43 protein-coding genes (2 of these 43 only partly in view) are annotated in these 57,671 nt (G+C 71.0%); 21 read left to right on the forward strand and 22 right to left on the reverse strand.

All coding sequences use genetic code 11. The features are described from left to right. Positions 1-522, forward strand: partial view of a PAS domain-containing protein gene (locus POL72_RS28575; RefSeq protein ID WP_272099035.1) — the end only. Its footprint begins 1,086 nt before the window's first position; the window shows 522 of its 1,608 coding nt (coding positions 1,087-1,608); the start codon falls outside the window, past its left edge; the stop codon is at positions 520-522. Positions 523-578: 56 nt separating this feature from the next. Here the strand turns inward: POL72_RS28575 and POL72_RS28580 are convergent, their stop codons facing one another. Beyond that, the gene (locus POL72_RS28580) at positions 579-1,829 is read right to left on the reverse strand and encodes an AgmX/PglI C-terminal domain-containing protein (RefSeq protein ID WP_272099037.1); all 1,251 of its coding nucleotides are present in this window, start codon (positions 1,827-1,829) and stop codon (positions 579-581) included. Positions 1,830-1,998: 169 nt separating this feature from the next. Between POL72_RS28580 and POL72_RS28585 the strand changes: the two genes are divergently transcribed. Continuing rightward, a complete protein-coding gene (locus POL72_RS28585; protein WP_272099039.1) occupies positions 1,999-2,874 on the forward strand; it encodes a DNA-formamidopyrimidine glycosylase family protein in 876 nt (291 codons plus the stop codon). 124 nt (positions 2,875-2,998) lie between these two features. After that, entirely contained in the window at positions 2,999-3,757 is a 759-nt protein-coding gene (locus POL72_RS28590) for a hypothetical protein (protein ID WP_272099041.1), read from the forward strand. Here POL72_RS28590 and POL72_RS28595 read toward each other — a convergent pair. The 6 genes from POL72_RS28595 to POL72_RS28620 all read right to left on the reverse strand — a co-directional run bounded on the left by POL72_RS28595 (position 3,709) and on the right by POL72_RS28620 (position 12,703). Beyond that, entirely contained in the window at positions 3,709-7,278 is a 3,570-nt protein-coding gene (locus POL72_RS28595; RefSeq protein ID WP_272099043.1) for an ATP-binding protein, read from the reverse strand. The genes POL72_RS28590 and POL72_RS28595 overlap by 49 nt on opposite strands. Positions 7,279-7,323: 45 nt before the next feature. Continuing rightward, entirely contained in the window at positions 7,324-8,421 is a 1,098-nt protein-coding gene (locus POL72_RS28600; protein ID WP_272099045.1) for an AI-2E family transporter, read from the reverse strand. A gap of 187 nt (positions 8,422-8,608) precedes the next feature. Beyond that, on the reverse strand, positions 8,609-9,139 hold the full coding sequence (locus POL72_RS28605) for a pyridoxamine 5'-phosphate oxidase family protein (protein ID WP_272099047.1): 531 nt from the start codon (positions 9,137-9,139) through the stop codon (positions 8,609-8,611). Between the two features lie 191 nt (positions 9,140-9,330). Continuing rightward, entirely contained in the window at positions 9,331-10,347 is a 1,017-nt protein-coding gene (locus tag POL72_RS28610) for a zinc ribbon domain-containing protein (RefSeq protein WP_272099049.1), read from the reverse strand. Next, on the reverse strand, positions 10,344-11,372 hold the full coding sequence (locus POL72_RS28615; RefSeq protein ID WP_308738134.1) for a hypothetical protein: 1,029 nt from the start codon (positions 11,370-11,372) through the stop codon (positions 10,344-10,346). The genes POL72_RS28610 and POL72_RS28615 overlap by 4 nt, the downstream gene beginning before the upstream one ends. A gap of 248 nt (positions 11,373-11,620) precedes the next feature. Continuing rightward, a complete protein-coding gene (locus POL72_RS28620) occupies positions 11,621-12,703 on the reverse strand; it encodes an alpha/beta fold hydrolase (RefSeq protein WP_272099053.1) in 1,083 nt (360 codons plus the stop codon). A gap of 1,029 nt (positions 12,704-13,732) precedes the next feature. Here POL72_RS28620 and POL72_RS28625 point away from each other — a divergent pair. The 4 genes from POL72_RS28625 to POL72_RS28640 all read left to right on the forward strand — a co-directional run bounded on the left by POL72_RS28625 (position 13,733) and on the right by POL72_RS28640 (position 19,647). Next, positions 13,733-14,098, forward strand: coding sequence for a hypothetical protein (locus POL72_RS28625; RefSeq protein WP_272099055.1), 366 nt, complete (start codon positions 13,733-13,735; stop codon positions 14,096-14,098). Between the two features lie 150 nt (positions 14,099-14,248). Then, the gene (locus POL72_RS28630) at positions 14,249-14,728 is read left to right on the forward strand and encodes a hypothetical protein (RefSeq protein WP_272099057.1); all 480 of its coding nucleotides are present in this window, start codon (positions 14,249-14,251) and stop codon (positions 14,726-14,728) included. Then, positions 14,725-16,896, forward strand: a complete 2,172-nt coding sequence (locus POL72_RS28635) for a DUF7125 family protein (protein ID WP_272099059.1) — start codon at positions 14,725-14,727, stop codon at positions 16,894-16,896. The genes POL72_RS28630 and POL72_RS28635 overlap by 4 nt, the downstream gene beginning before the upstream one ends. Before the next feature lie 9 nt (positions 16,897-16,905). Then, entirely contained in the window at positions 16,906-19,647 is a 2,742-nt protein-coding gene (locus POL72_RS28640; protein WP_272099060.1) for a sensor histidine kinase, read from the forward strand. Here the strand turns inward: POL72_RS28640 and POL72_RS28645 are convergent. Continuing rightward, positions 19,604-20,092, reverse strand: a complete 489-nt coding sequence (locus POL72_RS28645; RefSeq protein WP_272099061.1) for an alpha/beta fold hydrolase — start codon at positions 20,090-20,092, stop codon at positions 19,604-19,606. The genes POL72_RS28640 and POL72_RS28645 overlap by 44 nt on opposite strands. 781 nt (positions 20,093-20,873) lie before the next feature. Here POL72_RS28645 and POL72_RS28650 point away from each other — a divergent pair. Together POL72_RS28650 and POL72_RS28655 are read left to right on the forward strand one after the other, a co-directional pair. After that, positions 20,874-21,302: a hypothetical protein gene (locus POL72_RS28650; protein WP_272099063.1), complete on the forward strand. Its 429-nt coding sequence runs from the start codon at positions 20,874-20,876 to the stop codon at positions 21,300-21,302. Positions 21,303-21,338: 36 nt separating this feature from the next. Further along, complete coding sequence (locus tag POL72_RS28655) at positions 21,339-21,995, forward strand: hypothetical protein (protein WP_272099065.1); 657 nt, start codon at positions 21,339-21,341, stop codon at positions 21,993-21,995. A gap of 162 nt (positions 21,996-22,157) precedes the next feature. Here the strand turns inward: POL72_RS28655 and POL72_RS28660 are convergent, their stop codons facing one another. From POL72_RS28660 to POL72_RS28670, 3 genes are all read right to left on the reverse strand, one after another. Then, a complete protein-coding gene (locus tag POL72_RS28660) occupies positions 22,158-23,702 on the reverse strand; it encodes a hypothetical protein (protein WP_272099067.1) in 1,545 nt (514 codons plus the stop codon). Positions 23,703-23,751: 49 nt separating this feature from the next. Continuing rightward, positions 23,752-24,840 (reverse strand): hypothetical protein, encoded by a 1,089-nt coding sequence (locus POL72_RS28665; RefSeq protein WP_272099069.1) that lies wholly within the window; start codon positions 24,838-24,840, stop codon positions 23,752-23,754. A gap of 234 nt (positions 24,841-25,074) precedes the next feature. Next, complete coding sequence (locus POL72_RS28670) at positions 25,075-26,088, reverse strand: extensin family protein (RefSeq protein WP_272099071.1); 1,014 nt, start codon at positions 26,086-26,088, stop codon at positions 25,075-25,077. A 740-nt stretch (positions 26,089-26,828) separates the two neighbouring features. Here POL72_RS28670 and POL72_RS28675 point away from each other — a divergent pair. The 3 genes from POL72_RS28675 to POL72_RS28685 all read left to right on the forward strand — a co-directional run bounded on the left by POL72_RS28675 (position 26,829) and on the right by POL72_RS28685 (position 30,706). Next, the gene (locus POL72_RS28675) at positions 26,829-27,782 is read left to right on the forward strand and encodes a hypothetical protein (RefSeq protein WP_272099073.1); all 954 of its coding nucleotides are present in this window, start codon (positions 26,829-26,831) and stop codon (positions 27,780-27,782) included. A gap of 213 nt (positions 27,783-27,995) precedes the next feature. Continuing rightward, positions 27,996-29,831 (forward strand): M14 family zinc carboxypeptidase, encoded by a 1,836-nt coding sequence (locus POL72_RS28680; RefSeq protein ID WP_272099075.1) that lies wholly within the window; start codon positions 27,996-27,998, stop codon positions 29,829-29,831. A gap of 266 nt (positions 29,832-30,097) precedes the next feature. Continuing rightward, positions 30,098-30,706: a DUF4360 domain-containing protein gene (locus tag POL72_RS28685; protein ID WP_272099077.1), complete on the forward strand. Its 609-nt coding sequence runs from the start codon at positions 30,098-30,100 to the stop codon at positions 30,704-30,706. A 52-nt stretch (positions 30,707-30,758) separates the two neighbouring features. Here POL72_RS28685 and POL72_RS28690 read toward each other — a convergent pair whose 3' ends face one another. The 6 genes from POL72_RS28690 to POL72_RS28715 form a co-directional block, all read right to left on the reverse strand. Beyond that, the gene (locus tag POL72_RS28690) at positions 30,759-31,184 is read right to left on the reverse strand and encodes a hypothetical protein (protein ID WP_272099079.1); all 426 of its coding nucleotides are present in this window, start codon (positions 31,182-31,184) and stop codon (positions 30,759-30,761) included. A 194-nt stretch (positions 31,185-31,378) separates the two neighbouring features. Continuing rightward, the gene (locus POL72_RS28695) at positions 31,379-31,978 is read right to left on the reverse strand and encodes an RES family NAD+ phosphorylase (RefSeq protein WP_272099081.1); all 600 of its coding nucleotides are present in this window, start codon (positions 31,976-31,978) and stop codon (positions 31,379-31,381) included. Between the two features lie 152 nt (positions 31,979-32,130). Then, positions 32,131-32,763 carry a hypothetical protein gene (locus tag POL72_RS28700; RefSeq protein WP_272099083.1) on the reverse strand — a complete coding sequence of 211 codons (633 nt, stop codon included), beginning with the start codon at positions 32,761-32,763 and terminating at the stop codon, positions 32,131-32,133. 183 nt (positions 32,764-32,946) lie between these two features. Further along, positions 32,947-35,094, reverse strand: coding sequence for a DNA ligase D (gene ligD, locus POL72_RS28705; RefSeq protein ID WP_272099085.1), 2,148 nt, complete (start codon positions 35,092-35,094; stop codon positions 32,947-32,949). Between the two features lie 514 nt (positions 35,095-35,608). Continuing rightward, positions 35,609-36,532: a hypothetical protein gene (locus POL72_RS28710; protein ID WP_272099087.1), complete on the reverse strand. Its 924-nt coding sequence runs from the start codon at positions 36,530-36,532 to the stop codon at positions 35,609-35,611. A 201-nt stretch (positions 36,533-36,733) separates the two neighbouring features. Further along, positions 36,734-37,972 carry a hypothetical protein gene (locus POL72_RS28715; RefSeq protein ID WP_272099089.1) on the reverse strand — a complete coding sequence of 413 codons (1,239 nt, stop codon included), beginning with the start codon at positions 37,970-37,972 and terminating at the stop codon, positions 36,734-36,736. Between the two features lie 783 nt (positions 37,973-38,755). Here POL72_RS28715 and cysK point away from each other — a divergent pair. Together cysK and POL72_RS28725 are read left to right on the forward strand one after the other, a co-directional pair. After that, positions 38,756-39,748 carry a cysteine synthase A gene (gene cysK / locus POL72_RS28720; protein WP_272099091.1) on the forward strand — a complete coding sequence of 331 codons (993 nt, stop codon included), beginning with the start codon at positions 38,756-38,758 and terminating at the stop codon, positions 39,746-39,748. Between the two features lie 7 nt (positions 39,749-39,755). Further along, the gene (locus POL72_RS28725; protein WP_272099093.1) at positions 39,756-40,748 is read left to right on the forward strand and encodes a serine O-acetyltransferase; all 993 of its coding nucleotides are present in this window, start codon (positions 39,756-39,758) and stop codon (positions 40,746-40,748) included. Positions 40,749-40,925: 177 nt separating this feature from the next. Here the strand turns inward: POL72_RS28725 and POL72_RS28730 are convergent, their stop codons facing one another. Both POL72_RS28730 and mgtE read right to left on the reverse strand, forming a co-directional pair. Then, positions 40,926-41,216: an Rdx family protein gene (locus POL72_RS28730; protein ID WP_272099094.1), complete on the reverse strand. Its 291-nt coding sequence runs from the start codon at positions 41,214-41,216 to the stop codon at positions 40,926-40,928. Positions 41,217-41,255: 39 nt separating this feature from the next. Then, complete coding sequence (mgtE, locus tag POL72_RS28735) at positions 41,256-42,689, reverse strand: magnesium transporter (protein ID WP_272099096.1); 1,434 nt, start codon at positions 42,687-42,689, stop codon at positions 41,256-41,258. 199 nt (positions 42,690-42,888) lie between these two features. Between mgtE and POL72_RS28740 the strand changes: the two genes are divergently transcribed. Further along, positions 42,889-44,787 carry a sel1 repeat family protein gene (locus tag POL72_RS28740; RefSeq protein ID WP_272099098.1) on the forward strand — a complete coding sequence of 633 codons (1,899 nt, stop codon included), beginning with the start codon at positions 42,889-42,891 and terminating at the stop codon, positions 44,785-44,787. Here POL72_RS28740 and POL72_RS28745 read toward each other — a convergent pair. Both POL72_RS28745 and POL72_RS28750 read right to left on the reverse strand, forming a co-directional pair. After that, complete coding sequence (locus POL72_RS28745) at positions 44,784-48,059, reverse strand: UvrD-helicase domain-containing protein (RefSeq protein WP_272099100.1); 3,276 nt, start codon at positions 48,057-48,059, stop codon at positions 44,784-44,786. The genes POL72_RS28740 and POL72_RS28745 overlap by 4 nt on opposite strands. 498 nt (positions 48,060-48,557) lie before the next feature. After that, complete coding sequence (locus POL72_RS28750; RefSeq protein ID WP_272099102.1) at positions 48,558-49,691, reverse strand: phosphodiester glycosidase family protein; 1,134 nt, start codon at positions 49,689-49,691, stop codon at positions 48,558-48,560. 672 nt (positions 49,692-50,363) lie between these two features. On the opposite strand from POL72_RS28750, the gene POL72_RS28755 reads away from it, so the two are divergent. From POL72_RS28755 to POL72_RS28775, 5 genes are all read left to right on the forward strand, one after another. Further along, positions 50,364-51,824 carry a DEAD/DEAH box helicase gene (locus tag POL72_RS28755; protein WP_276597247.1) on the forward strand — a complete coding sequence of 487 codons (1,461 nt, stop codon included), beginning with the start codon at positions 50,364-50,366 and terminating at the stop codon, positions 51,822-51,824. A 235-nt stretch (positions 51,825-52,059) separates the two neighbouring features. Continuing rightward, the gene (locus POL72_RS28760; RefSeq protein ID WP_272099103.1) at positions 52,060-53,094 is read left to right on the forward strand and encodes a M23 family metallopeptidase; all 1,035 of its coding nucleotides are present in this window, start codon (positions 52,060-52,062) and stop codon (positions 53,092-53,094) included. A 270-nt stretch (positions 53,095-53,364) separates the two neighbouring features. After that, positions 53,365-53,766, forward strand: a complete 402-nt coding sequence (locus tag POL72_RS28765) for an SPW repeat domain-containing protein (RefSeq protein ID WP_272099104.1) — start codon at positions 53,365-53,367, stop codon at positions 53,764-53,766. 96 nt (positions 53,767-53,862) lie between these two features. After that, on the forward strand, positions 53,863-54,180 hold the full coding sequence (locus tag POL72_RS28770) for a hypothetical protein (protein ID WP_272099105.1): 318 nt from the start codon (positions 53,863-53,865) through the stop codon (positions 54,178-54,180). Positions 54,181-54,522: 342 nt separating this feature from the next. Beyond that, positions 54,523-54,837 (forward strand): hypothetical protein, encoded by a 315-nt coding sequence (locus tag POL72_RS28775; RefSeq protein ID WP_272099106.1) that lies wholly within the window; start codon positions 54,523-54,525, stop codon positions 54,835-54,837. A gap of 114 nt (positions 54,838-54,951) precedes the next feature. On the opposite strand, the gene POL72_RS28780 is transcribed toward POL72_RS28775, so the two are convergent. Then, the gene (locus POL72_RS28780; RefSeq protein ID WP_272099108.1) at positions 54,952-56,208 is read right to left on the reverse strand and encodes a dicarboxylate/amino acid:cation symporter; all 1,257 of its coding nucleotides are present in this window, start codon (positions 56,206-56,208) and stop codon (positions 54,952-54,954) included. A gap of 174 nt (positions 56,209-56,382) precedes the next feature. Here POL72_RS28780 and POL72_RS28785 point away from each other — a divergent pair, with 174 nt between their 5' ends. Beyond that, on the forward strand, positions 56,383-57,671 hold the 5' portion of the coding sequence (locus POL72_RS28785; RefSeq protein ID WP_272099110.1) for a protein kinase domain-containing protein. 352 nt of this gene lie beyond the right edge of the window; the window shows 1,289 of its 1,641 coding nt (coding positions 1-1,289); it begins with the start codon at positions 56,383-56,385; the stop codon falls past the right edge of the window.

Raw genomic sequence — 57,671 nt, forward strand, 5'->3', positions numbered from 1 at the left:
GGCAAGGGCCGTTATCTCCTCGGGCTCATCGAGGACATCACCGAGCGCAAGAAGATCGAGGACGCGAAGCGTCAGGAGTCGATCCTCCTGGAGACGCAGCGGCGGCTGCTCGAGCTCATCCAGGAGCTCTCGACGCCGAGCATCCCCATCCACCCGGGCATCCTCGTCGTCCCGCTCGTCGGCCAGATGGACAGCTCGCGCGGCGCCCAGCTCGTCGAATCGCTCGTCGCCGCGGTCGAGCGGCACCACGCCGAGTTCGTCATCATCGACATCACCGGCGTCACGTCGGTCGACAGCGCGGTGGCCAACCACCTGCTCCAGGCCACGCGCGCCGCGGGGCTGCTCGGGGCCGAGTGCAGCGTAGTCGGCGCCTCGCCCAGCATCGCCCGGACCGTGATCGAGCTCGGCATCGAGTTCGACGAGCTGGCGACGCACCGGGACCTGCAAGCCGGGTTCCGGCACGCGCTGGCGCGGAAGGGGTATGTGATCACCCCCCGTGCGCGCGTCGATCGACAGGCCTGAGCGCGGCGGAGCCGTCCGCGCAGCGCGAGACGGCCGCTCGCGCTACCGCGCCGGCGTCACGAGCTCGGCGAGAACATGATGGGATACACCACGGTGACGACGCCGCCCTCGGGCGCCGAAAACGTGAACTTCTCGAACTCGCGCAGCACGCAGCTCACGACCGCGCGATCCGGCATGGGCGCGCTCGCGGGCGAGGGCGGGGGGCTGTTCGGCAAATCGCCCTCGGCGACAGCGGTCACCTTGCCGTCCCTGCCGATGACGAAGCGCACCGAGATCCGGCCAGCGAGGTTGGGATCGCGACGCAGCCCGGCTTCGTAGCATTTGCGCAGCTCACCGAACCGCGCGCGCACGACGCTCCGGATCTCCTCGGGGGCCAGCCGGCCCGAGACCTCCATCGACAACGCGCGAAACGAGGGCGGCGCCCCTGGCGGCCCGGTGAACTTGCCTTCGCGGGGGAGGGCTCGGAGCATGAGGATCTCCGGCGTCGAGGCCGGCTGTCGCCCCTTCCATTGCCGGGCGCGGCTGAGCGTGGTCGACACGACCTCCTTGACGTCGGCGAGGCTCGCTCCTGGCACGGCGCGCAGGCCGATGCGGTCGAGGCAGGTCCGCGGCGCCTTGGCGCACGCGGCTTCTGCGAGCTCCGCGAGCGCGGCGGAGGCGCGTTCCCGCTGCGGGCCCACCGCCTCGCGCTTCACGAGCGTCCGGACGAACCCGCCGCCCTCCGAGGCGCTCGGCGGGGAGACGGTCAGCTCGAAGAGGCTCACCTCCACGTCGCGTTCGCGGACATCGACGGCGATCTCGATCCACGGCGGCTCCGAGGCGTCCTCACCGGGAGATCCGGGCACGGGCGTGCGGAAACGGAGCCCGCCCGGGCCGGTGCGAAGCAGCGCCACGGGGTAGCCCGCGAAGGCCGCCGTGCGGGAGACGCTCTCGACGACGATCCAGGCGACCGATTCGTCCGCGGCGACGGCGATCTCGCCCTGCGCGGGCGCGCCGCGGTCGCTCTCGCGGGCCCGCCGCGCCTGGAGCTGCTCGAAGAGCTCATCGACCTTGGTCAGCTGGCCGAGCTCGGCGATGCTCTTCGCGTCGCCGACGAGCCGGCCGTCCAGGAGGATCTGGTGGCCTCGGATCTCGACCTCCGGCGGCGAGGCCGCGTCGGGCGGGGCCTCTGGAGCGACGGGCGGCGCCGCGGGCGCGATGGGTACGGCGATCGGACGCTCGGTCGGGGCGCGCGGGGGAGCAGGCGCGGCGCACGCGCAGAGCGACGCTGCCAGCAGGACGGCGGGGCACCAGGTCGGGTGAGGCATCGAGAGGCTCTCTCCAGGGGCGCGACGCTGAACCGCCGCGATTCGAGGATGCGAGCATACCTGTTCAGGCGAGCGCGAAGCGAGGCTGGCGATGCGGTGAGGGCCTGACTCTTCCGCTCGTGCCCCTTGCGATCCGGCCGGTCCGTACCAGAGCCTCCGGACACCGCTCATGCCTGAAGGCGACACCCTCTTCCGCATCGCCGCCGCCCTCGGCCCCGCGCTCACGGGCGCGCGCGTCGTCGCGCTGGAGCTGCCCCGGAGCGACCAGCCGTGCCGTCGGCTCGTCGGCCGCCGCGTCGAGCGCGTGGAGGCGCGCGGCAAGAACCTCCTCATCTTCTTCGACGAGGGGACCGTCCTCCACACGCACCTGCGCATGAGCGGGGCCTGGCACCTCTACCGCGATGGCGAGCGCTGGAAGCGGTCCGAGGCGACGGCGTCGGCCATCCTCGCGGTCCCGGGCTACGTCGCCGTCTGCTTCCGCGCGCCCGTCGCGCGCTTGCTCCGCGCGAGCGCATTGCGCGGCGATCGCCTCCTCGGCGGCCTCGGCCCGGATCTGCTCGGCGGCGCCTTCGATGCCGCCGAGGCGCTCCGCCGCCTCCGCGCCCTCGACGAGGTGCCCCTCGGCGTCGCCGTCATGGACCAGCGCGTCGTCGCCGGCATCGGCAACATCTACAAGAGCGAGCTCCTCTTCCGGACGCGGCTCGACCCCTTCGCCCCGGTCCGGGCGTACTCCGACGAGGAGCTCTCCGCGATGCTCGACGTCGGCCGCCGCCTCCTGCAAAGCAATGTCGAGCCGCGAGATCCCCCCGGCATGTACCGTGGGTCGACCGCGCATTACGCGGCCACACGCACGACGCGCGCCGGCGGAGACCGCAGGAAGCCGGTCAGCGTGTACGGCCGCGAGGGGCGCGCCTGCTACGACTGCGGCGCTGCGGTCCAGATGCGCCGGCAGGGGACGATGATGCGATCGACCTACTTCTGTCCCCATTGCCAGCCGACCCGTGCCGCGCCGCCGCCGTCCGGGCCTGCTCCGTCCGCGCCATGAACTCGGCCGCCGGCGGGCGCGCTGCGGCGCGCGCAAGAACACCAGCGTTCCGGGCGATCCCGTGTCGCGCGCAACCGTGCTGCCCGGCAGACCTTTCCGGCGCTCTGAGCGTACGATCCGCTCCATGCGCCTCACCCTGCTCCTGATCCTCGCGCTCGCGCCCGGGTGCAGCAACACCCTGGACGAGCCCATCACCCCGGACAACGCCGGGAGCGCAACGCCCCCTCCGGCCCCCGTCTCCTCCTCCTCGGCAGATGCGCCGGGCTCACCGCCGGAGACCGGCACCGCCGAGGCCGAGATCGACCCCCGCCTCGCCCCGCTCATCGCCGCCGCCTTCCGCGACTACAAGCCCTGGGGGCGCGTCGACGACGAGCTCCGCTGGGCGCCCTGGCTGTGCCGGATGCCGCTGCCCGGCCGCGTCCGCATGAGCGCCGCCGAGGACGGCGGCCACGCCCGCAAGCTCTACTCGGTGTTCGCCAAGCACCGCGATCGCTATCCGCTCGTCGAGGGACAGGCGCCCGTCGCCCAGCCGGTCGGGCAGGTCCTGATCAAGGAGAGCTATGTCCCCGAGCTGGTGGAGGACGGCGCGGCGGCCGCCCTCCCGGGCGCCGGCGCCACCCCGCCGGACGCCATGGATCATTTCGATCCCATCCTGCGCGACGGCGATCGCGTCTACCGCGCGTCGCGCCTCGCCGGCGCCTACGTGGTGCTCAAGGTCGCGCCGGACACCCCCGGCACCGACGCGGGCTGGGTCTACGGCACGGTCACGCCCGCGGGCGAGGTGACCTCCGCCGGCCGCGTCGCCTCGTGCATGGGGTGCCACGTGAGCGCCCGTCACGAGCGCGTCTTCGGGCTCGCGCCGGCGCCGTCCGCGGCGCCTTGACGGGCTCCGGGCGCCGCGGCAGCGTCGACGACCCCGGCGAGCGCGTCCAGCGACATCGGCTTGACGAAGTGGGCGTCGAACCCTGCCGCCTCGGCCCGGCGGCGGTCCGACGCCTGCCCATACCCCGTGAGCGCGACGAGCGCGCCCGAGCACAGCCCAGCCTCCCGCAGGCGACGCGCCACCTCGTAGCCGTCCATCCCAGGGAGCCCGATGTCGAGAAGCACGAGATCGGGCCGATGCTCGGCCGCGGCCCTCAGCGCGCGCGGGCCGTCACCGGCGATCCACACCTCTTGCCCTAGGGCCAGCAAGGCGTCGGCGAGGGTGCTGGCCGCGTCCACGTTGTCCTCGACGACGAGGACGCGGAGCTTCCTCGCCGCGGGAGACGGCTGCTCTCCGTTCTTCGAGGGCGCGGACGTCGCCCCGACGGCCGCCGCGGGGAGGCGCTCGTCCGCCGCCGCGGGGAGGCGCTCGTCCGCCGCGACGGGCAGGCGCTCGTCCGCCGCGACGGGCAGGCGCACGATGAACTCGCTGCCTTGACCGAGCCCCGGGCTCGTCGCTTCGATGCTCCCGCCGTGGAGGGCGACCAGATCGCGGACGATGGTCAGCCCGATCCCGAGGCCGCCGGGCGCCCGATCGAGGCTGCGATCCGCCTGATGGAACAGCTCGAAGACCTGGGGCAGCACCTCCCTGGCGATCCCGATCCCGTCGTCACGGACGCGCAGCTCCACCTGGTCCCCGCGCTGCTCGACCGTCACCCCGATGTGGCCCCCGACGTCGGTGTATTTGCACGCGTTGGTGAGCAGGTTGACGAGGATCTGCTCGAGGCGGACTGGGTCCGCGAGGACGTGGACGGCGGCCCTCGGCAGCGCGAGCCGGAGCTGGTGCCGCCGCGCCTCGATCTGCTCGCGCGTCGACTCCACGGCGCGCGCCACGGCGGCGTTGACGTCGATCCGATCCTTGCGGAGCTCGATCTTCCTCCGGGTGATGCGCGACACGTCGAGCAGATCGTCCACGAGGCGCATCAAGGTCTTCGTTTGCCGCGCGATCACCTCGACGTGCGGGTCCGGCGGCCCGCCGCGGCACCTCCGCCGGATGAGCTCCACGGCCACGCAGATCGGCGCCATGGGGTTGCGCAGCTCGTGCGCGAGCATGGCCAGGAACTCGTCCTTCCGGCGATCCGCGTCGGCCAGCGCGTCCTCGACGCGCTTTCGCTCGGTGATGTCCAGGGACGAGCCGACGAACCCCAGGAACGCTCCGGCCGCGCCGAAGCGCGGGGCGCCCTGCGTCACGACCCACCGGCTCTCGCCGTCCCGGCGGAGCATCTGGCACTCCAGCATGAACGGCTCGCGCGTCTCGATCGATTCGGCGCACGCGCTCGCGACGAGCGGGCGCTCGTCCGCGTGGATCGCGTCGAGCCAGCCGTCGCCTAGCTCCTCTTCGAGGGAGCGCCCCGTGAAGCGCAGCCACGTCGTGTTGACGTACTCGCACCTGCCGGAAGGCCCGGACATCCAGATCATCATGGGGGCGCAGTCGGCGAGGGAGCGGAAGCGCTGCTCGCTCTCGCGGAGGCGCTCGACGTCCTCGGCGACCTGGCGGCGGAGCCTCGCGATCTCGATGCGCCCGCCGATGCGCGCGAGCAGCTCGCGGACCGAGAACGGCTTGACGAGGTAATCGTCCGCGCCCGCCTCGGCGCCGTGCACGCGCGACGCTTCCCCGGATCGGGCCGAGAGCAGCACCACGGGGACGAGCTGTGTCCTCGGATCGGCGCGCAGCGCCTCGAGGAGCCCGAACCCGTCGAGCCCGGGCATCATGACGTCGGTGAGCACGAGATCGGGCACGCGCGCCCGCGCGGCGCAGAGCGCCATGTCGCCGTTCTCGACGGCCTCCACGGTCCACCGCGTCGCGAGGACGTCCCGGAGGTAGCTCCGCATGTCGGGGTTGTCCTCGACGAGCAGCACGTGGCCAGCGGGGCCCTCCGCCGGGCGCGCGTGTCCTGCGCTTGCGGCGGGGCCCTCCGCCGGGCGCGCGTGTCCTGCGCTTGCGGCGGGGCCCTCCGCCGGGCGCGCGTGTCCTGCGCTTGCCGGTGACCCCAGCGGCAGCTCCGCCGACGGCGCGGCCTCGGCGCCCCACTGCGACGCTTCCTCGACGAACGCCTGGACCGTCACCGCCGTCATGCCGAGCTCCCGATCGACGCCGGCGCGCTCCGCAGGCACGTGCGCGGATCCGGCGGGGATGCGGACGGTGAACGTGCTGCCCCGGCCGACCTCGCTCGTCGCGTGGACGTCGCCCGCGTGGAACCGGACCAGCTCCCGCACCAGCGCGAGGCCGATGCCGGAGCCCTCGTGGCTCCGCCCGGGCGCCCCCTGAATCCGGTGGAAGCGCTCGAAGATCCGGGGGAGCTCGTCGGCGGGGATCCCCGTCCCCGTATCGCGGACCTCGAGGAGCACGTGGTCGCCGCCCCACCGCAGCGAGACCGCGATCTCGCCCTCGAACGTGAACTTGAACGCGTTCGAGACCAGGTTGAGGACGATCTTCTCCCACATCTCGCGATCGACGTAGATGCGCTCCGGAAGCGGCGGGCAGTCCACTACGAGCCGGAGCCCCGCCCGCTGCATGGTCGCGCGGAACGAGTTCGCCACCTCCGCGGTCAGCGCCGAGAGGTCGAGCGCCTCGTAGACCATCCGCATAGGGGCCGTCTCGATCCGGGCGAAGTCGAGCAGGCTGTTCACGAGCTTGAGGAGCCGCCGCGCATTGCGGCGCGCGAGCTCGACGAGCTCGCGTTGCCTGCCGGTGAGGCCGCCGGGCGCGCCGGTCAGGAGCTCGTCGATCGGGCAGAGCATGAGCGTGAGCGGCGTCCGGAACTCGTGGCTCACGTTCGAGAAGAACCTGGTCTTGAGCTCGTCGAGCCGGCTGAGCTGCTCGTTCGCCACGCGGAGCTGCTCGTTCGCGCGCTGGATCTCCTGTGCCCGCAGGAAGACCTCGGCCTCGACCCGCTCCGCCCGCGTCTTCAGCTCCTCCGTGCGCCGGGCCTGCTCGATCCCGCGCTGCTTCAGCCGGACGAACTCGGTCACGTCCTCGACGCGGTGGATGATGTACGCGACCTTGCCGTCCGGCCCCAGGAGGGGCGAGTTCAAGGGGCTCCAGTACCGTTCCTCGAAGCCGCCTCCCTCCGCTTCGGGGCGCGGGATATCGTACTTTTGCACGGCCATGCTGTCCGGGGCGCCCGTCTGGATCACACGCTCGAACGAGGCGCGCAGGTTCCTTGTCCCGGTCGCGTGCAGATCGTCCGGATTGTCAGGGAAGGCATCGAAGGCGTTGCGACCCAGGAGCTCCTCGCGCCGGGTGTTCGCGACCCGGAGAAAGGCATCGCTCGCGGCGATGATGGTGAAGTCCGGACGGAGCACGACATAGTTTCCCGGGAGCCCCTCGAAAATGGCGCGGAAGTCGGCGCTCGCGGGCAGCGCCTGCTCGCCCTCCGATCGCTGATGCAGCTTCGTGCTCGTCATGGCGCTCGTGGACATGTGCAGATCTTTGAGAGAAGACCTGGTGCACGAGACCACCCACCGCTACCCGGATCTCCGCGCCCCCGCGACGCTCGGCCGCAGCAGCGAGCTCGGCGCCGGCTCGCCGCTGGCGGGCGCCGTCTCTGGCTCCTCGGGCGCGGGCTCCATGATGCGCGCGACCCACGACAGTCCCTCCACGTTCTCCAGCGTGATCTTCGCGACCATCATGATGGGCACCGACAGCAGCGCTCCCGCCGGCCCCCAGAGCCAGCCCCAGAAGAGCATGCCGATCAGGACGGCGAGCGGCGACAGTCCCAGGGTCCGCCCCAGCACCCGCGGCTCCAGCACGTTGCCCACCAGCAGGTTGATCAGCAGGTACCCGACCGCCACGAGGGCCGCGGTGCCGGGGCCCTGGCTGGCGAGCGCGGCGAGCACGGCCGGGATCGTCGCCACCGCGGCGCCGATGTTGGGGATGAAGTGCAGGACGAACAGGCTCGACGCCAGGAGGAGCGCCAGGTCCACGCCCAGGAGGACCAGGAGCACATAGGCGAGGACGGCGACGAGCAGGCTCGTCAGCGTCTTCACCACGAGATACTTCTTCACCTCCCGCACGATGCGATCGACGTGCTCGAGCCCTCGCGCAGGGGTCGAGAGCAGCCGCCGCACCTTCGCGCCCGCGCCGGCGCCCTCGCAGAGCGCGAAGAACACGACGAGGAGCACCACCCCCAGGCTCGACGCCGCGCTGGCGACCGTGACCGCGGCCCCGCCGAGGAGCGGGACCAGGGACGCCGTGTGCAGCGTGCGCGACAGGAACTCCGGGTTCACCGGGAAGCCGCGCTCCGTGAGCGTCATGGCGAGCGCGCCGGTCATCGAGGACATCCGGACCAGGTAGGCCGGCACCTTCTCCTCCAGCTCCACCCCGGCGATGGTGACGACCGCCCCGACGAAGACCAGGATCGCCAGGTCGACCACGAGCGCGGCCAGCGCCCCGAGGGCCGCGGGCAGCCCGCGGCGGGTCACCCAGGTCGCGATGGGCGACGAGATCGCCGCGAGCGCCACGCCGAACAGCACCGGCACGAGGAACGGCTCTGCGTAGCGCAGCCCCACGATGACGACGACCGCCGCCGCCGCGACCACGACCATCTGAGCTCGACGAGACATCGTGAAGATCCCCATGGCCAACCTCGCTGCTGACGGGTTCTCGCGTCACCCCCGCTCCGGTGGAGCGGAGCGCTGCGCAGTCCCGAGAGGAGCAAGGGCTGCGCCACGCTCCGTCCACCCGATCCACGGCGCCGGCGAGCCGCGCCGCGGATCGGCGCATCGATCCGCGGCGCGACGACGTGGATCGCTATCGCGCGGACACCCGGGCATTGCCGGGTTGCCCGCCGTTCAGCGGCACCGCGCCGTGCTGGGCGGCGTCGGTCTTCGGGGTCGTCCCGGTGACGTACGCCTTGACCGCCTCGACAAGGAACCTGAGCCCGGCCGCGCCGTCGTTGTCCCAGTACTCGCCCTCGCGCGGGCTCACGTGGATGAGCGCGAGGGAGGGATCGTCCTTGCCCTGCGGGAAGAACACCTTCGCCTCCTCCGACCACAGCGCCTCGATCTTCGTCCGACTCCGCACGATCGAGGCAGAGCCCGACAGCGACAGGAAGCGGCGCCCCTCCTGGAGCGTCACATTCACCTCGGGGTGCGACTCGATCTCATCGACCTTGCCCGAGTCGATGCTGGTCATGAACCAGACGTCCCCGGTGTCGCTGTCGACCTTCATGAGCGCCATCGGGCGCGCCCGCAGCGCCCCCTGGCTGGCTTGCGTGACGAGCATGGCAGTCCGAAACTTCTTGAGGATCTCCAGCAGCTTCTCCCGCGATCCGGTTTCCATGGTTTCCTCCATTGAGATCGGGCGGTCGGTGCGAGATCCGGACCATGGCCCGAGCGCGCGGCAGAAGCCGCGGAACAGGGCTCTGCTATGCCGCACCGAGCGTGCGCTAGAGGCATTCCGCCACAGCGGCCGGCGCGGCCTGCCGCGCGCACGGAGCGACGGAGCCGGGGAGGGGACCGCGGCGGGCGAAGCTACGCTGCGCGGGCGAGCACGAGCGCCCCGATCACGAGCACGACGAGCGCGAGCGCGCCGGCGACCACCAGCGCCACCTTGCCCCACGCGATCGGCGCCGTGCCTGTGACGTGGCTCGCGTCCTGGCCGTGGACGACGGCGCGGTAGCTGCGCCCCTTGTAGCGGTAGGCGAGCACGTACGACGGCAGCGCCAGCCGGCGGGTCTCGAGCGCGTGCAGGAGCACCGCCACGTGCACGTTGCGGAACGCGGACCCCGGGATGACGCCTCGCTTCAGGGCGTCCTCCGCGCTGGCGGCGATCCGCTCGCTGACGATCTTCCGCGCCGCCGAGCGCTGCGCGTCGAACTGCTCCAGCACCGCGTCGGGCGGGCCGAGCTGCTGCTGTGTCCGGTGCGCGGCGGGCACCGCCAGGTCGAGCCGGAAGTACGGCGCGAGCTCCCGGGCCTCGTCGAGCGAGAGCCCACGCGAGGCGGACAGGAGCAGGTTGCGGAACGGCAGCTGCGTCTGTCCGGCGTGCGGGGCCCAGCTGCTCCGGTGGGCGCCCGCGTTCGAGTCCGCCGTCCAGCTCACCACGGCGTCCGCGCTGACGAGCCAGCCCGCCCACCAGATCGGGCGCAGCCCCTCGACGGTCGCCGCGCGCGAGAGATCCGACGGCCGGAAGAAGCCGAGCGTCGACATCCACTGGCGCAGCGCCTGATCGGCCTGATCGGGGGGCACCCCGAACGGGAGAAGCCAGTCGGCCTGATCGATCGGGTCGACGGGCTGCTCGATCCGCGTGACGGCGCCGCAGAAGCGGCACTTCGGCGCCTGGGCCTCGGCCGAGTACGAGACCGCGGCGCCGCACTCGGTGCACCGCAGCACCTGCACCGCCTGCGAGGCCGGGGCGCGGCCCTGCGGCGCGGCGAGGCCGCAGACGGCGCAGCGCAGGTCTCCCGGCTCCAGCGGCCCCTGGCAGCGCGCGCAGCACGGCCCCGTGGCGCTCGTGGTGGCCGAGGCGACGTCCATGCTCACGCTCATCGGGTCCCTCCGGTCGGTGCAGGCCTGCTCCCGCCCGGGCGGACGCCCTCGGTCGGCGCGGGGGCGGCGGCGGGGGTGAGCGGCCGCGCGGCGCCGCGCCGTTCGGCGGGATCGCGGCCCCGGTCGCGCGCCGCGGCGAGGACGAACGGCGCCGCGATCAGCGCGAGCACGAGCACGACGGCGAGGGCGATCTTGATCCAGGAGAGGGGGGCCTTGCCGTGGATCGCGCCGGTCTGGCCGTTGATGAGGACCCGGAAGGGCGGCTTCTGCGGGTCGTGCCGGACGGCGAGCACCCAGAGGGGCACATAGAGCAGCTCGAGCGTCTCGCGGTCGAGGCGCGTCTCGTGCGTCAGGCCGTGGTAGCTGTCCCCGGGCATGAAGCCCGAGAGGTCGCGGCCGATCTTCTCCAGCGCCTCCCGCCGCGCGAGGCCGTAGCACTCGGCCTGGGTCATGGTCGGCTCCTCGGCGATCCAGCCGCTGAGCACCGCGGGCGTGTAGCGCCGCATCGTGCGGAGGTCGAACGGCTCGATCGCCTCGAGCTCGGCGTTCGGGACGGCGCGAGACGCGACGACGAGCACGTCCATGACGTAGGTCGCGTGCTGGCCTTCGAGGTGCCGGTGCTCGGTCCTGGTGACGACGCGCGTCTGGGTGACGCTGTTTCCCTTGTCGTCGGTCGTCGTGTACGTCTCGGTTTCCTGGTAGTCCTCGCCGATCTGCGCCGCGTAGCGCGTCTGCGCCATCGCGGAGTACAGGTAGGCGGGCGTGTAGACGCCGCGGATTGAGTCGACCGTCGCCGTCTTGACGCTGGACTGCGCGAAGAAGCTCCGCTTCCCCAGCCACGCCTTGACCGCGCCCTGCGCGCTCTCCCGGGTCGTTGTGAACCCGAGGACGAAGTGCGGGGACGGCCGATCGTTCGAGGGCGGCCGCTCCACGACCGACGGCGAGGCGCAGTAGGGGCACACCGCGGTCCGCTGGTCCGCTTCGACGCGCAGCGAGGCGCCGCAGGTCTCACATTCGAGTTGCACCGGCGCCCGAGAGAACCGCACCGGGGGGCGCGGCGTCAACAGGGAAGGGGGAGCGTGGCCACAATCGCACCCAGGGCACAAAGCCCGCTCCCCCACCATTGGTCACCAACGTGAACGTGAACGTGGTCGTGAACGTGGTCGTGGTCGTGGTCGTGGTCGTCAACGGTAAGCCGTGAACGACCACGACCACGTTCACGACCACGACCACGTTCACGTTCGGATGTCGGAGAATGCGGCGCGAGTGTTTGCTAGCAGGGAACCGGCGGCGGGCGGCTCCCGAGGTCGGCGGGAGATGCCGAGTCGCCGGTGTCCTGCTGCGGTGTCTGCCGCAGCGGTGACAGCGAGCTCCGCGCCCAGCGCCTGACCGCGGCGTCCGGCCAGGGCTGCCACCGCGGGCTGGCCTGCGGCGCGCGGGCCGCCGTGGCGGATGCGCGCGGGGCGCGCGCCCCGGTGCGCAGGCGCGGCGCGGGCCGCGGCTCGTCGAGGAACCGGAGGAGATCGGGGGCGAGATCGCTCACCGCTTCCCGGTGCGGGTAGTGCCCCGCCTTGGCGAAGCGGCGCACGGCCGCGCCTTCGATGTAGCGGTCGATGTCCGCCGCGTGGCGCGCCGGGATCACCTGGTCGCGCTCGCCCCAGTAGACGGCGAGCGGCGGTATCTCCGGGAGCCGATGAGCGATGTCCATGAGGTGATGGCGCTGGCCGCGCAGATCGATCGCGTGGCGGAGCGTGCGCGACAAGGCGCGCGCCGTGCCGGGCCGCGCGTTCATCCTGGCGAGGTGCCTGCGCTCTTCCGCGTTGAAATCGCCGCCGAGCACCAGCACGCCCGCGTGCGTGCCGACGCCCATGAGCAGCGGCGCGGCCAGCTCGATCAGCCCGGTCACGGCGGCGAGGCGCAGCGGCAGCGCGACCTCGGTCCCGATGCCGCCCGCGGCGACCAGCCCGACGCGGTGGATGCGCCCTGGCCGCTCGGTGGCCACGCACATTGCAATGCTGCCGCCGAACGAGTGCCCCACCAGATCGAAATCGCCGAGCCGGAGGGCACGGATCCATTCAGCGACCACGCCCGCATACCACGCGACCGTATAGGGCGCGTCGGGCCGCGCCGAATCGCCATGGCCGGGCAGGTCGAGCGCGACGACCCGGCGCCCTGCCGCCGCGAGCGCGGGGGCGAGGCGGTTCCAGGTCCGACAGCTATCGGACAGGCCGTGTACGAGGACCACGGGGCGCTGGTCCGCGCCGCCGTTCCGGGAGGGGGTCCACTCTTGCCAGTGGACCTCGCCAGCAGAAAGGACGCGAACATGGCTGCGACACGTGACCGACATGTTCTTCATCAAGAGTTCGCACGAAGTGCCGCGTCTGTCCAGATTGCACGGCTTCGATGGGGAGCTCGGGGGGACGCCGCGAAGCGTGCTTCGCGCCCAGTGTAGGTTTTGCAGCGCCAGCGTACGCCGCACTGGGCACATTCGAGTGGTCCCCGGAGGGCGGCCGCCCTGCCTCCTCCCTGGCTTGGCGTGTGCTTGCCGCAGTCGGCCGCTTTGTCATCCCACCTCGGTGCTGCGTTCGATGCCCTGGCCGGGCCGCCCTGCTGACGCACGGACAGAATTAAACTTCATGGTTACTTGTTGACATCGCGCTCTACTTGAGACGAGTCTCACCGCATCGGAAGACATACGCTGGCGGGCTTGCTCTGTTGTGAGAGCGAACGCTGTTTCCACGCGCGCCGCGGGGGGGCGGTTCTGGAGGCTGAGGGAATACAGGTATGCCCTGCGCCAGATCCGACGCGCTGGGTGACTCCGTCATATGGGCATCATTCCCCAGGAGTGGCCGAATCGACATGATGCGATCTTCCAGCCGGCGCCCCCAGGCTGCGCATCGTGGCGAGAAGCGCGATTGCAATTCATGGCTGCATTGTGTTCGCGCTCATTGCCGGTGTCGCTGGCGCCTTCATTGGACGTGCCGCTCCGCGCGACGCGCCGAGCGCACAGGCGGCCGCCCAGGTGCGGCTGCTCATCAACGCCGCCGTCGAACGGGCAGCAAGGCCAGCCCGCCGCGCTCCTCGGGGGCCAACCTCGCGCTCGACCGCCGCGGCAGCGCCCCTCGTCCCAGAGGACGGGGCAAGAAGAAGAGGAGTTCCATGCAGCGCTCGACCGTCTCCCGTGCCCGAATCGGGACGAGGCGCCGCCACCGGGCGATAACGAGAGACGTGGGGCCGCCGCTGTGCCAGCCTGAACCCCGCGGTGTCAGGCCGCGCAAGATCGAGCCGCGAGCGGGCGTGGAGCACGAAGAGGCTCGCTCCGCGAGCCCTCCCGCAGCGGCATCGCGATGGACCGCGCGGCTTTTCCCCTCGCGAACTGCACGAGATGACCGAGATGCGAGACCTCGAGAGAGATTCACAGGATGAGCGGGCGATGCTGCTCGAGGCGGCTGACGCGGCGACCTCCGCGCGCCGCGCCGTCCGTCACGTTCTCGAGGGGCTCGAATCCATCATCGCGCTCCGCGCCTCCGCCGGAAGCGCGCAGGACATCCATCGCGTGCGGAAGCTGGTCGACGATCTCCGCGCCGCGCGGAGGTCGGCGGGCATCTCGTTGCGTGCGGCGCAGCGCACCGCGGACGGCGCGCTCCACGCGCTCGGCGGGGAGTCGCCCGGCGATCGAGCGCGGACTCGAGCCCGCGACCGCGCCGAGCTGAACGGCGGGCACAGCTCGCACCGTCGACGGATCCGGTGAGCGTCCCGAGCGCAAACGCCGCGAGCGTCCGGCCTGAAGCGCGAGCGCCATGGCGACGCTGCCCGCGCGCGGCGCCCAGATCGAGCGCGCGATGCGACACCGGCATGAACATTGCCCCTCCCCGGCGACTGTCGAGGCGACGTAGCGCCCATGCGTGACGCGAACGAGCACAGCGCCTGCGTGGACGCCTGGATGGATCGGGCAGCGCAGGGCGCGCCGCCCGACCGCCTCGTCCAGCTCTTCGAACGAGCGTTCAACGCCCTGTGGCGGCGCGCCCACGTCACCCTCGGGGAGGTCACGCTCGGCGCCATCGTGGATCGCGTGCTCTACTATGCCTGCGAGCGATACCCGGTCCTCTCGTCGCTCAGGATGGAGTCGGCCGGGATCTGCTGCGTGGCGCTCCAGGAGCGCGCCGGGGGCGTGCGTCGCGACCAGATCGAGGAGGGGCTCCGGTTCATCCTGGTGGAGTTCCTCACGGTCCTCGGAAACCTGACGGCGGAGATCCTCACGCCGGCGCTCCACGCGGAGCTCTCGAAGGTCGCGCAGGAGGAGGCGGGCGGGATCGAGAGAGCGTCGGAGAGCGCGCCCGGGATCTCCGAGGGCGAGGACGGCGAGGAAGTGGAGACATGACGAAGAAGACGGCCATCGCGCGCATCGAGACGGGGGTGCGAAACCTGGATGCGCTGTTCGGGGGGGGGCTGCCGAAGGGGTCGATCGTCGTCATCGCCGGCCCGCCGGGCGCGGGCAAGACGATCCTCACCCAGCAGATCTGCTTCCACAACGCCTCGGCCAGGACCCGGGTCCTCTACTTCAGCACGCTCTCGGAGCCGACCGCGAAGACGCTGCGCTACCTGAATCAGTTCGACTTCTTCGACGCCGGGAAGATCGACGGGGGAATCCAGTTCGTCGACCTCGGCGCCATCCTCCGGACGAAGGGCCTCGACGGCGCCTTTCGGCTCGTCATGGATCACGTCAAGAAGGTCAAGCCGTCCATGGTCGTCATCGACAGCTTCAAGGTCTTCGACGACCTCGCCAAGTCCAAGGAAGAGCTCCGGAAGTTCGGCTACGAGCTCGCGATCAACCTCATGGCGTGGGAGACCACCACCTTCTTCCTCGGAGAGTTCGGGCAGAGCGACATCGAGACCAACCCGCTGTTCTCGATCGTCGACGGGCTGATCATGATCAACCAGCGCCAGGAGTCCGGCGAGCAGCGGCGGGTCATCCAGATCGTCAAGATGCGCGGCACCGACCACAGCCGCGAGGAGCACTCGTTCGCCATCACACGGGCCGGCATCGACGTGTTCGCGCCCCGCTTCACCATCCACCGGGCGGCTGTCGAGGGCAAGGAGCCGCGCCTCAAGACGGGCATCTCGAGGCTCGACGAGCTCCTCGGAGACGGGATCCCGCGTGGCTCCACCCTCCTCATCGCCGGCGTGGCGGGGACCGGCAAGACGGTGCTCTCGCTCGAGTTCATCTACCGCGGCGCGAAGGCCGGCGAGAAGGGGATATTCTTCTCCTTCGAGGAGAGCGAGGCGCGGCTGCGCGCCACCGCCCGTGGCCTCGGCTGGGACCTCGACGCCGAGATCGAGCGCGGGATGGTCGAGATCGTCTTCATCCCGCAGCCCGACATCCTGGTGGAGGGGCACCTGCTCATGATCAGCGAGCGGATCCTCGGCATGAAGGCGCGGCGCGTGGTCGTCGATTCGGTCTCGGTCTTCCTGCACAAGGTCAGGGACCCGCAGGTAGACCGAGAGAAGGTCTTCCAGCTCGCCAGCGTCATCCACAACGCGCAGGCGGTCGGCTTCCTCGCCACCGACATCCCCTACGGCACCAACCAGATCAGCCGCTTCGGCGTCGAGGAGACCGTGGTCGACGGGGTCATCCTCCTCTCCTCGACGGAGGAAGGGCTCGAGCGCCAGCGCTACATCGAGATCTACAAGCTCAGGAACACCGCCCACCTCAGGGGCCGGCACAGCGTCCTCATCGGCCCGGGCGGGCTCATCGTCTATCCCCGTTACAACGCGGAGGCGGCGTTCGGCGAGCCGCCGCCCCCCCTGGACACGGCGCGGCGCCTGCCCTCCGGCGTGCCCGGGCTCGACGGGCTGCTCGGCGGAGGGCTGCTCGAGCGCAGCGTCACCCTCCTCTCCGGGAGCGCGGGCATCGGGAAGAGCACCCTGTCGATGCAGTTCCTCCTCGAAGGCTGCCGCCGCGAAGAGCCGGGGCTCTACCTCGCCCTCGAGGAGGGGCCCGCACAGCTCATCAGGACCGCGGAGGCGCTGGGGCTGCCGCTCCAAGAGGCGATCGAGAAGGGGCTCGCCGAGGTCATCTATCTCTCGCGGGAGCGCGTCCGCCCGAGCCAGTTCCTCTCGCTCCTGACCGACAAGATCCGCACGCAGAAGACGCGTCGATTCGTCCTCGACAGCGTGAGCCACCTCGCGGCCGAGGGCATCGCGGAGGACGAGCTGCGGCAGCTTCTCTACGCGCTGATCACGCGGTTCAAGGCGCTCGGCGTGACTACCGTGCTCACGCTCGAATCGAGCGCGATGTACTCCAGCGAGACCGTCACCGACCGCAGGTTCTCTCCGGTGGCCGACAACCTCGTCGTGCTCCGGTACACGCCCATGCCGGGCGAGATCCGGCCGACCCTCATGGTCGTGAAGACGCGCGGCAGCGAGCACGATTTCGGCGCCTACCACTTCATCGTGGGGAAGGGCGGCGCCCGGATCGGGCGGCGCGCTGACCTGGGTGCCCCTCTGGCGGCGAAGAACATCGAGCGCCGGAGGCGCACGAAGAAATAGGGGGAGGGGATGAGCGCTGGCCGCCGGACGAAGGAACCGCCGAGAGCGCACCAGAAAGGGGCGAGGCGCGACGACGCGCGCGGCGAGCAGGAGCCGGCGCGGCGCGGCGGCGAGGATCCGGCCGCCGGAGGCCTCGAGCGCGCGTCCCCTCGCGTCCTGTACCTCTACGAGATCAGCAAACAGCTCACGCGCTTCGAGAGCGCCGAGCGGACGGCCCCGTCGGTCCTCACGACCCTCGCGCGGGCGCTCCCCATCCGCACCGCGCTCGTCCTCCTGGAGGTCCCGGGTCGCCCCGGGGTCAAGACCATCGTCTGGAGCGCCGAAGGTGTCGGCGCCGATCGACTCCAGGCAACCAGGTCCCATGCCGCGACCTCGTACGCTTACCTCACCGGCGCGGAGGCCACGCGGCCGGCCGATCTGGACGGCGAGCCGACCGCGACGAACGCGCCCTCCGGACAGCCTGCCGGGGCTCCGCGGGCCGAGGCAGAGGAGCGCGGGAGCTTCCTCGTCCTCCCTCTCGTCATCGACCGCGGGCCGATCTTCGGCGTTCTCCAGATCGAGGGCGCCGCCCGTCTGGAGGAGCCGGATCTCGTGTTCATGAACGCGGTGGTCAACCAGCTCGCGATCGCGCTCGATCGCCAGGCGATCATCGACGCCAAGCAGGCGGCCGCGGAGGCGGCGCGAGCAGCGGCCCAACGGAGGCAGGCCGAAGCCGACGAGCAGCGGGCCCTCGCCGAGGCGCTGCGGCAGCGTTACGAGGCGCTCGTGGACAACCTCGCTCGATCGTTCGTCTGGGAGGCCGACGCGCGCACGCTCCAGGTCCTCTACGTGAGCGCGCAGGCCGAGGAGCTCCTCGGCTATCCGCGCGCGCGGTGGCTCGCGGAGCCCGACTTCTGGAGCCGCTGCACCGAGCCGGACGATCGCGGCGAGCTCGATCAGGCGCTCCGGAGGACGCTGGCCGCCGAGCGGGACCAGCGCTGCGACCATCGCTGTCGGACGGCGGACGGTCGCGTGCTCTGGCTCCACAGCGGCGTGCACCTGGTGAACGACAGCGCCGGCGCGCCTCGGCTTCAAGGCGTCTCGATGGACGTCACTCCCGCGAAGGAGGTGGAGGCGAGGGTCCGTGAGCAGCTCGAGTTCACGCGGGCGGTGACCGGCAGCATCGGCGAGGGCGTGCTCGCGATGGATCGCGAAGGGCGGATCACCTTCTTCAACCCCGCGGCCGAGCGCTTGCTCGGCTGGACGACGGAGGAGGTCGTGGGGCGGCGCGTCCAGGAGGTCGTCCAGATTCGACGCGCGGATGGGACGTCCGTACCCGACGAGGATCACCCCGCGCTGCGGGCGATCCGCACGGGCGAGCCGGTCCGGAGCGACGAGGACGTGGTTTCATGTCGGGACCGAGCGCCCTTGCACGTCAGCTGCACGTTCGCCCCTCTGCAGCGAGCAGGGCAGGTCTCGGGGGCGGTGCTCGTCTTCCGGGATATCATGGATGTGAAGCGAGCCGAGCAGGTGCAGCGATTGTTCGCGGAGGTCAGCGCGGTCCTCGCCTCCTCGCTCGACTACGCGGAGACGGTCTCCTCGGTGACGCGCCTGTCGGTGCACGCCCTGGCCGATCTCTACTTCGTCGACCTGGTCGACGAGAACGGCCGTGTCGAGCGCCTCGAGCCGACGTCCGCCGATCCCGCGAAGCAACGGCTGACCGAGCGGATGGAGGATTTCGCCCAACGACCGGGCAGGGAGACCCCGCAGGCGAAGGTGATGCGGACCGGCGAACCGCTCCTCATCCCTGAAATCACCGAGTCTGCCGTGGGGGCCGCCGCCCACGATCCGGGCCATCGAGGGTCCCTCCGCGCAGGAGGCTCGGGAGCGGTGATGGTGGTGCCGCTCGTGGCCCGCGGGCGGACGCTCGGCACGCTCACGTTCGTGACGACGGAGCCGAGCCGCCGCTACTCCGCCGCTGATCTGGCGGTGGCCGAAGAGGTGGCGCGCCGGGCCGCCATGGCCGTGGAGCATGCGCGCCTGTACCAGCACGCGCAGCGCGCCATTCGCACGCGGGACGATTTCCTCGCCATCGTCTCTCACGACCTCAAGAACCCGTTGAGCGCCATCTTGACGGCCGCGGCTCTCCTCATGCGGACATTGCCGGCCGACGAGCAGGGAGCGCACGACAGGAGGAAGGCCGAGGTCATTCTCCTCGCCGCGCAGCGGATGCTCCGGATCATCGGCGATCTGCTCGACGTCGCCGCCATCGAGGCGGGTCGGCTGTCGATGGAGAAGCGGGGGCACGCGGCGGGCGCGCTCGTCCGCGACGCGATCGAGATGGAGCAGGCGCTGGCGACGCAGAAGCACCTGGTGCTGGAGGGCGAGATCCGCGGCGGGGGCGGCTTCGAGGTGCTCTGCGATCGCGAGAGGGTCCTCCAGGTCTTCGCGAACCTGATCGGCAATGCGATCAAGTTCACCGCGGAGGGAGGGGCCATCACGGTCCGAGCGGAGCCACGTGGCGACGAGGCGCTCTTCGCCGTGGCGGACACGGGGGCGGGGATCCGCGCCGACGAGCTCCCTCACATCTTCGATCGTTTCTGGCAGGTGGCGGAGACCGCGCGTCTGGGGACCGGGCTGGGGCTCACCATCGCGAAGGGCTTCGTGGAGGCCCTCGGCGGGAGGATCTGGGCGGAGAGTCAGTTCGGCGCTGGCGCCACGTTGTTCTTCACGCTCCCCCTCGCCCGGCCGGAGGGCGCCGCTGCCGGGTGACCCAGCTCGCGATCGGCGAAGAGATGGCCGCGAGCGCGACGCCGAACAGCACCGGCACGAAGAACGGCTCCGCGTAGCGCACGGTGGCCACACACATTGCAATGCTGCCGCCGAACGAGTGCCCCACCAGATCGAAATCGCCGAGCCGGAGGGCACGGATCCATTCAGCGACCACGCCCGCATACCAGGCGACCGTATAGGGAGCGTCGGGCCGGGCCGAGTCGCCATGGCCGGGCAGGTCGAGCGCGACGACCCGGCGCCCTGCCGCAGCGAGCGCGGGGGCGAGGCGGTTCCAGGTTCGACAGCTATCGGACAGGCCGTGTACCAGGACCACGGGGCGCTGGCCCTCGCCGCCGTTCCGGGAGGGGCTCCACTCTTGCCAGTGGACCTCGCCAGCAGAAAGCACGCGAACATGGCTGCGACACGTGACCGACATGTTCTTCATCAAGAGTTCGCACGAAGCGCCGCATCTGTCCAGATTGCACGGCTGAGATGGGGAGTTCGGGGGAGGGGCGCCGCGAAGCGAGCGTCGCGTCCAGTGTGGGTTTTGCAGCGCCGGCGTACGCCGTGCTGGGACGTGGAGCGGACCGCTGCCAGGCATCTGCCCTGACCCGGCATGCCCCTGCCGCCCTTTGCCGCCTTGTCGCCTCGGTGATGCGCCCGATGCCCTGGCCGGCCGCCCCAACTGGCGCACGGACAGAATCCGTGCCCCTGATTACCCATTGACGCCACGCTCGACTGAGAAGAGTCTAGCCGCGCCGGGGAGTGGTGCGGTTCGTCAGCGAACCTGCGGCGAGCCGCGGGGCATGAGCTTAACCGTCGGACCAGTTTTGCGACTGGAGGCGATATGAAGGCCAGCGTAGTGCTGATCTGTGGCTTCGTTGCTGCGTGCAACTACGACATGGGTGAGTGCTACCTTCGGGATGGTCGTGGCGAGGGCGTCGGCGCAGGCATCATCACCCCGAGTGGCGCCGGAGGCTTCGGAGATGCGCCACCGGATCCGCAAGACGAGATGGAGCCTTCCGAATGCAGCGAAGCCGTTGAGGCGGCAGCCCAGGTGAATTGCGCATCCCCCGGCAGCCATGCGTGCGTAGACCAGTGTGAGGCGATCGGCGCCTACTGCGTTCATCACGCTTCGCATCCTTATAGCCCCAATAGCGGAGTTGGCGATCTGTACTGGTGCAAGGGCGGCAAGCCCACGTGGACATGTTCTTATCAGTACTCGAATGGAGACAACTGCACTATTATCAATCCAATTGGAACTTGGCTCTGTCGATATCAGCTTGACAAATGAGGGCGAGCGAATGACGCGTGAGCGGCAAGTGGCGCAGGCGCTCTCTGAGGGGCTCAACTGTCTCTCTGCGATCGTGGAGTCCCTCGACGGCGGGGCGTCGGCGTCCGAGCTCCCGGCGAATGAATGGTTAGGGACTCTGTGCGCGATGGGAGGCGCCTTCGATGCAATTCTATCTAAAGAGGTGACGACGACGCTAGTCGTGCGGCAGGCCGACCGTGACTTCGTCCAACGGTTGATCGGCTTGGTGCTGGAGTGGACGACTACGCGCCAACCTCCACAAGAGCTGCGGACGACGATCGAGTCCATTTTGAAGATCTTCGATCGTCGCGACGCCGAATCTGCTCCTGATACGCAGAAGTGACGAGGCGCCCGCCGGCGTAGGAGCTCGAGAGGCGCGATGACGACTCGCAGCTGGCTTGTGTTCGCACTCGTTGCCGGTATCGCTGGCGCATTCATTGGACGCGCCTCGCCGCGCGCGCCACCGAGCGTACAAGCGGTTCCGAGCGCATCGCCCCCGAGTTCGACTGCGGCATCTCCCCGCCGCGGCTGCAAAGAAGAGCGCACCGTTCTCGCCTCGACCAGGGCACAACTGGAACTCTGCATGGCTCTTCGTTCGCGGGTTCCCGAGGCCGAGCCATCTGGCGCCGCCAAGCCATCCGAGCCCGATCCTCTGGAATCCCAACCCTTCGACCAGCGCATGTCGAAGGTCGAGGAGATCCGTCGAAATCGCCGGCTCTTGGACGGCTATTCCGAGGCCGTGATCGTCCAGCACTACGATGGGAGAACCGGTGTCTACAAACCTGACGAATGGCTGGATCACGGCGATGGTTACATCGTCGCGCGCAAGTTGCCGAGCGGACGGATCGGATATTATGCAGGGCCAGACGCCGGACCACGCTCCGATCCTGCTGCATTCCGACCAACCAAGTCCACAATCGTCCTTGCGCCCGACTTTGTGCGTGAAGCAGACGGGGCGATTAGAGTACGTCGAGGTGCTTCAACCTGGATAAAGCGCAGACTCGGCGAGAGGGTCGATGAGCCTGCGAGTCCGTAGCTCATCGAGATCGGCGCAGAACCTCTTTCGGTCGCGCCGAGGCGCCGCCCGAAGAGCGGTCGGGCCAGGGCGGCGTGGGCGCGGAGAACCGCGCCGGGGGCGAGCTCTGTCGCGATGGGGAAGACGGCCCGCTCCGTCGATCGAGCTGGCCCGTAACCCGGCCTACTCAGGGAAGCGCAGCGTCTCCACGGCGACGCCAGCCTCTCCCGTCGTCATGGTGCCGTCATGGCTCCAGCTCGTGCCGCCTGGGCCCGGCAGGCCCAGCTCGAAGGTGACCCCCTCCAGCGTGAGCTGGTCTTCGTCGAGGTAGGCGATCCCGATCACGTCGCCGCCGCGCCCGGGGCCGCCGTAGCCGCCGTCGCCGCCGTCACCGCCGCGGCCCCCCTCGCAGGCCCGCGCTCCGTCGCGGCCGTCGCCGCCCGGCGCGCCTCGTCCAGGTTCGCCACCTTGCTGGGGCGGCCCTCCGTGGCCTCCCCGCCCGCCGGCGGGCGCCTCGATGACGCTGTCCCGGACCGTCACCCTGGCGTGCAGCACAGCGAGGCCGATCGACGGCGAGCCGTTCCCGCCGCCCCGACCCCCTCGGCCGCCACAACCCCCGGCGCCTCCAGAGCCGCCGCTGGCCCCTCCCTTGTCCGCCGCCGTGCACACGGCGAGCCCGCCGCGCCGGCCGCCGCCCCCGCCTCCACCCTGGCCCGGCGTGCCCCTGCCGCCGTCCGTCCCCTTGTCGCCCTCCCATCCCGTCTCGGTGAGGCGCCCGATGCCCTGGCCGGCCGCCCCCACCGTTCCCGGGGACCCGGAGAGCCCGGACCGACCGTTCTCGCAGACGCTGTCCTCGCGCTCCGCGTCGCCGCCGAGGCCTGAGTACGGGTCGGACGCCGGCACCGGGTCACCGGTGTCCCCGTCCTCGGCCCGCGCGGGAAGCCCGTCACCGCCTTTGCCACCGGTGCTCGACGTTCCGTCGTCACACGGGTTCGTCACCGCCGCGCCCCCGGGGATCGTCGCGACGGAACACCCGTCCTCACCGAACAGGCCATCGGGGCCGGCCGGTGCTCGGCTCGGCCGCCACTCTTCCCCGTCGTGACCCGCCCTGCCGCCGTAGAGCGCCCTGATCTGGCTATGGACGATCTCCACCGCGGTGTTGGACTGAACGAGCACCCCGATTTGGACCCCGCTCTGGATCCACAGGTGATCGAGCGTCGAGACCCCGTCCGCGGCCCCCGTGTCGCCGGGGCGTGCCGGCTCGACGATCACCGCGATCCGCGCATCGGTCTCCGAGTTGATGTGGCCGTGGCTGTCGCTGCTCCGGCGCCGCCATTCGAGGAAGTCGAAGCCGGCATGGATGTCCACGCCGGAAGGAAGCCTGATCGCCCCCACGAAGTTATCGGTGGGCATGAACACGCGACCGCGCGCGGTGCGAGCGAGCTCGATCGCCCGCTGGACCGAGCGAACCGGCCGGCCCTTCGTGCCGGGGTTCGCGTCGTTTCCGTCGAGGATCTCGCTGTTGACGAACACCCCGCAGCCGTCCATCGCGCGATCCGCGGCGAGTTCCTCGAGGCACGCCGACTCCGGGACGGCATCGCCCGGACAGGCGGACGGAGCGTCGCACGGCGGTGCGCCGCCCGGCCCGTTCACCTCCGGAGAGTTCCCGCAACCGGCCATGGCGAGCGCTAGGACGACGAACGGAAGGAACACGGACTTCGCGCGCATGGGCATGCCTCACCGGAAGCGTCCCTGGGGACGCACGCTATCCAAGGCGCTAACGGGGCAGCTCGCTCGGCCCGCTGAACGCCTGGGTCTCCGCCGAAGGACCGGAACCGCCTTTGCCAGCCACATCCAGCGTGGCGGCGTTCCCCGCGAGGCCGCCCTCGCCAGCCGGTCCGACCTTGATCACGGCGCCGGGCCGGAGGGCCAGGTTGGGGACCACGTACGCGACGCCGACGGACGGGCCGCCGAGCCCGCCGCCGGCGTCTCCTCCGCGGCCGCCATTGCCTCCATAGCCGCCATGGCAGGCGTCCCACATCCCGGCCACGAACCCCTTGCCACCGTACCCGCCGTGCTTGCCGAAGCCGCCCGGTTGGCCCGTTCCGCCGGTTCCCCCGTTCCCGCCGCGGCCCGTGAACACGTCGGTGGCCTCGAGCGTGAGCTCCGTGCCCTCGAGCGCCACGATGCCGATGCTCGCGCCGCCGTACCCGCCGCCCTTGCCGCCCAAGCCACCGCAGCCGCCGCCGCCCCCCGAGCCGCCGGCCGCCCCGGTCTGGGGTCCGGAGGCCGGGCACACGGGGGGACTCACACCGTCGCGCGACTTGCTTCCGCCCCCGCCGCCCCCGGCCTGGCCGACGCCGCCCCGGTCCCCGTCGTCACCGCGGACGCCGATCCACCCATCGTCGGTGAGATAGCCAATGCCGGCTGCTCCGCCGGCGCGGCCACGGTCCGCGCCGGGCGCGCCATCTTTCCCGTCGCTGCACGCCATGCTGCCGGCGCCGGCTCCTCCGAGGCCCTTGCCGTCGGGGTTCGGTGCGGGCTCGGGCTGCCCCGAAGCGCCGTCGCCGCCCTGCTCGATCCCGCCGTCGCCCCCGTACCCGCCCGTCGACTCGATGCCCTCGCCGCACGCGGTCACGACCGGGAGGGCGCCCGTCGCGGCGCCCTCCGTGCAGGCGTCCGCCCCGTCGTTCCCGAACTGCCCGCTCTGCGCGCGGGCGCTCGACGCGTCCTCGCCGGGCTCTCCCTCGCACGGTCCGGGCGGCGGCTCCGGATCCGGAGCGCACGTGCGCGTCTCCCAGCAGGCATCGGAGTACGTGCACGCGGTCGATGTGGTTGCGCACCACGCGCAGAGCGCAACAGCCACGACGGACGCTCCCCTGGTGGCTTTGTCCCCGTCCCTCATTCCGCGTGCACGGTAGTTGCGCGTGCCGCGCGGCGTCAACCAGCAGGAACGGCATCAAGGATGCAATTGCCCGTGGAAAATGTCTCTCGATAACGCAATGCGGCCCGCCGGTCAGTGGTGTGTGCGGGCCTTTCGCTTCCGGCGGGCGCTCGATCCTTCCACTGCAGCGGAGCGACACCGCGCCGTGACGCGTGCTCACTCCAGCAGGAAATAGCGTGCGTCTCGCTTGATATCGAAATGGAAGTGGTCCGCGTGCGCCTCGTTCGCGTTGGGCGTGAGGACGACGTTGAACAGCCCGCTCGTGGAAATGGAACAGAGGATCTCCCGCAGCTCGAGGGCGTGGGGGCTGGGCGCCTTCGGCTCCGAGCCGGGGCCGCACGGCGGCGCGCCGATGGCGCCGAGCCAGTCGGCCTTCACGTCGAGCCGAGTCCCGTCGGCCTTCACGAGGGCGGCCACGTCGATGGCGAGCCCGAGGGCGTGCTGGTTGGGGCGCCCGGGCGCCGCCGCCGGCTTCTTCGCGGCGCGCTCACCCGGTTTCGCGGCTTTGCCGGCGCCGTGCGGGATCTTCTTGCCTGCCGGCGGCTTCGCGGGCGCCTTCGTCGGCGCCACAGCGCCGGCGGGACCGGGCCGGTGCATGCTGAAGTGCACCACCTCGACGATCCCGCGCGTCGCCAGGAAGGCGGCGAGATCGTCGAGCGCGAGGACCAGCCGGCAATCGGCGATGTCGAACGGGGAGGCCGACCTGGGCTTCGCCACGCCGTCGCCGCGGAACGTGACCCCGCGCAGCGGGCCGGTGATCCTGATCGGCCGGTCGACCAGCGGGGCGCCGCGCGCCGGGGCGTGCGGGATCCCCCGGCGCTTCATCTCCCTGTCGCAAGCGTCGGCCGAGAGCGCCCCGTAGGTGGCCGCGCGCGATGAGGCGGACCACGCGGGCAGCTCGAACCGCGCGCCGCCCGCGTCCCAGCCGCCGTCCAGGAGGCCGGCGCCGCCGGCTGCAGGCGCGCCGGCGTCGTCGTCCAGAGGGCCGTCTCCGCCATCCACGAGCGCCGTCGCTGCACCGGGCGGCGCGGGCGCCGTTGCTGTGGGGGCATCGACCCGCTCCTCCGAAGCGTGGCGTAGCGAGGCGATGCCGAGCGGCGTGAGGAGCGCCGCGGCGCCGATCAGGGCCGCGCCCAGGGACAGCGCACGGCGGGAAGGAAGCACGCTCATCTCTGGCGGAGCTTAGGAGAAACCGGGCGGCCTGGCAGCCTTCGTGGCACCGGACACGGTCCGGGGGAGGCTCCCCGCAGCTTTCGTGGCACCGGACACGGTCCGGGAGAGGCTGCCGGCAGCGTTCATCGCACCGGACACGGTCCGGGGGGAGGCTCCCCGCAGCCTTCGTGGCACCGGACACGGTCCGGGAGAGGCTGCCGGCAGCGTTCATCGCACCGGACACGGTCCGGGAGGAGGCTCCCGGCAGCCTTCATGGCACCGGACACGGTCCGGGGGGAGGCTCCCCGCAGCCTTCGTGGCACCGGACACGGTCCGGGGGAGGCTCCCCGCAGCTTTCGTGGCACGGGAGACGATGGCCCGAAACGGTGCTCGCCGGTTCATGGCACAGCACGTGCTGTCCAACCATCGCCACATTCAGCGCGCCTGTCACGGAGCGAGCAGCACCGGAGCCATTGGCTCGCGCTCCGCAAGGGCCGGGCTCCCTTCTGGCAGGGCGACGTCGCTATCCAGCCCCGCGCGGGCCCGAGCGCCATGGCGCAAGATTACGACGTTCGGCAGCACGCCGTCAGAAAATCAGCCGGGAGGTCGATTGACGGCTTGGTGAGGGTGATTATCCCTGCCCGGAACGTCCGGTGTGCGCCTGACGTTCTCAACACGTCCAGCGCGCGGGGGTGAGGAGCACACCGTACCTGTTCTCCGCCGCTCCGCGACGACGAACAACGAGAGGTCATTCCCTCATGACGAAGCCTTCTCCGCTCAAGAAGAAGCCCGCTCCCAAGAAGCCCGCGGCCCCGCCCCAGGCGGCGGCGGCGTTCGACGAGACCCTGCCCGAGATCGAGGCGCTCAGCCCCGATCGGCTCATCGCCATCAACCTCGATATTCCCCGTGTGGTCTCCCAGGTGCTGGGCGTATTGCCCGGTCTCCTCGCGCTGCGCTCCGCCATCGCGGAGCGCCTGCCGACGCACGAGCTCGCGTCGCTCGACCGGCTCGAGACCTACGCGCTCGCGGCCTGGTACGCGCACCTCGCGTGGCTGTCGAGCGGAGGCGCCGAGAACGCGCTGAAGCCGCTGCTCGCGGAGGCGGCCCCGCTGCGCGAGAACCTGCTGAGCGACGCCGAGGCGCTGGCCCGCCGCGGCCTGCTCGACGCGGAGACGGTCGCGGAGATCCGCGCCGGACAAGGGTACATCGACACGGCCAATGACCTCGTCGCCCTCTCGGCGCTCTTCACCGCGAGCTGGTCGGAGGTCACCGGCAAGACGGCGGCGACCGAGGAAGAAGTGAGGCGCGCCGGGGAGATCGGGCCGCAGATCCTCGCGGCCCTCGGCGTGAGGGAGCACGGCAAAGGACCCGGGCCGACCGAGGCCGCGGACAGGAGGGCGCGGGCGTTCTCGCTGCTCGTCCACGCCTACGACCAGACCCGCCGCGCCGTCACGTACCTGCGCTGGGATGAAGGGGACGCCGATTCGATCGCGCCGTCCCTCTACAAGGGCCGCACTGGCCGGGCGGCGTCGTCCAGCGACACCGCCGCCGCACCGGCGGACGGGGCCCAGGCTGAGCCGACGGCGCCGGCGTCGCCCGGAGCTGCAATTCCCGCTGCGCCGAATGGCGCGGCGGCCCCCATTGTGCTGAACGGCACGACGGCACACGCGGCGCCCGGCCCTGCGCCGAGCGGCACGGCGCCCACCGGCTAGAGCTCGCCGCTCGCCTCCGCGGCGAGCGCCCTCCCAAGCACAAGAGCTGCCTGTCCAAACCACCGGCGCCGACATCGCGCGCCCGCTGCAACACGGCCCATTCGCGTCCCGCTGAGAGAGCACTCCTGAGCTCGGCCGGCATCGCGCTTTGCCCGGTGCCGGCCGGAACGATCGTGCCTTGCCGCTCTCCACGGAATTTGCTCGACTCCCGCGATGTTTCACCCCCGCGCCGCGCTCCTTCATCACACCGCCGCCCTCGGGATCGCGCTGGCCGCGCTGCTCGCGCCCCGCCAGGCCACGGCGCGCGGCGCGTCGGCCGGCGGCGGGCCAGCGCCTTCTGCGCGCCCCGCGCCGCCCTCGCTCGTCACCGAGGCCGAGCGGACCGGCTTCCGGCGCACGGGTCGTTATGCCGAGGTCGAGCGGCTATGCCGCGCCTTCGAGGAGGCCTATCCGGGCCGCGCCCGCTGCGTCCGTTTCGGTACGACGCCCGAGGGCAGGCCCATGCTCGCCATCGCCGCCTCCGACGACGGCACGCTCGACCCCGCGGCGGCGCGGGCGAAGCGGCGCCCGGTGATCCTGTTCCAGGGCGGCATCCACGCCGGCGAGATCGACGGCAAGGACGGCGGCTTCTGGGCGCTCCGCGAGCTGCTCGACGGCGCGATGGCGCCCGGCGCCCTCGCGGCGGCCACGGCGGTGTTCGTGCCGGTGTTCAACGTCGACGGCCACGAGCGGTTCCGTCGAAACCAGCGGCCCAACCAGCGCGGCCCCGAGGAGATGGGCTTCCGTGCCACCGCGCAGAACCTCAACCTGAACCGCGATACCATGAAGGCCGAGGCGCCCGAGATGCGGGCGATGCTGGCGCTCCTCGACGCCTGGGATCCGGTGGTCCAGGTCGACCTGCACACGACCGACGGCGCGAAGTTCCAGCACGACATCGCGGTGGTCGTGGAGCCCTCGGTGCCTCACCCCGGCGGGCTCGACGCCGTGGCGCGCGCCCTCTCGGGGGAGCTCCAGGCGCGCCTCTCGGCGCTCGGCCACCTGCCGCTCCCGTTCTACCCGGCCTTCCGCGAGGACGACGATCCCTCGTCGGGGATCTCCACCGAGCCGGGGCCGCCGCGCTTCTCGCAGTCCTACAGCGCTGCCCGCAACCGCATCGGCGTGCTCGTCGAGACGCACAGCTGGGCCACCCACGCCGAGCGCGTGCGCGCGGTCCACGACGTCCTCGCGGCGCTCTTCGAGCGCGTCTCCTCCGGCGCGGGCGCGCTGAAGGCCGCGGCCGAGCGCGCCGACGCCGCGAGCGCGCGCCTCGCCGGCGTCCCGTTCGCCCTCACGTACCGCGCGGGGCCGGTCTCGCGCATCTTCCCGTTCCGCGGCTTCGCTTACGAGAAGCGAGTCTCGGAGATCTCGGGCGGCACGTGGACCCGTTACGACGAGTCTCGCCCGGAGATCTGGCGCGTGCCGCTGTTCGACCGCATCCAGCCGGACCTGACGGTCACCGCGCCCGAAGCCGGCTACGTCATCCCGGCGGCGTACGCGGCCTGGGTGGCCGACAAGCTGCGCCTGCACGGCGTGCGTTACCAGATCCTCCCCGAGGCTCGCCCCGGCTTCGCCGTCGAGGCGTTCCGGGCCGACGCGGTGACGTTCGAGCAGCCCTTCGAGGGTCGGACGCGCGTGAAGCTCCAGGGCGCCTTCCGGCCGGAGCGGCAGGATCTTCCGGCCGGCTCGCTGTTCGTTCCCATCGCGCAGCCGCGGGCGCCCCTCGTCCTGCACCTCCTCGAGCCGCTCGCGCCCGACTCCCTCGTCGCCTGGGGCTTCTTCAACGCCTCCTTCGAGCGCAAGGAGTACATGGAAGCCTACGTCGCCGAGGAGGAGGCCCGCCGCATGCTCGCCGCGGATCCGGCGCTGCGCGTCGAGTTCAATGCGCGCCTGCGCGATCCTGCGTTTGCGAAGGACGCGAAGGCTCGTCTCGATTTCTTCTACAAGCGCCATCCGTCCTGGGATGAGCGCGTGAATCTCGTCCCGGTGTTCCGCGTCGCCGCGCCGCCGTGACAGGCCTCTCCTTCGTTTCGTCTGCTTCGCCTGCACTCCGGCTCTGGTCGAATGTCCGTGAGACCGACAGGCCTCACATCATTCGATGGATTCCGGCCATTCTGCGGCGCCGCGCCGGGCGAGAGTGCCCCGCTCGGGTTGCGCGGAGCGCGCCGCGATCGCATGCTCGTCACGACATGTCGGCCGGCGTGCGACAGCGGTGACGCGCGCGCGCCGGCGACGACGCACGGCGATGTGATGTCGCCTGACGGCGAAAGGGGGGGACGATGTTCCTGCGATGGGCGTTCGGCTTTTGTTCGGCGTTTTTCTTCGCTTTTCCTGCGCTGGCGCAGAATACGCGGATCGCGAACTTCACCTATGCTGGCAGCGGCTGCCCTGTCGGCTCCGCTGCGGGGGTGATCTCGCCTGATCAGAAGGCGTTGACGGTCATCTTCGACCAGTTCGAGGCGCACACAGGCCCGGGCATCGGCCGCGCCGCGAACCGCGCGTTCTGCCAGCTGGCCGTGGATCTGCGGTTCGATCCGGGGTGGCAAGTCGCGGTCTTCGACGCCACGTACCGGGGGTTCGCCGACCTGGAGGCAGGCGTCCAGGGGCTCCACGAGACATCGTATTACTTCTCGGGGTCGCCGCTCACCTCGGGGCCGCTCACGTGGAGCATGATCGGGCCGTTCACGAACAACTTCTCGCGCACGGACACCTTCACGACCTCGGTCTGGTCCGAGTGCGGCACCGTGCGGCCGCTCAACATCAAGACGAGCCTCTATGTCACGAACCGGCTTGCGCCGGCGAGCTCCGGGGTGTTGACCAACGACACGACCGACGTCCAGGTCCGCATCGAGTACGGCCTCATGTTCCGGCCCTGTCCCGGCCCCTGAGGTCGGCAGGGCGCCCGGCGAGCCTGGCGCGGCGGTGCCGCGCCGGGCTCGCTCACGCCGTCAGGCAGCCGGCCGACGACCCTTGCATCGGCACGATGGCCATGATCTCCCCGGTGTCCCCGAAGATCAGGAGCCGCGCGACGATGGCCTCCTTGCCTGTGCCGCACAGGGGCAGGAGCGCGAGCCGGACCGCTGGCCCGTTGCCCCCCTCGAACTTGAGGGCGAGCAGCTGTTTGCCGTCGCACTCCTCGAGGAGCTCCACGTCCGCCTCGATCTGGACCGGCGCCACCCGCGTGCACGCCTTGGCCTCGCCGAAGCTGTCCACCGTGCAGCGGTTGGGATCGAGCGAGATACAGACCCGAGGCGAGCCCTGTCCGCCCACCGTGGTGATCTGGATCTGATGAACCGCAATCCCCTTCTGGAGCGGGATGGGCTCCACGAGATAGCCTGTTTCCAGCCGCAGATTCTTGATTTTCATCGGACCCCCGCCTCTCGTCCGTGCGTCCCGCGATCTCCGCCCATCGCGGCGCCGCGGCGGCGCGCCTGCTTCCAGGAGAAGCACCGGTTGTGCCGGCGCGCGCGCGCGGAGCCCGCACGCGCGCCCTGCTCCACCATCGCGCTCGGCGGAGCGTCGTAAGCCGCCGCGCCGCCGCGCCGTCCGCTCGTCGAGGCTCAGACGAGCCCGAACTTGTAGGTATCAAGGAGCCTGGCGAGGAGCGCGGCGTTCGCCGGATCCACGAGGGAGCCGAGCTGGGTCACCTCGAGCTCCGCGCTGACGCGCTCGAAGAGGGCGGCGCAGATGCGGGTCGGATCGTGGCGCGCGGCGTACGCGATGCCGTCGGGTCGCCTCGGGTGGTCATGGATGGCGCGCGCCCAGCGGTTGGCGGCCCGATAGGACTCCCCCGACGTGAGGCGGGCGTCGGCCCCGAGGCGCGCGAGCCCCGCTCCCGTGAGGTTCACGAGCCGCAGCGGCCGCCGCGGCGCGATGCGCGCGAGCCCCCGCGCGGCGAGCTCGCTCTGCTCCACGAAGCGCACGCCGGTCGCGTGGCCGAACACCTCGATGAAGGCGCAGCGCGCGTCCTTGCCGGCGTACAGCACGCCGAACTCGCCTTCCGGCGCGTCGAAGCGGTTGTCACCCGAGCGACCGAAGTGCATCGGATCACGCGTGAGCCAGTGGATCCGGAACCAGCTCCTCCGGAAGATCGCGATGGGGAGCGGCGACGCCGCGAGGTCGAGGGGCGGGTCCGGATGGGCCTCGAGCGTTGTCTTCATGGCGACTCTGTTCCGCACGGACGAGCGACAGGGCGGTCGACGCGCGCGACGTCCCGCACGTGCTCCGGGCCCGCGTGTCCGGCGTTCTTTGCGCGGAGGGCATTCGCCCGGATCCCTGGCGAGCGCGACGCCCTCGTCATCGCGGCGCGTTCTCAGGCCGCGCCTTGCTCACCGAAGGTGCGCGCGGCGAGCCGCACGGGGTCCAGCTCGCCGCGGCGGAGCCAGTCGAGCGGCCGCTCGCCGTCGAGGCGGAGGTTGCCGGAGAGGAAGAAACGGATCTTCGCCAGCGGGGGGTGCTCTTCGAGGAGGGCCAGGATCTCCTCCATTCCCGGCAGCAGGCCCTCGTCCGCGAACTGCCATGCGGGGTAGAGGTGCCCGCGACCGCCGATGCTGACGGCCAGCAGCCTTCCGGCGGTGCGCTGCGCTTCGATCGCCTGCGGCGAGAGGTGCAGCCCTTCGCCGACCTCCTCGGCGGTGAGCGTGCCCCCTTCGGCCGCGAGGAGCGTGTCCCTCGCCTGCAGGCCGCGGAGGCGGGCCGGCATGAGCGGATCCGCAGCGGAAAAGAGGCCGACGGCGCTGGGCTGCCTGAGCGCCGTCACCAGGGCATCCGCGTTGCTGGGCGACGCGACCACCTCGCCAAGCTCGCTCTGATCGAGCCGCTCCGCGACCTGGGTGAGCGCGTCGATGCCGCGCGCCAGGAACGCGACCCGCAGCGGTTCACCGTCGTACTGGTGGAGTCGCTCTGCAATTTCCGCCAGCGCGCTGGAGTCCCGATCCTTAGCCATGGTCGACCCAGGGGACGATGCAGCGCGCGCGCAACGCCGTCAACCAAGCGCACGCCGCCTTTCTGCGTGATTACGACCATGCTGAACGGAACGTCAGTGAAAACCATTCCCGGTATCGCTGGTGTCGTTCTTCTTCGGTGAGCTCACCGGCTCCTGAGTTTGTCGGGGGCGTCGGGAAGAGGGTCAGAGCCCGATCTGTTTCAGCATCGCGCTGGTGATCGACTGGCGCACGCTCGTGAGCTCCGCCCATGGGTCGCGGATCGTGGCGAGGCGCTGCGGCACGGTCTCGATGGTGAACGAGGCGGGATCGAGCGGCGCGTCGAGCTCGTCCCACGCGAGCGGGGTCGCGACGGCCGCGCCGGGGCGCGCCCGCGTCGAATAGGGCGCCACCGCGGTGGCGCCGCGCCCGTTCCGCAGGTAGTCGACGAAGACCTTGCCGGTGCGCTTCGCCTTCGACATCGTCGCGGTGTACCGCGCCGGATCGAGGCGCACGAGCGCGTCGGCCACGGCCTTCGTGAACGCCTTCACCTCGTCCCAGCCCCTGCGTGGCGCTATCGGGACCACGACGTGGAGGCCTTTGCCGCCGGTCGTCTTGACGAAGCTCTGCAGGTCCAGCGACTCGAGGAGGCGCCGCGCCGTCCTCGCGGCGTCCGCCACGCGCTCCCACGGGAGATCCGGCGCTGGATCGAGGTCGAACACCATCCTGTCGGGCTGCTCGATCCGCTCCACGCGGCTCCCCCAGAGGTGCACCTCGAGCGCCCCCATCTGGACCAGCGACACGAGCCCTTCGGTGGTCTCGATATAGAGATAGGTGCGCTCGCCGTCGTCCTCCTCGACCGCCATCCGCTGGATCGCCTCGGACAGCCCCTCGGCCTCGTGCCTTTGAAAGAAGCATGGCTTGCCCTGGCCCGCGGGGCAGCGGACCAGCGTGAGCAGGCGCTTCTCGGCGTGGGGCAGCATGTGCTCGGCGATCTGTTCGTAATACCGGGCCAGAGCGAGCTTCGTGATCCCCTGCGCGGGATAGAGCACCTTGTCGGGGTTCGTCAGCGGCACCCCGGCGACATCGACCCGCTCTGCGCCGCTGCTCCGGCCCCCGCGCGCGGCCTTGCCCCCCGTCGTGCTCGCGGTCCTCCTCGGCGCCGCGCCGGCCGCTCTGGTTGGCGCCGCGTCCGCGGCTCGGTTGGGCGTCGCGCCCGCCGCCTCGCCGGGCGGTGATCGCGGCGGCGGCTGTTCGCGCTCGACGGTGACCGACTCCGGGGTGCGGTCCTCGCGGAGCCCTTCGAAGGAGGGGTGTCGCAGCCGTCCGTCGCGCGTCCACGCGGAAAAGCGGACCTCCGCGACGAGCCTGGGCTCGACCCAGCGCGCGCCCCGCATGCGCGGCGCCCCTGAACACGCCGGCGTGGAGCGTACGATCGACTCGAGGCGGCTGCGCAGGGTCGTCAGGGTCTTGCTCGTGAAGCCCGTACCGACCTTGCCGGCGTAGGAGAGCTTGCCTGATCTGTTCACGCCGACGAGGATCGCCCCCAGCCCTTTCCGGGCGCCGGACGGCTCGGTGAAGCCGACGATCACGAACTCCTGGCGCCGGCCGCACTTCACCTTGAGCCAGCTGTCGCCGCGCCCGCTCCGGTAGGGAGCCTCCGGGCGCTTCGCGATGACGCCCTCGATCCCGAGCTCGCACGCGTGCCGGACGACGGCCGAGCCGTCCTCCGCGACGTGCTCTGTGTAGCGGAGCGTCCCTTCCTCGGGCGCTTCTGCGAGCAGCGCCTTGAGCGCCCGCTTGCGGGTGAGCTGTGTACACCCGCGGAGATCGCGGCCGTCGAGGTAGAGCAGGTCGAAGGCGAAGTACATCAGGCGCCCTTCGCGGCTGCCATTCCCGTCGCTGAGCGCGTTCTGGAGGGCCTGGAAGTCGGTCACGCCGTCCGGCCTCACAACGACCATCTCGCCGTCCAGCACGGCCTCCCGCGCAGGCAGCTGGGCGACGTCGTCGCGCACGCCCGCGAACCGCTCGGTCCAGTCCTGGCCGCGGCGGGTCAGGAGCGTCACGCGACCCACGCTGAGCTTCGCGAGCATGCGATAGCCATCGAGCTTGACCTCGTAGAGCCACCCCTCGCCGGGGGGTGGCTCGGTGACGAGCGTCGCGAGCTGCGGCTCGATCTCTCCCGGGAACGGCCCTTTCCGGGCGCCCTCGAGCGCATCCGCGTAGGTCAGCGCCGGGCGCGGGATCGCCGCGGTCGTGTCCGCCTCTCCCGTCGCCGCGGACGTGCGCCGGCTGTCCACGTCGGCCGCCGCTCCGCCGCGTTTGCGGCGGGCGGTGAGGGTTGCTGTTCGCACCGCTTGAGTCCGCCGCGCGGTGCCCTGCGCTTTCCTTTGTCCGGCTATCATGATGCCACCGTCTCTTTTGATGGAAAAAGCAATTCCGATACCGCAATGGCATCTTCGTCTGCCGGTGATTTCCCGCTCCCAGGCCGTGGCGCAGCCGGCTGAGCTCGGCACGCGCGCCCCAGCCTGCGGCGATCTGCCACGCACGCATCCTCACCCCTGGCGCGCCAACCGCAGCTCTGCGCAGCGGAAGCTCCTCGGATCCCGGGTGCACAGGCTCCCGCGCAACATCCGAGTTTCCACGCCTGCCACGGCGTCTGAAATGAACAGGTGCGCAGGACCGCAGCAGTGGCTTTAGATCAAGGAAGGACGGACTCGAGGAAATCGGCGATAGAACGCGCGCGGCGACGATGGTGCTACGCGTTATCGCCGCTGTGATCGTTGGATGGTCGTTCCGGACAGCGTGGACGGGTCAAGCGCTGCCGTAAGGGGCGAGCGACAGGGGTACGCCCGGTGCCTGACCGAGCTACTGCAGTGCCTCGGAGAGGCTCGTCGCGGTGATGGCCTGGTCATGCCACCGCTCCAGGGTCGCCAGCTCGACGCACGCCTCGATGCGAGCGTCGTCCAACGGGCTCAGCGCGAGCTGCCGGCGAGCGAGCACACGTCGCAGGGCGGCCCGGGCCTCGGCCAGACGTCCCTTGCCGACGCCCCTCTCGATGCCCTTCTCGATGAGCCGCTCCTGGACCTGCGGGCTCGCTTCGAGAAGCACCTCGAGGATGCGCTGCCGCCGGGCCTCCACCTCCGGGTCCTCGGCCTTGCCGAACCTCCACAGGAGCTCCTCTCGGGTCGTCGCTGACATCGCCAGGTACTCTAGCATGGCCAGCACCCACTCGATGGGCCGACGTCCGGCTACCCACCGGCCGAACTCGTCGAGGGCTCGCCCGGAACGGGCGACCAGGAAAGCTATCAGCTCGTCACGGAGGGGGAGTTCGTTCGCTGCGACCCACAGCACCCAGTGCCCGAGCGGCTCCACGCGGTAGCAGCCGGGCGCGAACCGCGTGGGCGCGTACACCCGTTGCAGCCACTCCGGCACGTGCGGAGCGACCAGCCAGAGCGGCTCGTGGCCCACCCAGGGCGGCGCCTCCTCCTCCTGCTCGACCCGCTGCAACTGCCTCGCCTGCCGCCGCAAGAGGGCCCGCTCTATCGCCTTCCGGTCCACGTGATCCCCGGCGAGCTTCAGCTCGACCATCACCTCCTCGTGGCCACGCGCCTCCGGCCAAGGCGCTGTCAGCTCCACCAGCAGAGCCGGGCGGTGGATCAGGAGCAGGCCATCGCACTGCACCTTCTCGAGCCGGATCTCCGGAGGGTCCTGCCAGGTGATGGCGCCTCCAGTGAGGCGCTCCGTCTCTTCGGCGAACGTTCGTTTGGCGAACAGGTCCGGTTGACCCATCGCGCAGCGCGGTAGCAGAGGACGATCGCTGGAGCCAGGGCCAATCGCAGATCAAACAGATCCGGTCGCCGCCTTTCTCACCAGCACTCGTAATCTATATGCCCATGGCCGCCCCGTGACGAATTCTCAAATGAAGACGCCCCGGTCTCCGTAATATGCGTCTCCGTACCGACAGCTCGCGCGCCCCCGATACGCCACTCCTCACTGCGCGGGCGGCTCGCTCCAGTAACGCACCAGATCAGGCAGGGCGGTCTCCGCCATGCGGGTGAGGTGCCTCACGTGATCTGGCTTCTGGGTGCCCGGATAGCCGCGGACGTGGAGCGCGCCCCTGTGCGCCTCGGACAGGGGGGCGAACCGGAGCTTCGCCTCGCTCGCCTCCCCGGTCAGGTCGTAGATCGCCTGCTCGTCCGCGCCCGGGCCCGGGGTGCGCTGCGCGCCCGTGAGCTTGAGGAGAGCGTCCGTGCTCTCGTGGGTGCCGGCGTAATCGCCGTTCGGGGTGATCTCCGAATGGGTGATCGACATCAGCTTCTTGCCCTCGGCCGCCAGCTCGGCGAAGCGGCTGAACGGCTTGAGGCGCTCCATGTCCAGGCTGTGGTCGAGCGGCATGTAGCCGGTGTGAATGCCATCCAGGAGAAGCACGGCGTCCACCTTGTCGATGAACCCCGGCTGGTTCAGGAGCCCGCGAACCGCGGCGTACCCGGCGCTGAACGCCGAGAGCGCGACGCGCCGGAGCCGGGCGCCGCGCAGCCCGCGCGCCTCGAGCGCCACCTGCGCCTTCGCCATCAACGCCGGCAGATAGGAGCGGATCGAGAACTGGGTCTCGTACGCCCCGGAGCTGATACCCAGATTGATGATCATCACAACCGCGTTGACCCGGGCGCGATCGAACCCCGCCTGCACAACGTCGTTGACCCCGTGGAAGTGGATCACCAGATCGTACGCCCCATCCGCCGAGGCGAAAGACGCGGGGATGGTGATGATCCCGTCGGGGATGGGGATCACCGCCGTTCGATCGAGCGTCGCGTCGGCGCGATCGGCGGCAGCGAGGGCCGGCGCCGCCGTCGCTGGCGTCGCCTGGACCGGCGCGGCCGCTTCGGCTTTCGCCTCGACCCGCGCCGCCACCCCCGTCGATCGCAGGACGGCCGCGGCGGCCGCTGCAGGCTGGAGCGCCGAGCCCGCGCGGAGATCGAAGCCCGCCGCGCCGAGCTGCATCGAGACGAGCGCGCCCACCACCGCCGCGAAGCCCAGACCGGCACCCGCGCTCAAGGCGATCAGGCGCGACGTGGAACGCCGCGTCGGAGATGCCATGACCGGAGCCGGCGATTCGAACGGCATCGCCATGCCCCCAATCGACGCCGGCGGACGACGGAAAATTAAAGTAGGCTCGTCATCGTCATGCGGCAGTTGGACCTCCGCGCAAGGGGGCTCAGCGGGGAACATGTCAGCGATGATGCGAGGCCTATGCCACTCATGGCAAGAGCTAAAATTCTACATAATAGGTTCGCATGCGCATGCGTCAAGGAAGTGGACCTGGTCCGACGTAGTCCCACGGTGGTGGTTCATCGGTTATCCAGGGGTTACCCAGGGAAGCACCTTGCTCACGCACGCAGCCCCATCGTTCGGCGATTCTTGAACGCTCGTGAGCACCTGTGAGCCGTCCGTGCTCCAACGTGGCACGGCGTGGTACGACGTGAATTATCAAGCGCCAGCAGATCAAGAATGACGCACTCCGGCAAAATCTCTCATGAATTGGCCGCCATCACCGCCACCTTGGTCGCGCTGCGTCATCGCCTGTGCCTCATGGGAACTCGGGACACCCGAGCGCCGGCGCGGTGGGGTCGAGGCCGTGCCGAAGCAGGCCAGTCCGCCCTCCGAGGATGATCTGGATGGCTCCCGCGCTTCGCGCGGAGCGCGTAATCGACTTCGCGCCATCCACCGCACGATCGCTCATGGCCGGACTGACCTCCATGCGCCGGGGTGTCTCGCCGGTCCCTGCACGTCGACCGTTGCACGTCCAACGGTTCAACGAGAGCGCGCGCTGAGCGTGGCGCGCGCCCGCCGGGCGAGCTGGCGCGACAGGTGCCGCCCGACGTCAGCGACGGACGGACGCTGCGCTGCGCTCTGGAAATACGGCGCGACCGAGGCGCGGCGCACGTGGTCCTTGACAACACGGGGCGCCTCTGGATCTCCTCTTTCCCTCCCCACTCACCCGCACGGGCCCCCATGACCAGCTTCCCCCGCGTCTACGACGACAATACCCAGAGCATCGGCCGCACGCCGCTCGTGCGCATCCGCCGCGTGATCGACGGCCCGCGCGCGACGGTGCTGGCCAAGATCGAGGGGCGCAACCCGGCGTACTCGGTCAAGTGCCGCATCGGCGCGGCCATGGTCTGGGACGCCGAGCAGCGGGGCGTGCTCGGCCCAGGCAAGGCGATCGTCGAGGCGACCAGCGGCAACACCGGCATCGCGCTGGCCTTCGCCGCCGCCTCGAGGGGGATCGAGTGCGTGCTCAGCATGCCCGAGACGATGAGCATGGAGCGGCGCAAGGTGCTGGTCGCCCTCGGGGCCAAGCTGCTGCTGACGCCGGGCCCCAAGGGGATGAACGGCGCCATCGCCAAGGCCGAGGAGCTGGCCGCCTCCGACCCCGGCCGGTACGTGCTGATGCGGCAGTTCGAGAACCCGGCGAACCCCGCGATCCACGAGACCACCACCGGCCCCGAGATCTGGGACGACACCGGCGGCAACGTCGACGTCCTCGTCTCGGGCGTGGGCACCGGCGGCACGATCACCGGCGTCAGCCGCTACTTCGAGCGCGGCCGCGGCCGCGCCCTCCACTCCGTCGCCGTCGAGCCGGTCCACTCGCCGGTCATCACGCAGACGCTCGCCGGCCAGCCGCTCACCCCGTCCCCGCACAAGATCCAGGGCATCGGCGCCGGCTTCGTCCCCAAGAACCTCGACCTCTCCTTCGTGGACCAGGTCGAGACGGTCTCGAACGACGAGTCCATCGCCATGTCCCGGCGCCTCGCGTCCGAGGAGGGCATCCTCTGCGGCGTCTCCTGCGGCGCGGCCATGGTCGCGGCGGGCCGGCTCGCGAAGGATCCCAAGTGGGAAGGAAAGACCATCGTGGTCATCCTCCCGGACGCCGGAGAGCGGTACCTCTCGGGGCCGCTCTTCGAAGGCATGTTCTCCGAGGTCGAGGCCATGAAGGCCTCGTGAGGTCGACGTGAGCAAGAAATGTGATGCTGCCCCCTCCGAGGCGCCGGCCGACCTGCACGGCATCGTCGACGCGCTGATCGCGAGCTACCGGGAGGATGCGCGCGGGCATCACATCAACAAGCGCTTCACCCCGTCCCGCCAGGAGATCACCGAGATCATCGATCTCCTGCTCCAGATCTTCTACCCGGGCTATCACGGGCGGCAGGACCTGTCGGACGAGGACCTGCTCTACCACGTGGGCACCCTGGTCTCGACGGTGCGGGACAAGCTGGAGCGGCAGATCGAGCGCTGTCTGTGCTTTCAGGACGAGACCGTCGACGCGGGCCGCCTCGACGTCCCGAGGTGCCGGCAGCGGGGGCGCGACGTGGCGCGGATGTTCATCGCCCGGCTGCCGGAGGTCCGGCGGCGCCTCCTGGTCGACGTGCAGGCGGCCTACGACGGCGATCCGGCGGCGGCCTCGATGGACGAGATCATCCTGGCCTATCCAGGCCTCCTCGCCGTGACGGTGCACCGGGTCGCGCACGAGCTGTACCTGCTCGGCGTGCCGCTCATGCCCCGGATCATGAGCGAGTGGGCGCACACGAGGACGGGCGCCGACATCCATCCAGGCGCCAACATCGGTGACAGCTTCTTCATCGATCATGCCACCGGCGTCGTGATCGGCGAGACGACCGACATCGGTGAGCACGTCAAGCTCTACCAGGGCGTGACGCTCGGCGCCCTCTCCTTGCCCCAGCACTCGCGGGGCGCGCGCGGCCTGAAGCGCCACCCCACGGTCGAGGACAACGTCACCATCTACGCGAACGCCACGGTCCTCGGCGGCAAGACGGTGCTGGGGCAGGGGAGCGTGGTCGGCGGCTCGGTGTTCCTCACGAAGAGCGTCGCCGGCGGCCAGCGCGTCGCGATCGAGGCCCCGAGGCTGCGCGTCGCGTCGCCGCCCCATGGCACGCCCGCCGTCGGCGGCTCCGAGCTCGACAGCATCCTCGACTTCGACATCTAGAGCGACGGTCACCCGCTTCGGATACGGGCCCACCTCGACGTTTTCGGTGCTCAGCGCACTGGAGTGCGCTTGCGCGCCGAAAACGCCGATCTGGGCCCGTCTCCTGTGCGGGAGACCGCCGCTCTGCTCTGCATGGTGCAGTGGTGGACGGAAACCGCTGTAGAGGCCGGGCGCCTCTCATCGATCGGAGTGGCCGAGAGGGCGCTCGGGGGCGACGCGGTCGCGGATCGCCTGCTTGAGCTCCTTGGGCTCGGGGAAGCGCCCTTCGACGGCGCGCGAGAAGAGCGGCGCGCCGTCGAGCGTGACATCGAAGGTGCCGCTCGCGCCCGGCGACAGGAGCACGTCGATCTCGTCAGGGAAGGTGATCAGCAGCTCCTGAGCGAGCCAGGCCGCGCGCGTGAGCCAGCGGCACTTGGGGCAATACCGGATCGCGACGAGCGGCCGTTGCGGGGCGGGGGCGGTGTCCATCGCAGGATCGTAGCGCGAGCGCGCGGCGCGCGGGCAGGCTCAGACGAGGAACGCCCTGGCGAGCCCAAGGAAGATGAAGAAGCCCATGCAGTCCGTGGTGAACGTGAGCAGGACGCTCGACCCCTGCGCCGGATCGCGGCCCAGGCGCTGGAGCACGAGCGGCACCGCGCACCCGACCATCGCCGCCACCACGAGGTTCAGCAGGATGGCCGCCGCCATCACCAGGCCGAGCGGGACGCTTCCGTAGAGGGCGGCGGCGGCGAGCCCCACGACCGTGCCCCAGACCGCGCCGTTCATCAGGCCGACGAAGAGCTCTTTCTTCAGGAGGTGCCCCGTGTTCGCCCGCGTGAGCCGGTCGAGCGCGAGGCCGCGGATCACGAGCGCCACCGTCTGATTGCCCGTGTTGCCGCCGACGCTCGCCACGATGGGCATCAGCGCCGCCAGCGCCACGAGATCCTGAATGGTGCTCTCGAAGAGGCCGATGACCCGCGAGGCCAGGAATGCCGTGAGCAGGTTGACGAAGAGCCAGAGCCAGCGGTTCTTCGCGCTCGTCCACGCGGGCGCGAAATAGTCCTCCTCTCCCGCGAGGCCCGCGCGCAAGAGCGCCTCGCTCTGGGCTTGCCGCCGCAGGAAGTCCATCACCACATCCACCGTCAGCCGGCCGACGAGCTTGCCGCGCTCGTCCACCACTGGCGCGGCGATGAGGTCGTAACGCTCGAACGCCCTGGCCGCGTCGCTCGCGCGCTCCTGGGGCGTGAAGCTCACCACGTCCGTGGACATGACCGCGCTCACCTGCGCGCTCGGCTCGCGGAGCAGCAGGTCCTTGAGCGAGAGCGCGCCGCGGAGCACGTTGCGCGCGTCGACGACGAACAGCGCCTCGGTGTGCGGCGGCAGCTCGCCCCGCCGGCGCACGTCCTCCAGCGCGCCGCCGAGGTCGCGGCCGTCGCGCACCGAGACGAACTCCGGGCTCATCAGGTGGCCCACCGAGCCGTCCGGGTACGCGATCGTCGACTGGAAGAGCGACTGCTCGCGCGCGTCGAGCGACTGGTACACCTCCGCCACGATCTCCGGATCGACCGAGTCGCTGATGTACGCGAGATCGTCCGGATCGAGCTGGCCGAGCAGCGCGACGAGGCGAGGGCGCTCCGTCTCCGCGACGAGCCAGTCGCGGACCGACCGCGAGGACTCGAGCAGGACCTGTGCGGCGTGGTAGGGCTCGAGCTCAGCCCACACCACAAGGCGGTCCGCCTGCGGGAGCACCTCGATGATGTGGGCGAGGTCTGCCGGGTGCAGATCCCTGAGCTTCCTCTGCAGCAGGGCGAGATTTTGCCGATGGACCAGCGCCTCGACGAGCTCTTTGTTCTTGCTCTCCTGCTTGTGCGTCAGCGCCTCGATGACGCGTTGCTTTTCGAGCAGGGTAGTCAGCAGGTTCAGGCTCTCTTGCAGTCTCTCCTGGGACCTGAACGTGCTCATGGAGGCTCCGGGCGCGGGGGCGCGCCGAGCATAGCCCGGGTCCGCGCGGCCGGGCGTATGCCGCGTGCGGTCGCGCTCGCCGTATTGACCAGACCCCATGGCTCATGGTTCTGTCGGCCCGATGAAGCGCGCGTTCGATTTGTGCGTGGTTGGGCTCTCGCTCGGAGCGATGGCCTGTGGACCGGGCCTGGAACCCGAGGTGGTCGTGCATCCTCCCCGGCCCACTGTCTCGCCGGAGAGCACCGCCAGCACGACCAGCGGCGGGTGTCCAGCCATCGGCCACGCCGAGCCGCTCATCGTCGACTGGCTCACGACACGCCGCTCCGATCTCGGGCTCGCGATGAAAGACGGCATCGCCGTCGTCTCCTACGACTGCACGACGCTGAAGCTGCTCGCGCAGTGCAAGCTCCCAGGGAGCTACTCCTTCGCTGGCGTGACCCGGGCAGAAAAAGTAATACAATTAACAAACCCTGCGGAGATGCAGGCGAACGTGCCCTTCGGGGCCCCGGCGCTGAGCACCGCGATCGAGGGCGGCGGCTCGGCCGCGATCGACGTGGCGCTCGTGCCGACGGGGAAGATGGCGACCACGGTGGCCTCCTCCTCTGCGCAGGATCTCTCGGGCAGCTGCGAGGGCGCCACGCACTTCGTGCGCGCCGCGCTCCTCGGGGCCTTCGCGATGGCGCAAGGCAGCCGGGGCGCGGCGCGGACGGTGGATCAGGTCTTCACGGCGGTCGGGGCGGCCGCGGCGGCGAGCCAGGGCGGCACCACGAGCAAGGAAGGGGAGCTCGACGCCTGCCGGGCCGCGAGGCCCGACGCGCAGGCGCCGACGGAGCGCTGCCATGCGCCGCTGCGCCTGGAGCTCGTCCCGCTGCTCACGAAGAAGGCGGCGGCGGCCGAGGCTCCAGTGAAGCAGGCAGAAGACGAGTTCCCGAAGCTGCCGAGCCCGTGCCCGCTCGGGACGGTGCTGAGCGGGGCGAAGTGCTCCCCGCCTGCGCTCACGCCCGCGCACCTGTGCGAGCCCACCGACGCGAGAGCCTGCGCGGCGGAGTGCGGGAAGGGCGATGTCGGCAGCTGCTATCACCTCGGGATTCAGCACCTGGGCGGCAAGGATTTTCCGCGCGATGACGCGAGGGCGGCGGAGCTGTTCGAGAAGGCGTGCGGCGCCGGCGTCACGCAGGCCTGCTACGCGAGGGCGAAGCAGCTCCTGCGGGACATGAAGAGCGCCAAGGTCCCCCCGGACGCCGCGGGGCGGGCCAAGGTGCGAGAGTTCGCCGACAAGGCGTGCGAGATGGGCGACGGCTGGGCGTGCTTCAGCGTGGCCGAGTGGTACCTCAGCGAAGGCCCGCAGGCGGTCCTCCCGAAGGACCCGACGCGCGCCGTCGCGTTCCTCCGGCGCGGCTGCGATCTCGGGCACGGGCCGAGCTGCAGCGCGCTGGGCAAGATGCTGGTCGAGGGGAAGCTCGCGGCGAAGGACGTCGGGGTCGCCGTGGGCGTGCTCCAGCGCGCGTGCGAGGGCGGCCAGTCCGAGGACTGCGTCGATCTCGGGGACATCCTGCGCAAGGGGCAAGGCGCGCCGAAGGACGGGGTGAAGGCGATCGCGGCATACAGCAGAGGTTGCAGCCTGGGGGACATGCGCTCTTGCAACGCCGCCGGCGCGGTCTACGCGCAGGGCGACGGCGTTCCGAAGGACGTCGCGAAGGCGTATGCGTTCTTCGAGAAGGGCTGTCCGGAGAAGGGGTTCGGGGCCGAGGCGTGCTTGAGCCTCGCCGGGATGTACGAGAAGGGGAACGGCATTCCGAAGGACATGGCGCGCGCGGCGGCGCTCTACGAGAAGGTGTGTGGCACGGGCGGCTGCCTGCGGGCCGCGGAGATCTGGCAGCGCGGCGACGGCGTGACCGCCGATCCGGAGCGGGCCTACGCGCTCTACGAGAAGGCCTGTACGCAGTGGGGCGAGAAGAGGGCGTGTGAAGCGTTCGGCCCGCTCCTGGAGCTCAAGGACAAGGCGCGGGCTCGGACCTTCTATGCAGACCAGTGCGCGCGGACGCAGGACAAGGCGGCATGCGCGGCCCAGAAGCGGCTCGGCGGCACATCACGTTAAAAGAGCTTCATCTGACGATCGGCCCCGGCGCGTGAGCCCCTCTGCGCCTCGGGCGACGGGCCGGCCCGCTGGAGCAGGCGCTCCTCCACCTCGCGCACGAACGGCGATACCTCGGTCTCAACCACCTTGCCGTGCCGCGCGCGTTGCATGGCGCGGGTGAGGAACAACCGCTCTCGCGCCCGCGTCATGCCCACATAAAAGAGCCGGCGCTCCTCGGCGACGTCCGTCTCGTCCCTGCCGGGGAAGCGGAGCGGGAGCAGGCCGTCCTCGCACCCCACGAGGAAGACCACCCGGAACTCGAGCCCCTTGGCCGCGTGGAGCGTCAGCAGCGAGATGCGGTCGGCCCGCGGATCCCACGCGTCGATCTCGGCGCACACCGCGAGCTCGATCAAGAAGCGATCGAGGTCGCCGCCGCAGCGCTCCGCGAGCGCGAGGTGCAGCTCCAGCGCCGCGTCCACGTCGGCCTCGCCGAGGAACGCCGCGCCCTCCTCGGCCGCGACCGCGGCGGGCGGAGCGCCCGCGAGCCCGGGCTGCGCGACCTCCTCGCGGAGGCGCGCCGCGGCCGCCTTGAGGCGCGCCGCGAGCGGCCCCGGCGGGGTGCCGGCGACTGCCCGCGCGAGCGCCTCCGAGCCCGCGCGCTCGGCGAGGCGGCGATCCGACCGCCGCTGGAACGGCATCCCCGAGCGGGCGAGCGCCTCCCGGAGCCGCTCGGACTGCACCTCGGTCCGGTAGAGGACCGCGAAATCCGAGAAGGAATACTCGCCGCTCCCGGCAGGATCACCCACCCGCCCGCTATCCATCGAGAAAAACGTGGACCCGCCGAGCATCCGCTCGATCGTGTGGACCACGCGCTCGGCTTCGGCGGCTTCCGTCGGCGACTCGTGGACCGCCACGAGCTCCACACCGCCCGCGCTCGGCAGGAGCTCCCGCGCGCCGAGCGTCGGTGAGGGCGCGATCACCTGGAGCGCCGCCTCAACGATGGGGCGCGACGAGCGGTAGTTCCGCTTCAAGCGCACCACGCGCGCCGCCGGGAAATCTTGCTGGAAACGGAAGAAGAAGCCCACGTCCGCGCCGCGGAATCCGTAGATCGCCTGATCGGGATCGCCGATGGCGCAGACGTTCCCGCCGGGAGCGACGAGCGCCCGTACCAGCCGGTACTGGCGCTCGTCGATGTCCTGGTACTCGTCGATGGAGAGATACCGGGCGCGCTCGCGCGCCGCGGCGAGCGCTCCGCTCTGCTCCTCCAGGAGCAGGACGGCGTGCCCGATCAGGTCGTCGAGGTCGAGGAGCCCGCGCGCGGCGAGCTCGTCCTCGTACACCTTCCACGCGCGATCGACGTGGCGGTCGATCTCGCCGGAGGCCAGCGCCCCGCGCGCGTCGGCGTGACGCGGGTAACGCCGTTTCAGCGCGGCGATGTCGGCGAGCAACCTGGCCGCCCGCCGGTCCGAGACGCCGAGCGCCGCGGCGAGCAGCGCCGTCCGCTCGCGCTCGCCGGCGATCGCGGGCGGCGCGACCCCCGCGCCCTGCGCGTGCTCGCGGAGCAGGGAGAGGCCGAGAGCGTGGAAGGTCATGGCGGGCACGCGGCCGCCGGCCTCGCCGAGCAGCGCGCCGAGCCGCTCCCGCAGCTCGTCGGCGGCGCGGCGGGTGAAGGTGATCGCGAGGCACTGCTCCGGCGGGACCCCGAGATCGAGGACGAGGTGCGCGATCCGGTGCGTGAGCGTGCGGGTCTTGCCCGTGCCTGGCCCTGCGAGGAGGAGCAGCGCGCCGTCCGTGATCTCCGCCGCGGCCCGCTGCTCCGGGTCGAGCGCTTCGAGCGGCGCTGCGCCGCCCGGCGCAGGCGGCGCGCCGCGGGACACCTCGCCGGCCGGCGACACCTCGCCGGCCGGCGCCGGGCGAGGCTCCGCGTCGGCGCGGCCGCGGCGCGGAGGGGGGCGTGACGCCGCAGGAGCGCGCGCCCCCGAGGGAGGCGGCTTCGGCGCCGCGGCCTCCGGCTGGAAGAGGAGCCCGCCCCCGCGGCGCTGCGCGAGCTCCTCCTGCTGGAAGACCCGGATCGCGCCGTACTCGCCGTCGTAGCCCGCGTCGCGGATCACGCGCCCTTCGCGCATGCGCGCGATCGCCTCGGCGAGCAGGGGCGTGCCGGCGCGCTCGATCTCGTCGAGCGGGGCGTCGCCGAGGAGGAACAGCTCGGGGCCGACGCGCGACAGCACCCCGTCGTAGCTCCGCTGCACCACCTTGCTGGAGGCGCCCACGCCGTGGAGCTCGGCCAGCACCTCGGGCAGCGGCACCAGGTTGCGAAACTCGCTCGCGCCCTCGGGGCGCACGCCCTCGTCGCGATCGGCGAGCTCCTCGACCCGGTGCAGCACGCCCACCGTGACGGGGTGCCCGCACACGGGGCAGGCGAGGGAGAGCGCCCGCGTCTCCGCCGGCGAGAGCACGACATTGCATTTGCGGTGGCCGTCGAGGTGGTATTTGCCCTCTTCCGGGAAGAACTCCACCGTGCCCCCGAAGCCCTGACCGGTCTCCAGGGCGCGCCGGATCGCGAAGTAGTCGAGCGGGGCGTCGAAGGCCGTGGCCTCGCGCCCGAGCTTCGCGGGCGAGTGCGCGTCCGAGCTCGAGACGAGCCGGTACCGATCGAGCCCGGAGATCCGCCAGTTCATCGCAGGATCGGACGAGAGCCCGGTCTCGAGCGCGAAGATGTGCGGCGCGAGATCGCCATAACACTCCTCGACCGCGTCGAAGCCCGCCTTGGAGCCCAGCACCGAGAACCAGGGAGTCCAGATGTGCGCCGGTACGAGGTAGGAGCTCTCGCCGGCCTCCAGCACGATCTCGAGCAGGTGGCGCGAATCGAGCCCCAGGATGGGCCGCCCGTCGGCGGTCAGGTTGCCGATCTTGGCGAGCGCGCGGGCGATGCGCTCCGCCGCGTCGAAGCTTGGCGCGTAGAGGAGGTGATGGATCTTCCGCGTCCGATCTCCCTTCTTGTAGATCGTCGAGATCTCCACCGAGAGGACGAAGCGCGTCGCTCCGCGGCAGGCCCCGGGGAGCCGCTCGGAGACCGCGCGGCCGAGATCGTCCCGCAGGCGGAAGAGCCCGGGCTCGGCGGGCACGAGGTGCTCGCGGAGCTCGGCCATCCACGCTGGATGGGTGAAGTCCCCCGTGCCCAGCACCGTGATGCCCTTGCGCTGAGCCCAGTAGCTCAGATGCGCGAGGTCGCAATCGCTGCTCGTCGCGCGGGAGTACTTCGAGTGCACATGGAGGTCTGCATAAAAACGCATGGTGTTCCGCCGTGAGGTGTCGTTTACCTATCGAGCTCCCTCGCGCTGTCAATCGCGGATAACGGCAGACTCGATGAAATCGGGTTGGAAATTGAGGTGAGCTGACTGCAATGCGCTGCGATGCGTGAGAGTCGCAGTCCTGTGACAAAATGTGCTCGTTCGATGCAATGCGGTTCAACGGGCGCGCTCGTGTGGCAAAACGCGTCCGCTCGATGCAATGCGGCTCAACGGGCGCGCTCGTGTGGCAAAACGCGTCCGCTCGGTGCAATGCGATTCAACGGGCTCGCCTGGACGACACGTTCACGCCGTGAGGGCCGACCGCGCCGCAGGCGCCGCACGAGGCCGCACGGCGAGGACCGACCGGCGCCGGCAGCCGCCGCGCCGCTCGCAGCGGTCGGGCTGGCAGGCGTCCGCAAGCCTTCGACGGCGGCTCGATCCGAGCCTACACGCGTGGGCGCGCGACCCGGTCCGGAGGGGACCGCCGGCCGCAGCGAGGCGTCACGGGGTGGCGGTCGAGGGCGCCGGGGTCTTGCGGGTCAGGTAGAAGAAATCGCGCAGGGAGCGCTTGCGGATGTACTCGTCTTCCGAGAACTCGAAGCCGCTCGCCAGCGCGACCGGCGCGAGGGCGCCGCCCTCACCGGGCTCGTAGAGAAGGAACTTCGGGTACGACCAGTTCACGTCGAGCTGCGCCACCGTCGAGGCGCCGGCGTGCTGCATCCCGAGCGCGATGGCGGGCGCCGTCGTGTGATTGCTGATCCCGACGTAGAGGACCTTGCCGTCGCGGTCGAGCCCCACCGCGGAGCGGCGGATCACCGTGTTGCCGTCCAGCGTGGCGCCCCAGTTGCGGACCTGCGGCGCGCGGAGCAGCGGGTGCAACTCGCCCTCGTCGACCATGCAGCTCGGCGTCTGCCGCCACCACTGCATGTCGCTCTCCTCCGTCGAAAGCCTTGTCCACGGCGCGATCTGCATCCGCCCGTCGCGGCGCCGCGCGAGCGTGCAGCCCTGGTCCCGGGGGCGCACAAGCGTCACGCCGTCGACCCGCATCCCCCACTGGCCGTGCTCGGTCATGAAGCCGCCGTTGAACGCCGCGAGCAGCCGCTCGTGGTCCGCCTCCGGGATCTTCGCGGGCCGCTCGTAGGGCTTGCCCTCCTCGGTCGTCGCCGCCGGCTCGCGGGAGCCGGCCATGAGGTGCACATCGACCCTCGCGAGATCCACCGCCACGATGAACAGCTCCGCCCAGGAGCGGTTCGGATCCGGGTGGAGCAGCGTCTTGTAGAGGCGCGGCGCGTCGCCCGGATGGACGCGATCCGCGATGGGCACCCACCGCCCGTCGCCGGGGGCCGACCAGGCCGCGTGCGCGGGGCCGACGTCCGTCGGCCGGAACGCCGCCGCGCCGGCGCCCCCCGCCGCCGAGCCCGGCGTCGCCGCCGGAGGCGGTGACGCCGTCGTGGCAGGAACCGGTTGCTCGGGCACCTCCCAGTACGTCTTCGGCGGCTCGTCCTTGCGCCAGAACCGCTGGACGCGATCCTCCAGCGCGTACGCCGTCTCCTCGAGCGCTGTCACGTTCTCGGCCCCGATCACCGAGCGCAGCCCGTTCGCGACGAGCGGGCCCATCCATGGAATGCGGTGCACCGCGATCCACAAGCCGGCGCCGGAGAGCACCGGGACGGCGACGGCACCGAGAGCCCAGCGCCGCAGCCGGGATCGGGGCAACCGAAGGCCGGGGCGCTCCGGAGCGGAGTGCCCGACCCGAGCCGGCGTTTTCGAGGCTTCGGCGGTTTCGGCCATGGCGTGCTGCACTGCTTCGAAGGAGCGGGAAGACGCTGGAAGTCGCGGGCGGATGCGGCGCGAGCCACGAGCGCGAGCGCGCGAGAAGCAGGCCCTCCGCTCGGGCGACGGTCTAGCACGGTGCGCCGCGCGCGCGGACCCCGCTCCGCGCACCGCGAGCGGAGCGATGGGATCGCGGCTCGGGCGGCGTCGTAGCGGGTAACCGCAGCGGGAAGCGCGAAGCGGCCAAGGCAAAGCCGAAACCCGAAGCCGAACGACGAGCGACGTGAGCAACGCGTGACGGCTCGCTGTTGGCTCGCGGTCGCTGCTCGACTTCCTCACCACGCCGTACTAGAGTCGCGGCCTCGGACTGACCTGGCACGGGTCGCGGTGCTCGGTCGCTGTCATTGGTCCTCGCAGCCTCCGTTCAAGGGGCGCGAGGCGGCAGCTCTCCGTGATCGAACCCTCTCCACAAGGAGGGCGCGGTGCCGCGGCGTACCTTCCGCCCTTGCTCAGGAGGGGCTGTCCTCCAGCCCGATGTCCATGCAATTTGCCGATCTCAAGCTCATCGAACCGCTGCTCCGCGCCATCGAGGCCGAGGGGTACAGCGCCCCGACGCCCATCCAGCAGCAGGCCATCCCGCCCATTCTCGAGGGCAACGACCTCCTCGGCTGCGCGCAGACCGGCACGGGCAAGACCGCCGCGTTCGCGCTGCCGATCCTGCAGCGCCTCGCGCAGAGCGGCGGGTCGAAGCAGGGCGGGCTCCGCGTGCTCGTGCTCACCCCGACGCGCGAGCTCGCGGCGCAGGTCGCCGAGAGCTTCACCACGTACGGCAAGAACCTCGGCCTGCGGACCGCGGTCGTCTTCGGCGGGGTGGGGCAGCGCCCCCAGATGGAGGCGCTGCGCCGCGGCGTCGACGTGCTCGTCGCGACGCCGGGCCGGCTGCTCGATCTCTGCTCGCAGGGCATCGCCCCGTTCGGTCGGCTCGATACGCTCGTCCTCGACGAGGCCGATCGGATGCTGGACATGGGGTTCATCCACGACATCCGGCGCGTGCTCGCGATGCTGCCCGAGCGCCGGCAGACGCTCCTGTTCTCGGCCACGATGCCGCCGGACATCCTGAAGCTCGCGAACAGCATCCTGCGCAGCCCGGTGCGCGTCGAGGTCGCGCGGATCGCCACGACGGCCGAGAACATCGACCAGCGGGTGGTCTTCGTCGAGCGCGGCGACAAGCGCGCGATGCTGGAGCACGTGCTCAAGGATCCCGCGCTCCGCCGGGCCATCGTGTTCACCCGCACCAAGCACGGCGCCAACCGCGTGGTCCAGCAGCTCAGCCGTGCGCGCATCGAGGCGGTCGCCATCCACGGGAACAAGTCCCAGGGCGCGCGCGAGCGGGCGCTCGCGAGCTTCAAGCAGGGGACGACGAGCGTGCTCGTCGCGACCGACATCGCGGCGCGCGGCATCGACATCGACGACATCTCGCACGTGATCAACTACGACCTCCCGAACATCCCGGAGAGCTACGTGCACCGCATCGGCCGCACGGCGCGCGCCGGGGCGTCCGGGGTGGCGCTCTCCTTCTGCGACAGCGAGGAGCGCGCCTATCTCGCCGACATCGAGCGCCTCATCCAGAAGCGCCTCCCGCTCCTCGCGGACCCCGGGGTTCCGGTCTTCCAGATCGATCCCAGGCCCGCATCGCAATCGCACGGGCAAGCTCGGCCGCAGGCGCAGGGCCGGCCGCAGGGACAGGGCCGTCCCCACCCGCAGGGGCAAGCTCGGCCCCAGGGACAGGGTCGCCCCCAGGGGCAAGCTCGGCCGCAGGGACAGGGCCGCCCGCACCCGCAGGGGCAAGCTCGGCCCCAGGGGCAAGCTCGGCCGCAGGGACAGGGCCGCCCGCACCCGCAGGGGCAAGCTCGGCCGCAGGCGCAGCCTTCCGCGCAGGCGCAGCCCCCGGTGCGGCCGCAGCCGCGGCACGACACCCCTCGCTTCGAGAACTGATCCTCACCGCGCTGCCCGCCGCGCTCGATCCATCACGCCGCGCATCGTCTGATGCGCGCGGCGTCGCGGCCCGGTGCTCGTGGCGCTCGTCACGCGCCAACGAGGGTGAGGGTGCCGCGCCGAGGCGCGCACGTCGTCTGCAAGGCGCACGGGTCGTTTGCGACCGGTACATGCCTGCATGACGCGCTTCGACATTATCTCGTCGATGCGCGGAAACTCTGGCACGATCGCCGTCATGCGCGTCCCCGTCATCGTTGTAAGCCTGCTCACGATCGCTGCCTGCGATCGCGGTGCTCCTTCTTCGAGCTCGTCCACCACGGGCGCCCAAGCCTCCGCCGATCCGGCGCCCGTTGCCTCCGCCGCCCCGCCTGCTTCCGCGAGCAGCGCGCCGGCCGAGGCGCCCGACGCCAGCGCCGCCCCCGCGGCGGCCGACACCGCCGACGCCGCGGCGAGCGCGGCGGCGGCCGACGCCGGGCCCCCCGCGGCCGACGCCGGGCCGCCCGCGGCCGACGACAGCCGCCTTTCGGTGGAAGGGCGTGCCGTCCAGGGAGGGCTCCTGCGCGCCAAGCTGAACGGCAAGCTGCGCCGCATGGCGTTCCCCGGCCACCGCGTGACCGTCAGCGACGAGGGGGAGTTCCTGATCGCCTTCTCGCGCAACGCGCCAGCGCAGGAGAAGCTGACCATCACGTTCGACGACGGGCAGGTGCTGGAGAAGCTCTTCGACGTGGAGCCTCGCAAGTTCGAGGTCGACAAGGTCGACCACCTGCCGGAGAACATGGTCAAGCTCGACATGGCGACACGCGTGAAGCTCACGCAGGCCGAGAAGAAGCTCGACGCGGTCCGGAACAAGTACACGAAGAGGAACTGCTACAAGAACGGCTTCATCTGGCCGTCGAAGGGCCCCATCACCTCGCGGTACGGCCAGCCGCGCCTGCTCAACGGCACGGACGGAGGTATCCACTGGGGCGTGGACATCGCGGTGCCCGTCGGGACCCCGGTGCGCGCGCCTGCCTGTGGCAAGGTCGTGCTCGTCGAGAAGGACCTCCCGCTGAGCGGTCACACCATGATCATCGATCACGGGCAGGGACTGACCTCCACGTTCATCCATCTGCACGGCTTCGCGGCGAAGGTGAACGACGAGGTCAAGCAGGGTCAGGTCATCGGGACCGTCGGGATGACCGGCCGCACGAACGGGCCTCACCTCGACTGGCGCATGAATCTCTTCGAGACACGCGTCGATCCCGAGCTCCTGATCTCCGCCGCGAAGTGACGCATGGCGGGGCAATCTGCCACACGAACAGCGAGCATGGCTGAGGCCCTCCGGGCGGAAACGTGGCTCGGGTCGGGCTGTCGAAGCGGCCTGCGCCTCCAGGCGCACGCCCGCTGATCGTTCTTTCCTGGCCGATGGATGATCGAATGGCCGCCGTGGTCGCTGGGGAGGATAACCTCTCTCCGCGAGCCTCTCGACGGCATACCCCTTGCAAATTTCCGGGCCGACAAAGGCACTCAATCCGGACATCGATTTTGCAAGGAGTCGGTCATGAAGATGCTGTCGCCTCGAGCTCATGGGTTTGTAGACTATGCCGTTGCGGCCCTGTTCCTGCTGGCCCCTTCGCTGTTCGGCTTCGGCGGGCTCCCCGAGACGCTCTGCTACGTCCTCGGCGCCGCGCATCTCGCGATGACGCTGCTCACCGCGTTCCCGCTGGGCGCCGCGAAGATCATCCCGTTCCCTGTCCACGGAGCGATCGAGGCCACGGTCGCCGTGCTCCTCGTCGCGGCGCCGTGGCTGTTCGGCTTCGACGAGGAGCCCGCGGCGAGGAGCTTCTATCTCGTGTCGGGCGTGGCCGTCGGCCTGGTGTGGCTCGCGACGGACTACCGTTCTTCCTACGCCACGACGACGGCGAGCGCTCGTTACCGGCCGGAGCACCGGTCATTCTCCTGAAGGTCGCGCGCGCGTGCCTCGCGATCGGCGCGGCGGCCGGGGTGGTGGATCGGCCGGATTTACGGCAAGCTCATGCGTGGCGGGAGGACAGACGCCGTGAGCGACCTGAAGAATCCGGATCCGATGAGCCTGCGGGTGGGTGACTTCCTCGTGAAGGTGGTGCCCGTCGGCGAGACGACCGACGCCCTCGATACCGAGGCGAACCGCGAGCGGGCGCAGCGGGCCGAGGAGGACCAGCGGGCGGCCCAGTTCGGCGCGGGCGGCGAGGGGGCAGGGGAGGCCGCACAGGAGGCAGCGGAGGCAGCCGTGGACGAGGCGATCGAGGAGGCGCGAGCGCGCTTGACGGGCGCCGGCGAGGACGTGCCGATCTTGCTGCGCGATCCCGTGACAGGAGCGGCGTTCACGATCGAGTGACGGAGGGAGGCACCGTCCATCGGGCGTCCCTGCGCGCCACGGCTGCGCGTGGCGCCTCGTTCCCACACGCACCTCGACCGCGATGGAACGGCCTTCTGGCGCCTGCTCTCCGTGACTCCCCTCCTGAGCACGCCCGCTTCACGGGGCCCTGTTCGGCCAGGGCGGCAGCGATGGCTGCCGTTATCGTGGATGTTCCTCTGTTCGGTTCGGCCGTCCATCCGCTCCGTCCGGAGCCCTGTCCGCTCCCGTGGAGGAAAGCACGGCGCTCCAAGTCTTCAATATTGCTCCGATCCGCTCAGGGAGTTACTCCACTTCCCGCAACGACTGACCGAGGGGAGAGCCATGATGAACATGCCGATGAGCGCGATGCCGATGATGCCGATGATGGGCATGATGCCGAACATGATGGGCGGCATGATGCCGCATATGATGGGCATGATGCCCAACATGATGGGCGGCATGATGCCGCATATGATGGGCATGATGCCGAACATGATGGGCATGATGCCGATGATGGGCATGATGCCGAACATGATGGGCGGCATGATGCCGAACATGATGGGCATGATGCCGAACATGATGGGCGGCATCATGCCCGCGATGATGATGCCGAACATGATGGGCATGATGATGCCCGGCATGAGGATGGCGGCCTGAACCAAGGAACGTTGGCGAGCGGCTCAACCCCGATGGTCGGGAGCGGGCGCTCCTGATCTGCGGGGCGCCAGCCTCCGCTGCGAGGCCCCGCGTGTGGGGGCTCGCCCCGTCCGGTCACGCGCCGGCTGCTTGCTGCGGCTTCGGGTGCTGATCCCGCGACACGAACACCGCTGCTGCCAGGTCCCCCACCACGTTGATCACGGTCCGGCACATGTCGAGGAACCGATCCACCCCGAGGACCAGGCCGAGCCCCTCGGGCGGGATGCCGAGCATCCCCAGGATCATCGCGATGACGGGCAGCGAGCCGGCAGGGATGCCCGCCGTGCCGATCCCACCGAGCACCGAGATGAGCATCACGGTCGCCTGCTGCCCGAAGGTCAGCGAGACGCCGTAGACCTGCGCCAGGAAGAGCACCGTCACCCCCTCGAACAGCGCCGTCCCGTTCTGGTTCATCGCGGCGCCGGCGGTCAGCACGAAGCGCGCGATGGACGGCGGCAGCTTCAGCTCCTCCTCGGCCACCTTCAGCGCGGTAGGCAGCGTAGCGTTCGACGAGGCGGTCGAGAACGCCGTCACGATCGCCGTCCGGCTCCCACGAAAGAACGCGACCGGCGACATCCCGCCAAGGAATCGGACCGAGAGCGAGTAGACCACGAACATGTGCAGGCCGAGGCCGAGCAGCACGGTGAGCACGTACGCCGCCAGCTGCTGCATGATGCCGATGCCCATGCGGGACGTGATCGTGAAGAGCAGCGCTCCCACGCCGATCGCCGCGAACCGGAGCACCCCCTCGATGAGCCGCATCGAGACGTCGAGCAGCCCCTGGATGCACTCGCGGAGCCGCGTCGCCGCGTCGGTCTGGGCGAGCGACAGGCCGATGCCGAAGAGCAGCGAGAACGTGATCACCGCGAGCACGTCGCCCCCTGCCGCCGCCTTGAAGATGTTGTCCGGCACCATCGCGATGATCATCCCCACCGGCGAGGTGTCGACCGGCGCGGTTGCCGCCTTGATCCCCCCGCCGTGCGCGAGGCTCCGGACCGCCTCGGGCAGGCCGTCACCCGGGCGGATCAGGTTCACCAGGACGAGGCCGATCAGCACCGCGATGCTCGAGACGACGGCCGTGTAGCCCAGCGTCCGCAGGCCGAGCCGGCCGACGTGCTTCAGATCGAGCTCGCAGACGCCCATGACGAGCGCCGAGAACAAGATCGGGAGCACGAGCATGAACAGCAGGCGCAGGAAGATCTGGCCCACCGGGTAGGTGATGTGATCGACGATCCAGGTGAGCGTCGGGTGCCCTGCCGCGACGGCGTTCGCCGTGAGACCGCCCGCTGCCCCGACCGCGACGCCGAGCAGCATCGTTCGATGCGATGACATGGCGCCACCTTACACAAGCCGCGGCGCCGCGGTCCGTGGAGTTGACGCCACGCCGCCGGGCCCTCCGCGGCCAACGGGGCGTCATGCGGCCGCGGATCGACCTCCACACGCGCCGCTCCCGGCCAAGGGCTGCCTGTCCAAGCCCGCGCGGATCCATTAGGCTCCCCGCCGGCAATGCTGAAGCCGGGCGATTCGTTCGAGCGGTACACGATCGAGGCCGCCATCGGGCAGGGGGGGATGGGCTGCGTCTACCGGGCGCACGACGCGCGGCTCGGGCGGCGCGTCGCGGTCAAGGTGATCGCGGGCGGCGCCGTGGACGAGGACGCAGGCGCGCGCCTGCTCCGCGAGGCGCGCGCCGCCGCAGCGCTCGACCACCCGAACGCCGTCTCGATCTTCGACGTGGGTGAGCTCGATGGGACGCCGTTCATCGTGATGGAGCTCGTCCCGGGCCGCACCCTGCGCAGCGCCATCGACGACGCCGGCGCGCCGGCCTCGACGCGGGTCGCCTGGCTCGCCGACGTCGCCCGCGCGCTCGCGGCGGCGCACCGGCGGGGGCTCGTCCACCGGGACATCAAGCCAGAGAACGTGATGGTCCGGGACGACGGGGTGATCAAGGTGCTCGACTTCGGCATCGCGCGCCGCGCCGCCGGAAACGCCGATCCGAGCGCGTCCACCGAGGCCCCCGCGCTACCGACGCTGACCGCGCTCGGCGTCAAGCTCGGGACGCCGGTCTACATGGCCCCGGAGCAAATCCGCGGCGCCGAGCTCGACGGGCGCGCGGACCAGTTCGCGTGGGGCGTGCTCGCCTTCGAGCTCCTCACCGGCAGGCTGCCCTGGCGCGGCGCCGGCGACGTGCTCGCCGTCGTCGCGTCGATCCTTACCGACGAGGCCGACCGCGCCCTGCTCGACGCCGCCGCCGTCCCGCCCGCGGTGAGCGCGGTCGTGCTGCGCGCGCTGTCGAAGCGCCCCGACGATCGGTTCGCGTCGATGGACGAGCTCCTGCGCGCCCTCGAGGCGGCCGGCAGGGGTGAGGCGCCCGCCGCGGCCGCGGCCGCGACGTCGGCGACGTCCGCGCAGGCGCCCGGCGCGAAGGGGAGCGAGGCGCCTCGCGGCGGCGAGACCGCGGCGCAGCGGTTCTCGACCGAGGAGGTCCGCGACGTGCTCGCGCAGGCGATCGAGCGCCAGGCCGCCGCCGACGGAGGCGATGCGCGCGCCCCGCGGGGCGACGCGCGCCTCGGCTTCGACGACCTGCTCGCCGCGGCCGAGGAGGTGGGCGTGGCCCCCGAGGCGCTGCGCGAGGCGAGCCGCGCGCTCCGCGCGCGCGAGCGCGACGACGTGGAGCGGAGGTCGAGCGCGGCGACCGCCGCCGAGCGCGCGACGTGGCTCCGGCGCAAGCGCCGCGATTTCTACCGGCACCTCGGCGTTTACCTCATTGTCAACGCGGTGCTCCTCACGCTCGGCTT

This window comes from Sorangium aterium (assembly GCF_028368935.1).
Classification (GTDB): Bacteria; Myxococcota_A; Polyangia; order Polyangiales; family Polyangiaceae; genus Sorangium; species Sorangium atrum.

Bases quoted from the DNA above. Each gene is read 5' to 3' on its own strand.
- POL72_RS28660 (WP_272099067.1), bottom strand. From the start codon at position 23,702: ATGCGCGCGAAGTCCGTGTTCCTTCCGTTCGTCGTCCTAGCGCTCGCC.
- POL72_RS28680 (WP_272099075.1), top strand. From the start codon at position 27,996: ATGTTTCACCCCCGCGCCGCGCTCCTTCATCACACCGCCGCCCTCGGG.
- POL72_RS28780 (WP_272099108.1), bottom strand. From the start codon at position 56,208: ATGTCATCGCATCGAACGATGCTGCTCGGCGTCGCGGTCGGGGCAGCG.
- POL72_RS28590 (WP_272099041.1), top strand. From the start codon at position 2,999: ATGCGCCTCACCCTGCTCCTGATCCTCGCGCTCGCGCCCGGGTGCAGC.
- POL72_RS28760 (WP_272099103.1), top strand. From the start codon at position 52,060: ATGCGCGTCCCCGTCATCGTTGTAAGCCTGCTCACGATCGCTGCCTGC.
- POL72_RS28730 (WP_272099094.1), bottom strand. From the start codon at position 41,216: ATGGACACCGCCCCCGCCCCGCAACGGCCGCTCGTCGCGATCCGGTAT.
- POL72_RS28675 (WP_272099073.1), top strand. From the start codon at position 26,829: ATGACGAAGCCTTCTCCGCTCAAGAAGAAGCCCGCTCCCAAGAAGCCC.
- POL72_RS28670 (WP_272099071.1), bottom strand. From the start codon at position 26,088: ATGAGCGTGCTTCCTTCCCGCCGTGCGCTGTCCCTGGGCGCGGCCCTG.
- POL72_RS28655 (WP_272099065.1), top strand. From the start codon at position 21,339: ATGACGACTCGCAGCTGGCTTGTGTTCGCACTCGTTGCCGGTATCGCT.
- POL72_RS28595 (WP_272099043.1), bottom strand. From the start codon at position 7,278: ATGTCCACGAGCGCCATGACGAGCACGAAGCTGCATCAGCGATCGGAG.
- POL72_RS28765 (WP_272099104.1), top strand. From the start codon at position 53,365: ATGAAGATGCTGTCGCCTCGAGCTCATGGGTTTGTAGACTATGCCGTT.
- POL72_RS28630 (WP_272099057.1), top strand. From the start codon at position 14,249: ATGCGTGACGCGAACGAGCACAGCGCCTGCGTGGACGCCTGGATGGAT.
- cysK (WP_272099091.1), top strand. From the start codon at position 38,756: ATGACCAGCTTCCCCCGCGTCTACGACGACAATACCCAGAGCATCGGC.
- POL72_RS28620 (WP_272099053.1), bottom strand. From the start codon at position 12,703: ATGAAGAACATGTCGGTCACGTGTCGCAGCCATGTTCGCGTCCTTTCT.
- POL72_RS28605 (WP_272099047.1), bottom strand. From the start codon at position 9,139: ATGGAAACCGGATCGCGGGAGAAGCTGCTGGAGATCCTCAAGAAGTTT.
- POL72_RS28745 (WP_272099100.1), bottom strand. From the start codon at position 48,059: ATGCGTTTTTATGCAGACCTCCATGTGCACTCGAAGTACTCCCGCGCG.
- POL72_RS28755 (WP_276597247.1), top strand. From the start codon at position 50,364: ATGTCCATGCAATTTGCCGATCTCAAGCTCATCGAACCGCTGCTCCGC.
- POL72_RS28645 (WP_272099061.1), bottom strand. From the start codon at position 20,092: ATGAAGAACATGTCGGTCACGTGTCGCAGCCATGTTCGCGTGCTTTCT.
- POL72_RS28775 (WP_272099106.1), top strand. From the start codon at position 54,523: ATGATGAACATGCCGATGAGCGCGATGCCGATGATGCCGATGATGGGC.
- POL72_RS28700 (WP_272099083.1), bottom strand. From the start codon at position 32,763: ATGGCTAAGGATCGGGACTCCAGCGCGCTGGCGGAAATTGCAGAGCGA.
- POL72_RS28685 (WP_272099077.1), top strand. From the start codon at position 30,098: ATGTTCCTGCGATGGGCGTTCGGCTTTTGTTCGGCGTTTTTCTTCGCT.
- POL72_RS28600 (WP_272099045.1), bottom strand. From the start codon at position 8,421: ATGTCTCGTCGAGCTCAGATGGTCGTGGTCGCGGCGGCGGCGGTCGTC.
- POL72_RS28715 (WP_272099089.1), bottom strand. From the start codon at position 37,972: ATGTTCCCCGCTGAGCCCCCTTGCGCGGAGGTCCAACTGCCGCATGAC.
- POL72_RS28585 (WP_272099039.1), top strand. From the start codon at position 1,999: ATGCCTGAAGGCGACACCCTCTTCCGCATCGCCGCCGCCCTCGGCCCC.
- POL72_RS28640 (WP_272099060.1), top strand. From the start codon at position 16,906: ATGAGCGCTGGCCGCCGGACGAAGGAACCGCCGAGAGCGCACCAGAAA.
- POL72_RS28625 (WP_272099055.1), top strand. From the start codon at position 13,733: ATGACCGAGATGCGAGACCTCGAGAGAGATTCACAGGATGAGCGGGCG.
- POL72_RS28635 (WP_272099059.1), top strand. From the start codon at position 14,725: ATGACGAAGAAGACGGCCATCGCGCGCATCGAGACGGGGGTGCGAAAC.
- POL72_RS28610 (WP_272099049.1), bottom strand. From the start codon at position 10,347: ATGAGCGTGAGCATGGACGTCGCCTCGGCCACCACGAGCGCCACGGGG.
- POL72_RS28695 (WP_272099081.1), bottom strand. From the start codon at position 31,978: ATGAAGACAACGCTCGAGGCCCATCCGGACCCGCCCCTCGACCTCGCG.
- POL72_RS28650 (WP_272099063.1), top strand. From the start codon at position 20,874: ATGGAGACAACTGCACTATTATCAATCCAATTGGAACTTGGCTCTGTC.
- mgtE (WP_272099096.1), bottom strand. From the start codon at position 42,689: ATGAGCACGTTCAGGTCCCAGGAGAGACTGCAAGAGAGCCTGAACCTG.
- POL72_RS28580 (WP_272099037.1), bottom strand. From the start codon at position 1,829: ATGCCTCACCCGACCTGGTGCCCCGCCGTCCTGCTGGCAGCGTCGCTC.
- POL72_RS28710 (WP_272099087.1), bottom strand. From the start codon at position 36,532: ATGGGTCAACCGGACCTGTTCGCCAAACGAACGTTCGCCGAAGAGACG.
- POL72_RS28690 (WP_272099079.1), bottom strand. From the start codon at position 31,184: ATGAAAATCAAGAATCTGCGGCTGGAAACAGGCTATCTCGTGGAGCCC.